Source organism: Streptomyces sp. NPDC056987 (genome assembly GCF_042673865.1).
In the GTDB taxonomy this organism is placed as follows: domain Bacteria; phylum Actinomycetota; class Actinomycetes; order Streptomycetales; family Streptomycetaceae; genus Streptomyces.
This window is the reverse complement of the sequence record NZ_JBHURV010000037.1, coordinates 16961-72697: the sequence shown is the minus strand read 5'-3', so window position 1 is coordinate 72697 and position 55737 is coordinate 16961. Positions and strand designations below refer to the sequence as shown.

The 55737-nt window shown below is 72.8% G+C and carries 51 protein-coding genes, 1 pseudogene and 2 riboswitches (1 of these 54 running past the window's edge); of the genes and pseudogenes, 27 read left to right on the top strand and 25 right to left on the bottom strand.

Features of this window, described 5'->3' with window-relative positions; genetic code table 11:
- Positions 1-659, top strand: the 3' portion of a protein-coding gene (locus ACFTZC_RS32820) for a nucleotide disphospho-sugar-binding domain-containing protein (RefSeq protein ID WP_382895922.1). 613 nt of this gene lie to the left of the window's left edge; 659 of the gene's 1272 nt are visible here — the last part of the coding sequence; the start codon falls outside the window, past its left edge; it ends in the stop codon at positions 657-659.
- Positions 660-789: 130 nt separating this feature from the next.
- Here ACFTZC_RS32820 and ACFTZC_RS32815 read toward each other — a convergent pair whose 3' ends face one another.
- From ACFTZC_RS32815 to ACFTZC_RS32805, 3 genes are all read right to left on the bottom strand, one after another.
- Positions 790-888: a hypothetical protein gene (locus tag ACFTZC_RS32815; protein WP_382895946.1), complete on the bottom strand. Its 99-nt coding sequence runs from the start codon at positions 886-888 to the stop codon at positions 790-792.
- Positions 889-953: 65 nt separating this feature from the next.
- Complete coding sequence (locus ACFTZC_RS32810; RefSeq protein ID WP_382895920.1) at positions 954-1145, bottom strand: DUF397 domain-containing protein; 192 nt, start codon at positions 1143-1145, stop codon at positions 954-956.
- Positions 1142-2011: a DUF5753 domain-containing protein gene (locus ACFTZC_RS32805; protein ID WP_382895918.1), complete on the bottom strand. Its 870-nt coding sequence runs from the start codon at positions 2009-2011 to the stop codon at positions 1142-1144. The genes ACFTZC_RS32810 and ACFTZC_RS32805 overlap by 4 nt, the downstream gene beginning before the upstream one ends.
- Before the next feature lie 200 nt (positions 2012-2211).
- On the opposite strand from ACFTZC_RS32805, the gene ACFTZC_RS32800 reads away from it, so the two are divergent.
- Entirely contained in the window at positions 2212-2634 is a 423-nt protein-coding gene (locus tag ACFTZC_RS32800; RefSeq protein WP_382895916.1) for an ATP-binding protein, read from the top strand.
- A gap of 218 nt (positions 2635-2852) precedes the next feature.
- Positions 2853-4199 carry a geranylgeranyl reductase family protein gene (locus ACFTZC_RS32795; RefSeq protein ID WP_382895914.1) on the top strand — a complete coding sequence of 449 codons (1347 nt, stop codon included), beginning with the start codon at positions 2853-2855 and terminating at the stop codon, positions 4197-4199.
- On the opposite strand, the gene ACFTZC_RS32790 is transcribed toward ACFTZC_RS32795, so the two are convergent.
- Together ACFTZC_RS32790 and cobN are read right to left on the bottom strand one after the other, a co-directional pair.
- Complete coding sequence (locus ACFTZC_RS32790) at positions 4189-5337, bottom strand: winged helix DNA-binding domain-containing protein (RefSeq protein ID WP_382895912.1); 1149 nt, start codon at positions 5335-5337, stop codon at positions 4189-4191. The two genes, ACFTZC_RS32795 and ACFTZC_RS32790, sit on opposite strands and share 11 nt — an antisense overlap.
- Before the next feature lie 46 nt (positions 5338-5383).
- Positions 5384-9061: a cobaltochelatase subunit CobN gene (gene cobN, locus ACFTZC_RS32785; RefSeq protein ID WP_382895910.1), complete on the bottom strand. Its 3678-nt coding sequence runs from the start codon at positions 9059-9061 to the stop codon at positions 5384-5386.
- A 55-nt stretch (positions 9062-9116) separates the two neighbouring features.
- Positions 9117-9195, bottom strand: a riboswitch (cobalamin riboswitch).
- Between the two features lie 134 nt (positions 9196-9329).
- On the opposite strand from cobN, the gene cobG reads away from it, so the two are divergent.
- The 3 genes from cobG to ACFTZC_RS32770 are packed head-to-tail and all read left to right on the top strand — an operon-like array spanning position 9330 to position 13147.
- The gene (gene cobG / locus ACFTZC_RS32780; protein ID WP_382895909.1) at positions 9330-10775 is read left to right on the top strand and encodes a precorrin-3B synthase; all 1446 of its coding nucleotides are present in this window, start codon (positions 9330-9332) and stop codon (positions 10773-10775) included.
- 39 nt (positions 10776-10814) lie between these two features.
- Positions 10815-11441 (top strand): precorrin-8X methylmutase, encoded by a 627-nt coding sequence (locus tag ACFTZC_RS32775; protein WP_382895944.1) that lies wholly within the window; start codon positions 10815-10817, stop codon positions 11439-11441.
- On the top strand, positions 11438-13147 hold the full coding sequence (locus tag ACFTZC_RS32770) for a precorrin-2 C(20)-methyltransferase (RefSeq protein ID WP_382895907.1): 1710 nt from the start codon (positions 11438-11440) through the stop codon (positions 13145-13147). The genes ACFTZC_RS32775 and ACFTZC_RS32770 overlap by 4 nt, the downstream gene beginning before the upstream one ends.
- On the opposite strand, the gene ACFTZC_RS32765 is transcribed toward ACFTZC_RS32770, so the two are convergent.
- Positions 13075-13878, bottom strand: coding sequence for a cobalt-precorrin-6A reductase (locus ACFTZC_RS32765; RefSeq protein ID WP_382895943.1), 804 nt, complete (start codon positions 13876-13878; stop codon positions 13075-13077). The two genes, ACFTZC_RS32770 and ACFTZC_RS32765, sit on opposite strands and share 73 nt — an antisense overlap.
- A 17-nt stretch (positions 13879-13895) precedes the next feature.
- Here ACFTZC_RS32765 and ACFTZC_RS32760 point away from each other — a divergent pair, with 17 nt between their 5' ends.
- Positions 13896-15077, top strand: coding sequence for a cobalt-precorrin-5B (C(1))-methyltransferase (locus ACFTZC_RS32760; protein WP_382895905.1), 1182 nt, complete (start codon positions 13896-13898; stop codon positions 15075-15077).
- A gap of 54 nt (positions 15078-15131) precedes the next feature.
- Here the strand turns inward: ACFTZC_RS32760 and ACFTZC_RS32755 are convergent, their stop codons facing one another.
- On the bottom strand, positions 15132-19619 hold the full coding sequence (locus tag ACFTZC_RS32755; protein WP_382895903.1) for a trypsin-like peptidase domain-containing protein: 4488 nt from the start codon (positions 19617-19619) through the stop codon (positions 15132-15134).
- A 168-nt stretch (positions 19620-19787) separates the two neighbouring features.
- On the opposite strand from ACFTZC_RS32755, the gene ACFTZC_RS32750 reads away from it, so the two are divergent.
- Positions 19788-20438 carry a peptidoglycan DD-metalloendopeptidase family protein gene (locus tag ACFTZC_RS32750; protein ID WP_382895901.1) on the top strand — a complete coding sequence of 217 codons (651 nt, stop codon included), beginning with the start codon at positions 19788-19790 and terminating at the stop codon, positions 20436-20438.
- A gap of 49 nt (positions 20439-20487) precedes the next feature.
- Positions 20488-21105 (top strand): annotated as a pseudogene (locus ACFTZC_RS32745) (N-acetylmuramoyl-L-alanine amidase); the annotation flags it as partial.
- Positions 21106-21237: 132 nt separating this feature from the next.
- Here the strand turns inward: ACFTZC_RS32745 and cobM are convergent.
- The 4 genes from cobM to ACFTZC_RS32725 form a co-directional block, all read right to left on the bottom strand.
- Positions 21238-22023, bottom strand: a complete 786-nt coding sequence (gene cobM, locus ACFTZC_RS32740; RefSeq protein ID WP_382895899.1) for a precorrin-4 C(11)-methyltransferase — start codon at positions 22021-22023, stop codon at positions 21238-21240.
- Positions 22020-23285, bottom strand: a complete 1266-nt coding sequence (gene cbiE, locus ACFTZC_RS32735; RefSeq protein WP_382895898.1) for a precorrin-6y C5,15-methyltransferase (decarboxylating) subunit CbiE — start codon at positions 23283-23285, stop codon at positions 22020-22022. Before cbiE ends, cobM begins: the two co-directional genes overlap by 4 nt.
- Positions 23286-23404: 119 nt before the next feature.
- A complete protein-coding gene (locus ACFTZC_RS32730) occupies positions 23405-24241 on the bottom strand; it encodes a CbtA family protein (protein ID WP_382895896.1) in 837 nt (278 codons plus the stop codon).
- Between the two features lie 69 nt (positions 24242-24310).
- Positions 24311-24550, bottom strand: a complete 240-nt coding sequence (locus tag ACFTZC_RS32725; protein WP_382895894.1) for a CbtB-domain containing protein — start codon at positions 24548-24550, stop codon at positions 24311-24313.
- A 36-nt stretch (positions 24551-24586) separates the two neighbouring features.
- Positions 24587-24734: riboswitch (cobalamin riboswitch) on the bottom strand.
- A gap of 31 nt (positions 24735-24765) precedes the next feature.
- On the opposite strand from ACFTZC_RS32725, the gene ACFTZC_RS32720 reads away from it, so the two are divergent.
- Positions 24766-25419: a histidine phosphatase family protein gene (locus ACFTZC_RS32720; RefSeq protein WP_382895892.1), complete on the top strand. Its 654-nt coding sequence runs from the start codon at positions 24766-24768 to the stop codon at positions 25417-25419.
- 62 nt (positions 25420-25481) lie between these two features.
- On the opposite strand, the gene ACFTZC_RS32715 is transcribed toward ACFTZC_RS32720, so the two are convergent.
- Positions 25482-25745, bottom strand: coding sequence for a GlsB/YeaQ/YmgE family stress response membrane protein (locus ACFTZC_RS32715; RefSeq protein WP_382895890.1), 264 nt, complete (start codon positions 25743-25745; stop codon positions 25482-25484).
- Positions 25746-25814: 69 nt separating this feature from the next.
- Positions 25815-26435, bottom strand: coding sequence for a TIGR03086 family metal-binding protein (locus ACFTZC_RS32710; protein WP_382895889.1), 621 nt, complete (start codon positions 26433-26435; stop codon positions 25815-25817).
- 71 nt (positions 26436-26506) lie between these two features.
- Here ACFTZC_RS32710 and ACFTZC_RS32705 point away from each other — a divergent pair, with 71 nt between their 5' ends.
- The 3 genes from ACFTZC_RS32705 to ACFTZC_RS32695 all read left to right on the top strand — a co-directional run bounded on the left by ACFTZC_RS32705 (position 26507) and on the right by ACFTZC_RS32695 (position 28895).
- Positions 26507-27370, top strand: coding sequence for a DUF6597 domain-containing transcriptional factor (locus tag ACFTZC_RS32705; protein WP_382895887.1), 864 nt, complete (start codon positions 26507-26509; stop codon positions 27368-27370).
- A gap of 38 nt (positions 27371-27408) precedes the next feature.
- On the top strand, positions 27409-28053 hold the full coding sequence (locus ACFTZC_RS32700) for a GNAT family N-acetyltransferase (protein ID WP_382895885.1): 645 nt from the start codon (positions 27409-27411) through the stop codon (positions 28051-28053).
- 107 nt (positions 28054-28160) lie between these two features.
- On the top strand, positions 28161-28895 hold the full coding sequence (locus tag ACFTZC_RS32695) for a Mut7-C RNAse domain-containing protein (protein ID WP_382895883.1): 735 nt from the start codon (positions 28161-28163) through the stop codon (positions 28893-28895).
- A gap of 24 nt (positions 28896-28919) precedes the next feature.
- On the opposite strand, the gene ACFTZC_RS32690 is transcribed toward ACFTZC_RS32695, so the two are convergent.
- Positions 28920-29420, bottom strand: coding sequence for a hypothetical protein (locus ACFTZC_RS32690; RefSeq protein ID WP_382895881.1), 501 nt, complete (start codon positions 29418-29420; stop codon positions 28920-28922).
- 108 nt (positions 29421-29528) lie between these two features.
- Between ACFTZC_RS32690 and ACFTZC_RS32685 the strand changes: the two genes are divergently transcribed.
- Entirely contained in the window at positions 29529-29885 is a 357-nt protein-coding gene (locus ACFTZC_RS32685) for a YnfA family protein (protein ID WP_382895879.1), read from the top strand.
- Positions 29886-30009: 124 nt separating this feature from the next.
- Positions 30010-30783, top strand: a complete 774-nt coding sequence (locus ACFTZC_RS32680; RefSeq protein ID WP_365817384.1) for an SDR family oxidoreductase — start codon at positions 30010-30012, stop codon at positions 30781-30783.
- Positions 30784-30853: 70 nt separating this feature from the next.
- Here ACFTZC_RS32680 and ACFTZC_RS32675 read toward each other — a convergent pair whose 3' ends face one another.
- Positions 30854-32047 (bottom strand): RtcB family protein, encoded by a 1194-nt coding sequence (locus tag ACFTZC_RS32675; protein ID WP_382895877.1) that lies wholly within the window; start codon positions 32045-32047, stop codon positions 30854-30856.
- Between the two features lie 215 nt (positions 32048-32262).
- On the opposite strand from ACFTZC_RS32675, the gene ACFTZC_RS32670 reads away from it, so the two are divergent.
- The 4 genes from ACFTZC_RS32670 to ACFTZC_RS32655 all read left to right on the top strand — a co-directional run bounded on the left by ACFTZC_RS32670 (position 32263) and on the right by ACFTZC_RS32655 (position 36831).
- Positions 32263-33126 (top strand): DUF3558 domain-containing protein, encoded by an 864-nt coding sequence (locus ACFTZC_RS32670; protein ID WP_382895941.1) that lies wholly within the window; start codon positions 32263-32265, stop codon positions 33124-33126.
- A gap of 203 nt (positions 33127-33329) precedes the next feature.
- The gene (locus ACFTZC_RS32665; RefSeq protein ID WP_382895875.1) at positions 33330-34139 is read left to right on the top strand and encodes a DUF3558 domain-containing protein; all 810 of its coding nucleotides are present in this window, start codon (positions 33330-33332) and stop codon (positions 34137-34139) included.
- Positions 34140-34316: 177 nt separating this feature from the next.
- Positions 34317-35924 carry a DUF2637 domain-containing protein gene (locus tag ACFTZC_RS32660; RefSeq protein ID WP_382895873.1) on the top strand — a complete coding sequence of 536 codons (1608 nt, stop codon included), beginning with the start codon at positions 34317-34319 and terminating at the stop codon, positions 35922-35924.
- 43 nt (positions 35925-35967) lie between these two features.
- Positions 35968-36831, top strand: a complete 864-nt coding sequence (locus tag ACFTZC_RS32655; RefSeq protein ID WP_382895872.1) for an aldo/keto reductase — start codon at positions 35968-35970, stop codon at positions 36829-36831.
- A gap of 81 nt (positions 36832-36912) precedes the next feature.
- Here the strand turns inward: ACFTZC_RS32655 and lysS are convergent, their stop codons facing one another.
- Positions 36913-38670 carry a lysine--tRNA ligase gene (gene lysS / locus ACFTZC_RS32650; RefSeq protein ID WP_382895870.1) on the bottom strand — a complete coding sequence of 586 codons (1758 nt, stop codon included), beginning with the start codon at positions 38668-38670 and terminating at the stop codon, positions 36913-36915.
- A gap of 197 nt (positions 38671-38867) precedes the next feature.
- Here lysS and argS point away from each other — a divergent pair, with 197 nt between their 5' ends.
- Entirely contained in the window at positions 38868-40667 is a 1800-nt protein-coding gene (argS, locus tag ACFTZC_RS32645) for an arginine--tRNA ligase (RefSeq protein ID WP_382895868.1), read from the top strand.
- A gap of 192 nt (positions 40668-40859) precedes the next feature.
- Here argS and ACFTZC_RS32640 read toward each other — a convergent pair whose 3' ends face one another.
- From ACFTZC_RS32640 to ACFTZC_RS32625, 4 genes are all read right to left on the bottom strand, one after another.
- Positions 40860-41357 (bottom strand): GNAT family N-acetyltransferase, encoded by a 498-nt coding sequence (locus tag ACFTZC_RS32640; RefSeq protein WP_382895867.1) that lies wholly within the window; start codon positions 41355-41357, stop codon positions 40860-40862.
- 42 nt (positions 41358-41399) lie between these two features.
- Positions 41400-42182 carry a peptidoglycan recognition protein gene (locus ACFTZC_RS32635; RefSeq protein ID WP_382895865.1) on the bottom strand — a complete coding sequence of 261 codons (783 nt, stop codon included), beginning with the start codon at positions 42180-42182 and terminating at the stop codon, positions 41400-41402.
- 82 nt (positions 42183-42264) lie between these two features.
- Positions 42265-42744: a MarR family winged helix-turn-helix transcriptional regulator gene (locus ACFTZC_RS32630; RefSeq protein ID WP_382895863.1), complete on the bottom strand. Its 480-nt coding sequence runs from the start codon at positions 42742-42744 to the stop codon at positions 42265-42267.
- A gap of 34 nt (positions 42745-42778) precedes the next feature.
- Positions 42779-43693: an NADP-dependent oxidoreductase gene (locus tag ACFTZC_RS32625; RefSeq protein ID WP_382895861.1), complete on the bottom strand. Its 915-nt coding sequence runs from the start codon at positions 43691-43693 to the stop codon at positions 42779-42781.
- A 103-nt stretch (positions 43694-43796) separates the two neighbouring features.
- Here ACFTZC_RS32625 and ACFTZC_RS32620 point away from each other — a divergent pair, with 103 nt between their 5' ends.
- Positions 43797-44222 carry a DUF5753 domain-containing protein gene (locus tag ACFTZC_RS32620; RefSeq protein ID WP_382895939.1) on the top strand — a complete coding sequence of 142 codons (426 nt, stop codon included), beginning with the start codon at positions 43797-43799 and terminating at the stop codon, positions 44220-44222.
- On the top strand, positions 44219-44458 hold the full coding sequence (locus ACFTZC_RS32615; RefSeq protein ID WP_382895860.1) for a DUF397 domain-containing protein: 240 nt from the start codon (positions 44219-44221) through the stop codon (positions 44456-44458). The genes ACFTZC_RS32620 and ACFTZC_RS32615 overlap by 4 nt, the downstream gene beginning before the upstream one ends.
- Positions 44459-44556: 98 nt before the next feature.
- Here the strand turns inward: ACFTZC_RS32615 and ACFTZC_RS32610 are convergent, their stop codons facing one another.
- Positions 44557-46035: an alpha/beta hydrolase gene (locus tag ACFTZC_RS32610; RefSeq protein ID WP_382895858.1), complete on the bottom strand. Its 1479-nt coding sequence runs from the start codon at positions 46033-46035 to the stop codon at positions 44557-44559.
- Positions 46036-46609: 574 nt separating this feature from the next.
- Here ACFTZC_RS32610 and ACFTZC_RS32605 point away from each other — a divergent pair.
- The 5 genes from ACFTZC_RS32605 (at position 46610) to ACFTZC_RS32585 (ending at position 51687) form a co-directional block, all read left to right on the top strand.
- Positions 46610-47830 carry a sensor histidine kinase gene (locus tag ACFTZC_RS32605; protein WP_382895937.1) on the top strand — a complete coding sequence of 407 codons (1221 nt, stop codon included), beginning with the start codon at positions 46610-46612 and terminating at the stop codon, positions 47828-47830.
- Positions 47831-48508, top strand: coding sequence for a response regulator (locus ACFTZC_RS32600; protein WP_382895856.1), 678 nt, complete (start codon positions 47831-47833; stop codon positions 48506-48508). It abuts the gene before it with no gap.
- A 241-nt stretch (positions 48509-48749) separates the two neighbouring features.
- Entirely contained in the window at positions 48750-49622 is an 873-nt protein-coding gene (locus tag ACFTZC_RS32595; protein WP_382895854.1) for a rhamnogalacturonan acetylesterase, read from the top strand.
- Positions 49623-49664: 42 nt separating this feature from the next.
- Entirely contained in the window at positions 49665-50426 is a 762-nt protein-coding gene (locus ACFTZC_RS32590; RefSeq protein WP_382895852.1) for an alpha/beta fold hydrolase, read from the top strand.
- 79 nt (positions 50427-50505) lie between these two features.
- The gene (locus ACFTZC_RS32585) at positions 50506-51687 is read left to right on the top strand and encodes a serine hydrolase domain-containing protein (RefSeq protein WP_382895850.1); all 1182 of its coding nucleotides are present in this window, start codon (positions 50506-50508) and stop codon (positions 51685-51687) included.
- 55 nt (positions 51688-51742) lie between these two features.
- Here ACFTZC_RS32585 and ACFTZC_RS32580 read toward each other — a convergent pair whose 3' ends face one another.
- From ACFTZC_RS32580 to hemB, 4 genes are all read right to left on the bottom strand, one after another.
- Positions 51743-52036, bottom strand: coding sequence for an SCO4225 family membrane protein (locus tag ACFTZC_RS32580; RefSeq protein ID WP_382895848.1), 294 nt, complete (start codon positions 52034-52036; stop codon positions 51743-51745).
- Positions 52037-52180: 144 nt separating this feature from the next.
- Entirely contained in the window at positions 52181-53353 is a 1173-nt protein-coding gene (locus tag ACFTZC_RS32575) for a hypothetical protein (protein ID WP_382895846.1), read from the bottom strand.
- 88 nt (positions 53354-53441) lie between these two features.
- Positions 53442-54392, bottom strand: a complete 951-nt coding sequence (locus ACFTZC_RS32570) for an STM4015 family protein (RefSeq protein ID WP_382895935.1) — start codon at positions 54390-54392, stop codon at positions 53442-53444.
- Positions 54393-54497: 105 nt separating this feature from the next.
- Positions 54498-55487: a porphobilinogen synthase gene (hemB, locus tag ACFTZC_RS32565; protein WP_382895844.1), complete on the bottom strand. Its 990-nt coding sequence runs from the start codon at positions 55485-55487 to the stop codon at positions 54498-54500.
- Between the last annotated feature and the right edge of the window lie 250 nt (positions 55488-55737).

Sequence of the window (55737 nt, the reverse complement as noted above, 5' to 3'; positions counted from 1 at the left end):
ACGGCATCATCACCGTCCCCGACGCCGTAGCCGCGCTGACCGTGCCCGGCTTCGAGTTCGAGCGCAGCGACGCCCCCGACTCGCTGCACCTGGTCGGCATCCTGCCCACCCGCAGCGCCCCCGACTGGGAGCCCCCGGCCTGGTGGGCGGAGCTGGACGGTTCCCGCCCTGTCGTGGTCGTGACCCAGGGGACCCTCGCCAACGGCGACCTGTCCCAACTCGTCGAGCCGACCCTGACCGGCCTGGCCGACCTGGACGTCACCGTCGTGGCCGCCCTCGGCCGCGAGACGGACGCCCTGTCCATCCCGGTCCCCGCCAACGCGCGGGTCGCCGAGTTCATCCCGTTCGACGCGCTGCTGCCCAAGGCGGACCTGTACATCACGAACGGCGGCCTCGGCGGCACCCAGCAGGCACTCGCGGCCGGCGTGCCGGTCATCGTCGGCGGCCTCACCGAGGACAAGCCGGCCAACGCGGCGCGGGTCGCCCACCACGGCCTCGGCATCAACCTGGAAACCGCCACGCCCACCCCGGGAGCGGTGGCCACCGCCGCCCAACTGGCCCTGAAGGACGCCGACATGCGGGACAACGTAAAGAAGCTCGCCCCGGTCTACGCCGCACACGACGCCCTCGGCACCATCGAGCACCTGACCCTCGACTGACCACGCTGCGGTTACGGGGGTGATGGGAGGCGGGCGGCCGGTACGGGGCGGCACCCGGCCTCGCGGCAGCCAAGACGCGGGGACGCTCAGCCGCTCGTGCCCCGGCCGCAGCGGTCGGCCTTGGTCTCCGTCAGGAAGGTGCGCCACTGGGTGGGGGGAAGTGCAGCGACGGGCGGTTCGTGTCCTTGCTGTCCCGCACGGCACGGCCACCGTTGGCGGTGGGGGCCACCTCGACGCAGTTGTTGTTCTGGCCCGAGTAGGACGACTTTCGGTAGGGGCCCACAACCTCAAAGGTCACGACGCTGCCTTGGCATGGGCCAGGAAAGCCTGCCACCCGGCGGAAGCGAAGTGCAGGGAAGGCCGGGCGTGGTCCTTGCTGTCGCGTACGGCGCGGCCGCCGTTGGCGATGGGGGCCACCTCGACGCAGTTGCTCTCCGGTCCGGAGTACGAGGACTTCCGGTACGGACCTATGACGTCAACGGTCACGATGTGTCTTCCTTGTAGCTCCGCAGTACGCCCCGGATGAGCCGAGCGCTCGCCTCGGGTGCCAGTGCTGCCGATCGTAGTTGGTCGAATGCGTTGGAGTAAGCGGTCAGGTCGTCGGCCGCTTCAAGAACGGATGTCCCCCGCAGGTTCTCCAGCGTCACAGCTTCCACCGTCGGTTCGGAGTCGAAGCTGAAGGTAGCGAAAGCTGAGGTGAGGCTCGCCACCGGCCCTGCGGTGAACGGCAGCGCCTGGATAGTGACGTTCTTGCGTTTCCCCACCTCAAGGAGGTGCGCCAACTGCTCCCGATGAGTGTCGATGTCGACCAAGGGGTGCCTGATGATCGGCTCCCAGATGATGGCCGCGTACGTGGCTCCGCCGTCATCGATTTTCGCCTGTCGACCCATGCGCACCTTGATCAGTTTCTCAGTCCGTTCCGGGGCGATGTAATCGAAGGAGGCAGCGGTGACGGCTTCGGCGTATGCGGCGGTCTGGAGCAAGCCCGGGAACATGACGGGTTGCCAGTCCCGGATATACGTGGCGTCGTCCTCCAGCGAGATGTGGTCGAGGTAGTCCGCACGCAGATGCGCGGCATGCTCCAACCACCACCCGCGCCGCTTCGACGTCTTGGCCAACTCCTCGTACCGCGCCACCTTTTCGCGGTTCGTCTCCCCGTAAGCGGCCATGAGCAGGCGGACATCGATGACGCGGCACGTCACATGCCCGCTCTCCATGCGGCTGATCTTGGCCGCAGACGCGGCGATCACCTCGGCCGCCGCCGGCTGGTCCATCTTCGCCGCGTGCCTGTATCGCCGGAGTGCCGCACCGAGTCGCCTGCTGCGCACCGTCGGCTTCCCACCATCGGGCATGGCGTTCCCCTCTCTTCAGGTGCCTAAGTCTGCAACTCCCCAATACGGCACGGCTAGTCACTCGTTCGAGCTAATGACTGCATGCTTGCATCCAAGATGGGTTGCAACCAGGGGCCGCGCAGCCCTAGCCTCACCACACGCGCCGTCAGCGACTCGCTACGCAGCGCGAAATCGACCATGCGCCAGCCTGGGGGTACCCCATGCCCACACACCTCTTCGCGGAGCCCTTGCGCGACACCTTCCGCATTCCGAAACGCAAGAAGCACGTGCCGGCCGCACGGGCCCGTGTCAGAGAGACCCTGGAGAAGTGGGGGCTCGAACAGCTCGCCCCGGAGGTCGAGTTGGCGGCCTCGGAACTCGTCACCAATGCCGTCCGCCACTGCCGGGTGAGCTTCGCCGAGGTCGAGGTGACCGTTCATGTCGACTGGGGCGACCTGGTGTTGGAGGTCGCCGACCCGGACCGCGCCAGGCTGCCCCAGATCCGGGAAGGCCGCCCCGAGGACGAGGAGGGCGGGCGCGGGCTGCTGCTCGTGGCCGCGCTGGCCGAGGAGTGGGGGTGCCGGGAGCTGGCGTACGGGAAGTGTGTGTGGGCGCGGTTCACCCTGAACGGGCGGCCGGGGTGACGGGGCTGCCGCGCCGCGCGCTCCGGTGGCGCCGTAACCGACCACCCTCGCCCGCCACCAACGCGCCCGGCGTGCGCGGGAGGCGCAGAGGCGCGTCCGCCGTGGTCCGGGTCCGCCGCGCCGAAAGGCCGTGTTCCGCACCGGCTCGTCCTGACCCATGATGAGGTGCCGGGCGGCGGCCTCGGCGCGGCGGCGAGTGTCCCAAGAGGAGGTTCCTGGTGAGTGAGTCGAGGGAGACGGACGCCGAGGTGATCGTGGTGGGCGCGGGGCCGGCCGGCTCGTCCGCCGCCTTTCACCTGGCCAAGGCGGGCGTCGATGTGTTGCTTCTGGAGAAGTCCCACTTCCCCCGGGAGAAGGTGTGCGGAGACGGTCTGACCCCCCGGGCGGTGCACCAGCTGATCCGGATGGGGATCGACATCAACGCCCCGGGGTGGATGCGGTCACGCGGTATGCGCTGGGTGGCCGGGAGCTTCCAGGTCCATATCGAATGGCCCGGCCTGGGGAGTTACCCCGATTTCGGTCTCTCGCGCAGCCGGCACGATTTCGACGACATCCTGGCCCAGCACGCGGCAGCCGCCGGGGCACGGCTGCTCAACGGCGTGAAGGTGACCCACCCTGTGCTCGATCGCTCCGGCCGTGTCGTCGGTGTCAGCGGCGTCGGCGTGGCCGCCGGGTCGAAGGACGCCAAGGGGTCGAAGGAAGCGGAGGAGGCGACCGTGTACCGCGCGCCGATCGTCATCGCCGCCGACGGCGCCTCGGCCCGCCTCGCCCTCGCCCTGGGGCTGCAACGGGACAAGAACCGGCAGATCGCGACGGCCGCGCGCCGTTACTACCGCAGCCCGGAGCGTTCCCAGGAGGAGTATCTGGAGCTGTGGGCCGACCTCCGCTTCCCGGGGACGGACCGCTATCTGCCCGGATACGGCTGGATCTTCCCGATGGGCGACGGCCGGGTCAATGTCGGGCTCGGCGCGCTGCCGCACCGGCGGTACGGGAAGGTCGAGCTGCGGCCCGCCCTGGACCAGTGGCTGGCCCGCACCCCTCACGCGTGGGGACTGCGCGAGGAGAACGCCGAGGGCCCCGTGCGGAGCGCGGCGCTGCCCATGGGCTTCAACCGGCATCCTCTGTACACCCGGGGGCTCCTTCTGGTCGGCGACTCGGGCGGCATGATCAGCCCCTGGAACGGCGAGGGCATCGCCCAGGCGCTGGAGGCCGGCGAGGTCGCGGCCGGGAGCGCCGCACTCGCCCTGGCCCTTCCCCGGGGGCCGAAGCGGGAACGTATCCTGCTCAACTACCCCGTGGAGATGAACCGCCGCTGGGGGCGCTACTACCGCCTCGGCAACACCGCCGCCGACCTCGTCTTCAGCCGGTCGGGCTTCCAGCCGCTCCTCAACCGCTACGTCCTGGGCTCGCCGTTCCTGCTCAAGGCCCTGGCCCGGCTGCTCACCGACCTCACCGACAAGCCTTCGCGCGACACGATCGACCACCTGATCAATACGGCGGTCCGCCTCGTCCCTTCGCCACCGGTCCGGCGCAGGGCGCGGCCGGGCGGTGCGGTCAGTCCTTGACGATCACGGTCTCGACGCCCGGGAGCCCCTTGTCCCACCAGTGCCCGTAGCGCCGGTAGACGGCCGGATCGCGGCCGGCGAGCAGCGCGGACAGCTGCTCGGCCTCCTCGGTCAGACCGCGCCACACGGCCCTGTCGAGCCGGTGGAAGGCGGTCAGTTCCAGCCCGCCCGCGACCGCGCGCCACACTCCGGCCACCCGCCCGTCGACGAGCAGGCAGGGCAGCATGTCGCCGTTGCGCCGGACGACCAGGGGCCGGTACTCCGGGGGCAGCACCCGCCCTGGGATCGCGTGGGCCAGCAGCGTGCTGTCCCACATCGGCAGCAGCCTCGGCGGCGCCGGAGTGTCCTCGGCGGGCACGGTCGCTCCGGCCACGTCGAACAGGGCGGCGCGGCCCGGACCCGCCACCCGCACCACCTGGTCCCCGAGCGCGTGCAGCGCCTCCGTGATCACCGCGCGCCCGAGCAGGGTGAACCGGGCGAAGTCCGGGGCCGACGCGGGCCCGAACGCCCGCAGATAGCCGAGCAGCAGCCGCTGCACCCCGGCCGCCGCGTCCGGTACGTCCGGTGACGCGGCCCCGGGGGCCGTGGTCGAGGCGCGGTAGGCGTTCGGCAGGGTGAACGACCAGGGGCCGCCGGTCGGCGCGTGATGTATCGGCGCGTACGTACGCAGCGCCCACCACACCCGGTGCGCGTGCTCGCCGAACCGCCCCGTGACCTCTTTCTCCACTTCGGCCCCGGTGCGGGGCCGCGCCAGGTACGCGGCAAGCCGCGGGAGCAGCGCGTCGGCGTCGGTGCGGGTCAGGCCGGTCGAGGTGAAGCGCCGGTCGTGGAGCCGCGCCGACCGCAGCGTGCCGAGCATGGCGGCGTGATACGGCGCGTAGTCCTCGGCATGGACGGCGTGCAGGGTGATCCGCATGAGGGTCGCCTTCACGATCCGGCGGTCCGCGAACGCCGCGTCCAGATCCTCCGGCACGAAATCCCGCACGCGGTTCCACAGCGCCAGATACGGTGACGCGGCGGTCTGCGCCTGCACCGCACACACCCGGCGGACGGCCTCCGCCACGTCGAGGCGCCTGCGTTCGAGCAGGAGTTGACGGTCCAGGGTGGCCAGGGCGAGCTGCCGGGCGGTGAGGCTCATGGCCGGATTATGCCGCCCCTCGAACTGCGCCTCCGCGACCTCCCCCTCAGCCGTCCTCGCCTTCCGCTTCCCCCTCAAGCTCCCCCTCCGTCTCCAGGAACACCGCGCGCAGCGCCGCCAGCGTCTCCGGGTCCGGCTTCTCCCACATGCCGCGTGACTCCGCCTCCAGCAGCCGCTCCGCGATGCCGTGCAGGGCCCAGGGGTTGGCCTCCTGGAGGAACTGGCGGTTCTCCGGGTCCAGGACATACGTCTCGGTCAGCTTGTCGTACATCCAGTCGGCGACCACGCCCGTCGTGGCGTCGTACCCGAAGAGGTAGTCGACCGTCGCGGCCAGCTCGAACGCGCCCTTGTAGCCGTGGCGGCGCATCGCCTCGATCCAGCGCGGGTTGACCACGCGGGCGCGGAAGACGCGGGACGTCTCCTCGACCAGGGTGCGGGTGCGGACGGTCTCCGGGCGGGTCGAGTCGCCGATGTACGCCTCGGGGGCCGTGCCCTTCAGCGCGCGTACGGTGGCGACCATGCCGCCGTGGTACTGGAAGTAGTCGTCCGAGTCCGCGATGTCGTGCTCGCGCGTGTCGGTGTTCTTGGCGGCCACCGCGATCCGCTTGTACGCGGTCTCCATCTCGCCGCGCGCCGGGCGCCCGTCGAGTTCGCGGCCGTACGCGTAGCCGCCCCACACCGTGTAGACCTCGGCGAGGTCCGCGTCCGTACGCCAGTCGCGGCTGTCGATGAGCTGGAGGATGCCCGCGCCGTACGTACCGGGCCGGGAGCCGAAGATACGGGTCGTGGCGCGCCGCTCGTCGCCGTGTTCCGCCAGGTCCGCCTGGGCGTGGGCGCGGACGAAGTTGGACTCGGCCGGTTCGTCCAGCGCGGCGACGAGCCGTACCGCGTCGTCCAGCAGCCCGATCGCGTGCGGGAACGCGTCGCGGAAGAAGCCGCTGATGCGCAGGGTGACGTCGATGCGGGGCCGGTTCAGTTCCGCCAGGGGGACCGGTTCCAGGCCGGTGACCCGGCGGGAGGCGTCGTCCCACACCGGCCGGACGCCCAGCAGCGCGAGCGCCTCCGCGATGTCGTCGCCCGAGGTGCGCATCGCGCTCGTCCCCCAGAGGGAGAGCCCGACCGAGGTCGGCCAGTCGCCGTTGTCGGTGCGGTAGCGGGTGAGGAGGGAGTCCGCGAGGGCCTGCCCGGTCTCCCAGGCGAGCCGGCTCGGCACGGCCTTCGGGTCGACGGAGTAGAAGTTGCGGCCGGTCGGCAGGACGTTGACCAGGCCGCGCAGCGGGGAGCCCGACGGGCCCGCCGGGACGAAGCCGCCGCTCAGGGCGTGGACGACATGCTCGATCTCGTCGTCCGTGCCGGCCAGCCGCGGGACGACCTCGCGGGCCGCGAAGTCCAGGATGTCCGCCACCGGGCCGGGCAGCCCGGCGGCCACGGAAGGCACCGCCGCCGGGTCCCAGCCCGCGTCCTCCATCGCCTGGACGAGCGCGCGGGCCCGCTCCTCCGCGTCGTCGGCGGCGGTGCGGGTGGCGGCCGACTCGTCGAGGCCGAGGGCCTCGCGCAGGCCGGGCAGCGACGACGTACCGCCCCAGATCTGCCGGGCGCGGAGGATCGCGAGGACGAGGTTGACGCGCGCCTCGCCGGTCGGGGCGGAGCCGAGGACATGCAGTCCGTCGCGGATCTGCGCGTCCTTGACCTCGCAGAGCCAGCCGTCGACATGGAGCAGGAAGTCGTCGAACCCGTCGTCGTCCGGGCGCGCTTCGAGCCCGAGGTCGTGGTCGAGCTTGGCGGCCTGGATCAGCGTCCAGATCTGCGCGCGGATCGCGGGCAGCTTCGCCGGGTCCATCGAGGAGATCGCCGCGTACTCGTCGAGCAGCTGCTCCAGGCGCGCGATGTCGCCGTACGACTCGGCGCGCGCCATCGGCGGTACGAGGTGGTCCACGAGCGTGGCGTGCACGCGCCGCTTCGCCTGTGTCCCCTCGCCCGGGTCGTTGACGAGGAACGGGTAGATCAGCGGCAGGTCGCCGAGCGCGGCGTCCGGCGCGCAGGAGGCGGACATCCCGGCGTTCTTGCCGGGCAGCCACTCCAGGTTGCCGTGCTTGCCCAGGTGGATCATGGCGTCGGCGCCGAACCCGCCGTCGTGGCGGGGCGCCTGGATCCAGCGGTACGCGGCCAGGTAGTGGTGCGAGGGCGGCAGATCGGGGTCGTGGTAGATCGCGATCGGGTTCTCGCCGAAGCCGCGCGGCGGCTGGATGAGGATCAGCAGATTGCCGCGCCGCAGCGCGGCGAGCACGATGTCGCCGTCCGGGTCGCCGCCCGCGCCGACCCGGCTGCGGTCGAGGAACATCTCGCCGGGCGGCGGCCCCCAGTGCCGCTCGACGGAGGCGCGCAGATCGGCGGGGAGCTGCCCGTACCAGCGCCGGTAGTCGGCCGCGGGTATGCGGACGGGGTTACGGGCGAGCTGCTCCTCGGTGAGCCATTCCTGGTCGTGGCCGCCCGCGTCGATGAGCGCGCGGATCAGCTCGTCGCCGTCGCCGGACTCCAGCCCGGGCACGGGCCCGTCCGGCTCCGTACCGAAGTCGTACCCGTCGGCCTCCAGCCGCCGCAGCAGTGCGACGGCGCTGGCCGGGGTGTCGAGGCCGACGGCGTTGCCGATGCGGGAGTGCTTGGTGGGGTACGCGGAGAGGACCAGCGCGACGCGCTTCTCGGCGTTCGTACGGTGGGACAGCGAGGCGTGGCGCACAGCGATCCCGGCGACGCGCGCGGCCCGCTCGGGGTCGGGTACGTACGCGGGCAGCCCGTCCTCGTCGATCTCCTTGAAGGAGAACGGGACGGTGATCAGGCGCCCGTCGAACTCCGGCACGGCGACCTGCGAGGCGGCGTCCAGCGGCGTCAGCCCCTCGTCGCTCTCCTCCCAGGCGGCGCGGCTGCCGGTGAGGCAGAGGGCTTGCAGGATCGGTAGGTCGAGCGCGGCGAGCGCGCCCGCGTCCCACGCCTCGTCGTCGCCGCCGGCCGACGCCTGGGCGGGCTTGGTGCCCCCGGCGGCGAGCACGGTGGTGACGATCGCGTGGGCCTCGCCCAGGGCGGCCAGCAGTTCGGGTTCGGGCGCGCGCAGCGACGAGACGAAGAGGGGGAGGGGCCGGGCTCCGGCGTCCTCGATCGCCGAGCACAGGGTCTCCACGAAGGCGGTGTTGCCGCTCATGTGGTGGGCGCGGTAGTAGAGGACCGCGACCGTCGGGGCCACCTCCGCCACCGAATGGCCGGGCCGGCCGAAGCGCGGCGGCCTGACCTTGCGCTCCAGCCGGCCCCAGGTGGGCGCGGCGGCGGGCGGTTCGAAGCCGTGGCCGGTCAGCAGGACGGTGTCGGAGAGGAACCGCCCGAGCTGCTCCAGGTTGGCCGGCCCGCCGTGGGCGAGGTAGGCGTGCGCCTCGGCGGCGATCCCGATGGGGACGGTGGACGCCTCCATGAGCTGTGCGTCGGGCGCCTGTTCACCGGTGAGGACCACGACCGGGACCTCGCGGGCGAGGAGCGCGTCGATGCCGTCCTGCCAGGCGCGCAGCCCGCCGAGGAGGCGTACGACGACGAGGTCGGCGCCGTCCAGCAGTGCGGGCAGTTCGTCGAGCGCGAGCCGGGCGGGGTTGGCGAACCGGTACGGGACCGGGCCCCCCGCCGCGTTGGCGGCACGGGCGCTGAGCAGATCGGTGTCGGACGTCGACAGGAGCAGCAGCATGCGGCGTCTGGCCTTCCTCGGGGTCCGCGCCCCGGGCGGGTGTGGAGGACGGCGGGAGTTCCTGGCTCACCCGGCGGCCGGAGCTGCCGGGTTCACAGTGGCGGGACCGCGCCGGGTTCGCACCGGGCTTCCTCCCCATGACGCCGTCACTGGCGTGCGGCGGGCCTGACGGGCCCGCCGTCTGCATAGTAAGTGCTGAGGTCACGGGCGGGGAGGGCGCCTGGACGAGTGGGTCCGTGGCGAGGACCACGTGGGTATGCTCGCGGCCATGCCGCCCACCTCGCCAACACCCGTGAACCGGGACGAAGCCACCGCGCGCGCTCCGTCCCCGGGCGCGGTGCGCGATGCCGTACGGGTACGGGGTGACGCCGTACGGGTACGGGGTGATGCCTGCCCCGGCGCGCTGCGGCTGCACGCCGCCGACGACGGCGCGCTGGCCCGACTCCGGCTGCCCGCAGGCCTGTTGACGCATCGTCAGGCACAGGTCCTGGCGGACGCGGCGGAGCGCCTGGGCGACGGTCACCTGGACCTCACCTCCCGGGGCAACGTCCAGCTCCGGGGGCTGGACGCGGGGTGCGGCGGCGAGCTGGCGGCACTGCTGGACGGGGCGGGGCTGCTGCCGTCGGAGGCGCACGAGCGGGTACGGAACATCGTCGCCTCGCCGCTGGCCGGCCTCGACGGACTCGGCACGGGGGACGTGCAGTTGTGGGCCCGGCGGCTGGACGAGCTGCTGTGCGCGAGCGACGCGGCGACGGGGCTCTCCGGGCGCTTCCTCTTCGCGCTGGACGACGGCCGGGGCGATGTGGCCGCGCTGGGCGCGGATGTGACGTTGCTCGCACGGCGGGACGGCGCGGTGACGGTACGGACCGGGGCGAACCAGACCGGAACCAATCAGGCCAGGACGAACCATCCGGACGTACGGGGCGCGGTCGTACGGGTCCCGTACGTACGGGTTCCGGCCGCCGACGCCCCGCGCGCGGCCCTGCTGGCGGCGGAGGCCTTCCTCACCGTGGCGCGTGCGAGCGGCACGGGCGCCTGGCGCGTTCAGGACCTGCCGGCCGAGTCCGCGCGGGGGCTGTCGGCGGCGGTGACGGAGCGCCTGACGGCGGCCGGGATCGAGGCCCTGCCGACGGATTCGGGGGACGCGCGGGATACGGCCGCCCCCGGCCCGGCTCCCGAACCCGCCCCGGCCGCGGCTCCTGCCCCGGCCCCGGCTCCTGCTCCGGCCCCCGGGCTGATCTCCTCCCCCGGCGGAACGGTGGCGCTCTCCGCGTACCCGCGGCTCGGCAGGCTGAGCGTGACCCAGTGGCGGCTCCTGCTGACCGAGGGCACCGGCCTGCGGCTGACGCCCTGGCGCGGGGTGATCGTCCCCGGCCTGGCTCCCGAGGCCGCCGCCGGTCTCCTCGGGCGCCTCCGTACCGCCGGACTGGTCACCGAGCCCGGCTCCCCCTGGCTCGGCGTCGGCGCCTGCACCGGGCGGCCGGGGTGCGCCAAGGCGCTCGCGGACGTACGGGCCGACGCCGCCGCGGCCGTGGCCGTGGCCGGAGCAGCAGCGGGCCGGGGCGTGGACCGGGACGGCCTGCCCGTGTACTGGTCGGGATGCGAGCGGCGCTGCGGTCACCCGCAGGGCGACCGGGTGGACCGGGTCGCGACCGGGGAGGGCCGCTACACCGTCTCCGTACACCGAGGCGACAACGCGGGGCAGACAACGTGAAGAAGACAAAGCAGCCGTGACGAGATGAGCGAAACCACAGTGTTCGACTATGAGAAGGACGGCGCGGAGATATACCGCCAGTCGTTCGCCACGATCCGCGCCGAGGCGGACCTCGCCGGGCTGCCCGCCGACGTCTCCCAGGTCGCGGTGCGGATGATCCACGCCTGCGGCATGGTCGACCTCGTGCGCGACCTGGCCTTCACCCCCGGTGTGGTGGCCCGCGCCCGCGCGGCGCTGCGCGCGGGCGCGCCGATCCTGTGCGACGTGCAGATGGTCGCGAGCGGGGTCACGCGCAAGCGGCTGCCCGCCGGCAACGACGTGCTCTGCACGCTCTCCGACCCCGCCGTGCCCGGCCTCGCCGCCGAGTTGGGGACGACGCGCAGCGCCGCCGCGCTGGAGCTGTGGCGGGACCGGCTGGAGGGCGCGGTCGTCGCCGTCGGCAACGCGCCGACCGCGCTCTTCCGGCTGCTGGAGATGGTCGAGGCGGGCGCGCCGCGCCCGGCGGCCGTCATCGGCGTCCCGGTCGGCTTCATCGGCGCGGCCGAGTCCAAGGACGCGCTGGCCGGCCACCCCGCCGGCCTGGAACACCTGGTCGTACGGGGACGGCGCGGCGGCAGCGCCCTCGCGGCGGCGGCCATCAACGCGATCGCGAGCGAAGTGGAATGACCGAGAACCCCACGGCCCCGACGGCCCCGACGGCCCTGGCCGACAAGACCGATACGACCGACACGGCGGACGAGACCGGTGGCCTCCGCACCGGGCGGCTGTACGGCGTCGGCCTCGGCCCGGGCGACCCGTCCCTGATGACCGTACGGGCCGTCCAGGTCATCGCCGAGGCGGATGTGGTCGCGTATCACAGCGCCCGCCACGGCCGCTCCATCGCGCGCTCCATAGCCGCCGCGCACCTGCGCGCGGACCACATCGAGGAGCCGCTGGTCTACCCGGTCACCACCGGCACCACCGACCATCCCGGCGGCTACCAGGGCGCGATGGACGAGTTCTACGCGGAGTCCGCCGCCCGGCTCGCCGCCCATCTCGACGCGGGGCGCACGGTCGCGGTGCTCGCGGAGGGCGATCCGCTCTTCTACGGCTCGTACATGCACATGCACAAACGGCTGGCCGACCGTTATCCGACCGAGGTCGTCCCCGGGGTGACCTCGGTGAGCGCCGCCGCCGCGCGGCTCGGCACCCCGCTCGTCGAGGGCGAGGAGGTGCTGACGGTCCTGCCGGGCACCCTGCCCGAGGAGGAGCTGACGGCCCGGCTGGCGTCGGCGGACTCGGCGGTGGTGATGAAGCTGGGCAGGACGTTCCCGGCCGTACGGCGGGCGGTCGAGCGGGCGGGGCGGCTGGCGGACGCGCGGTACGTGGAGCGCGCGACGATGAGCGGGGAGCGCACGGGCGCGCTGGCGGAGACGGACCCGGACTCGGTGCCGTACTTCTCGGTGGCGGTGCTGCCGAGCCGCGTGGCCGCGACGCCCTTCGCGGTGCCTTCGCCGACGGCGCCCGTCGCGGGCTCGGGCTCCGGTTTCGGCTCCGGCTCCGGCTCCGGAGAGGTCGTCGTGGTGGGCACGGGCCCGGCGGGTCCGCTGTGGCTCACTCCCGAGACGCGCGGCGCGCTGGCCGCCGCCGAGGATCTGGTCGGCTACACCACCTATCTGGACCGGGTTCCGGTCCGGCCGGGCCAGCGGCGGCACGGCTCCGACAACAAGGTGGAGTCCGAGCGCGCCGAGTTCGCCCTCGACCTGGCGCGGCGGGGCCGCCGCGTGGCCGTCGTCTCCGGCGGTGACCCGGGTGTCTTCGCGATGGCCACGGCCGTACTGGAGGCCGCGTCGGCCGACCCGTACCGGGAGATACCCGTACGGGTCCTCCCGGGCGTGACCGCCGCCAACGCCGCCGCCGCGCGCGCCGGTGCGCCCCTCGGTCACGACTACGCCGTGCTCTCGCTCTCCGACCGCCTCAAGCCGTGGGAGGTCATCGCGGAACGGCTGCGCGCGGCGGCGCGCGCGGACCTGGTGCTCGCGCTCTACAACCCGGGCTCCCGCAGCCGCGACTGGCAGGTCGGCAAGGCCCGCGAACTGCTGCTGGAGCACCGCGCCCCGGACACCCCGGTCGTGCTCGGGCGCGATGTGGGCGGGCCGGAGGAGAGCGTGCGGATCGTACGACTGGCGGAACTCGACCCGGCGCAGGTGGACATGCGGACCATCCTGATCGTCGGTTCGTCGCAGACGGTGACCGTACGGCGAGGAGGAAGCGGGCAAGGGGGAAGCGGCGGCGAGGAGATCGTCTGGACCCCGCGCCGCTACCCGGAGCCTTCCCCGTCTCCGGAGCCGTCCCCGCCACCCGCCTCTTCGCCCGCCCCTTCCGAGAGGTGAGCCACCCACGCCGCCGCGTCCTCGGCGGTCTCCACAACGGTCACCCCCGACGGCACGGGCGGCCGGCGCACCACCACGACCGGAATCCCCGCCTCCCGGGCGGCGGTGAGCTTGGGCGCGGTCGCCGCGCCGCCGCTGTCCTTGGTCACGACCACATCGATCCGGTGGTGCCGGAGCAGCTCGCGCTCCCCGTCGAGCGTGAAGGGTCCCCGGTCGAGCAGGGTCTCCGTACGGGCCGGGTACGGCGGTTCGGGCGCGTCCACGGACCGTACGAGGAACCAGTGGCGGTCGAGTTCCGGGCCCGCGAAGGCGGCGAGCCCCATCCGCCCCGTGGTGAGGAAGACCCTGCGGGCCCCGCCGAGCCCGCGCAGCGCCTCGGCGGCGCCGGCCAGCGTGCCGACCGTACGCCAGTCGTCGCCGGGCACGGGCGCCCAGGAGGGGCGGCGCAGCGCCAGCAGGGGGACGGCGGCGGTGGCGGCGGCGAGGGCCGCGTTCCGGCTGATGGCCGCGGCGAAGGGATGGGTGGCGTCGACGAGCGCGTCCACCCGGTCCTCGCGCAGCCGGCGCGCCAGCCCGTCCGCCCCGCCGAACCCGCCGACGCGCACCTCCCCCGGCGGCAGCACGGGCCGGGCGACGCGCCCGGCGAGGGACGTCGTCACGCGCAGCCGCGGGTGGAGCAGTTCCGCGAGGCGGCGCGACTCGGTGGTCCCGCCGAGGATCAGCACGTGCAAGGACAACGGAACTCTCCATGACGGACGGCGTTACGGGTACGGGTACGGGGACGGGCAAAGGAGCAGGCGGCCGCGACGCCCAACTCAAGCACACCGGTCTGCGGCCCGGCTGGACCACCGGTGCCTGCGCGACGGCGGCGACGACGGCCGCGTACACCGCCCTGCTGACGGGCGGGTTCCCCGACCCGGTGACGGTCACTCTGCCGAAGGGGCAGACCCCGGCGTTCGCGCTGGCGGTGGAGGAGCTGTCCGACGGGGCGGCCATGGCGGGCGTGGTCAAGGACGCGGGCGACGACCCGGACGTCACGCACGGCGCGCTGGTCCGCGCGACGGTGCGGCTGCTGCCGGCGGGCGCGGGCGTCGTCTTCCGGGCGGGCCCCGGCGTGGGGACGGTGACGCGCCCCGGGCTGCCCCTGGAGGTCGGCGAACCGGCGATCAACCCGGTCCCGCGTCAGCTGATGCGGGCCCATGTGGCGGAGGTGGCACGGCGGCACGGCGGCACGGGCGACGTGGAGATCACGGTCGCGGTGGACGACGGCGAGGAGATCGCCCGGTCGACCTGGAACCCGCGCCTGGGCATCCTGGGCGGCCTGTCCGTCCTCGGCACCACGGGGGTGGTCGTCCCGTACTCCTGCTCTGCGTGGATCGACTCGATCCGGCGGGGTGTGGACGTGGCGCGCGCGGCGGGGCGCCGGCACGTGGCGGGGTGCACGGGCTCGACCTCGGAGAGGACGGTTCTGTCGGTGCACGGGCTGCCGGAGGACGCGCTGCTGGACATGGGCGACTTCGCGGGGGCGGTCCTCAAGTACATCCGCCGCCATCCGGTCGACCGCCTCACGCTCTGCGGGGGCTTCGCGAAGCTCTCGAAACTGGCGGCGGGCCATCTCGACCTGCACTCGGGGCGCTCCCAGGTGAACAAGGCGTTCCTGGCGGAACTGGCCTCGGCGGCGGGCGCGGACCCAGCACTGGCGGCCCGGGTCGCGGAGTCCAACACGGGCCTGGAGGCGCTGCGCCTGTGCGAGGCGGCGGGCGTGGCGCTGGGCGACGCGGTGGCGGTACGGGCCAGGGCGGAGGCGCTGGCGGTGCTGCGGGGCGCGCCGGTGGCGGTGGACGTGATCTGCGTCGACCGGGCGGGGGCGGTGGTGGGGCGCAGCGAGCCGAGCACCGGGGGCACGACGGGCGCGGCGCGGCCCTCGTAGGCCCGCGGCTCGTCCCGTAGGCCCGTAGCACCTCAGGCTCCCGCACGGGGGGGCTCACGTCCCGCACACCGGGCCCGCCGGGACGTCCGCCGCCACCGCCGCGCGGTCCTCGTCCGTGAGCGCGCGCTGTCCCGTCACCGTACAGAGCGTGCGGATCCAGGCCTCGGGGTCGAGGCGTACGGCGATCACCTGGCGGCCGTCGGTGGCCATGACCGTCGAGCCGTCGGCGGACACGGCCGGGAAGGCGCCCGCGCGCCGGTACGCCGCCCCGAAGTCGTAGGACCGCTCGTACGAGCGCTGTCCGGCGCGGTAGATCCGTACCCTCCCCGTGTCCGCCACGAGGAAGCCGCCGTCCTCGTCGATGAACTCGGCGGCGTACCGCCCCTCCCACTCACCGATCCCGCGCATCGGGCCGAGTTCCCTGCGCAGGGGATCGAGCCGCCACAGCTCCCAGACCCCGCCCGTACGGAAGACCGCCATGAACCGCCCGCCCTTGTCGAACCGGACGCCGGTCGCGCCGCCGCCGATGCCGATCCGCAGCCCCTTCACCTCGCGGCCCGCGCGGATGTCCACGACACGGACGGACGTGCCGTCGAGGACCGCGACATGCCCGGCCTCGGGGTACGACCAGGTGACGGGCTGAGCGAACGAACCGGTGCCGTCCCCGGCGATGCCCAGGTCGCGCAGGTCGACGGTGTGCGTACGCCGGCCGGTCCTGGCGTCGCGGCGTTCGACGACGGTCCCGGTGGTGACGAGGAGGTGGCGGTCGCCGTCGAACCGGAAGTCGGAAGAGGCGGTCGCCTCGACGGGGACGCTGCTGACCAGGCGGAGCGACGGCACCTCGCGGATCTGGATCTCCCTGCCGCGTACCGGCTCCGCGACGAGGGAGCCGTCGCCGTTGGTACGGAGCGTCTCCCGGCCCCATTCCGGAGACGGCCGTTCGGCCGCGGCGATTTCTTCGAACCTCTGGCCCACCCTGTCCGTCCGCAGCAGCCTCAGGGCCCCCGCCGCACTGATCGCGGTGGAGCCGTCGGGCGTGAGTGCGGCGTAGAAGAACGGTCCTTGCGGCAGGGTCTCCTGCTCGTCGGACTCCTCGGAAGGGACGGCGTTGAGGGTGACACCGGCCCCGTCGTGACTCAGCAGCCCGAGCCGGCCCTCGTCGTCCACCAGCCGTCCGTGGATCACCCGCGGGCTTCCGAGGCCCGCCGACACGGAACCCGCCGTGCCGGTCTCGCTCTCCGTACCGGCGGCGTAGAGGAACGTGTCGTCCCGGGTGTCGGCGATCTCCACCACCGAACCGGAGAGGTTCTGGGCGACGGCGATGCGCCGGCCCGTGCGGTCGAGCGCCAGGTGCTCCTTGCACTGCCTGCCGGTGTACCGTCCGCGCTCCTTCCCGTCCGCCACCTGGATCACGTGGTAGACGCCCTTCTCCTTCGCCGGGAGGACCCGGCAGTAGGCCAGCGCCGTACCGTCGCCGGACACCTGGGCCTGCGCCACCCCGGTCACCACGGTGCGGGGCGGGCGCGAGCCCTCGTACGCCAGCACGGACGTGCTGTTCGCGCGGTCCGCGTCCGGGCCCGTGGTCAGATCCGCGGGTGGCCTTCCGGTGGCCAGTACGGTGTCCCGGTCCTGGCCGAACCAGACCGCGTCGAAGCGCGCCATGCCCGCAGGCGGCGAGATCGTCCGGACGCGGGCGCTCCGGTCGGTGAGGTCCCAGACGACGATGTCCCCGTCGATCCCGGCCGCGATCCGGCTCCCGTCCGGCGAGACGGCGGCGCTCCGGACGGAGGTCCCTTCACGGGTCACCGGCGGTCCCCCGGGCGCCGTCCACGCCCGGCCGATCAGCGCGTCCGGGCCCGGCTCCGGGTCCGGGCTTCCCTCCGCGCGCACGTCGTGCCAGACCAGCGTCCCGTCCGTGCCGACGTACCCCGCGCCCGTCCCGTCCCGCGCGACCACCGGGTAGTGCGCCTTCGTGCCCGCCGGGAGGTGGACCCGCCGTACCTGTTCCGCTGCCCCTTGCCCTTCTTCCTCTTCGCCGTCGTCCCGTACGAAGAGCGTGGCCCGCCCCAGCACGCTGACGGCCAGCACCACCCGGCCGTCGTCGCTCGCGGCGATCCGCTCGATCCGGCCGAGCGCCCCCGAGAGCAGCGAGCGCGTCCGGCCGTACGCGAGGTAGCTCTGGAGCAGCGCGTCGCGCGCGGACTCCGTGGGTGAGCGGCGGTACGCGGCGACCGCGACCAGCGCCGAGAGCGCGGGGTCCGTGGTGCGCAGGTCCGTGGACGCGGCCGCCAGGGAGCGGGAGCCCGCCTCGGCCGTACGTTGCTCGGTCACCCCTGTCTGGTAGACGAAGAGCGTGCCCAGGACGGCCGCCAGCGCCAGCACCGTACCGATCACCGAGAACAGCCCGCGCCGGCGTCTGACCCGGCGCCGTTCGTGGTCCCGGCCGCGCCGCAGGAAGCCGGCGTCCGCCTCGCTCAGCTCCGCGTCCCGCTCGCGCTCCCAGCGCCGCGCCGCGTCCAGCGCCGACGCCGCCGGGAGCAGGTCGGGCGCGTGGCCGGCGGCCTCCCAGCGTTCCCGGTCGTGGCGGAGCGCTTCCCGCCAGGCCAGGAAGTCCCGGTCGCGCTCCACCCACGCGCCGAGCCGGCCCCAGGCGCTGATCAGCGCCTCGTGGGCGAGTTCGACGGTCTCCCGCCGCTCCCCGTCGAGGCCGATGACCACCAGCCGCTCCCCGGCCAGCGCGCGGGCCAGGCTCCACTCCGCCTCCCCCAGTTCGGCGCGGGGGACGACGCGGCGGGTGGCCCCGAGGCCGCCGAGCGGGAGCCGGACCAGGCGGGTGAAGAGCCGCCGCGCGATGTCCTCCTCGCCCGTGGCGCCGCCGGCCAGTTCGTTCGGTTCGTCCCGGCCGGTATCCGCCGCCCCGGACGCCCCGCGCACCTCGCGCCGCCACACGGCCTCCGCCCGCTCGGCCAACGCGCCGCTGACGCCGCCGAGTTCCTCGTACGCCCGGTGCGTGAGCAGACCGCCGTGCTGCCGTTCCCAGAGCTGGTCGAGCGTGAACTCCAGCAGCGGCAGCACCCCTTGCCCGTCGCCGCAGTCGTCGAGGATGCGCTGCGCCAGGCCGTCCGCGTACCGGACGGCGGGAACGGCCTCGACCGGCCGGACGACGGCCTCGCGCACCTGCTCGCCGGACATCGGCAGCAGGAGCAGCGACTTGCCGCGTACGGCGCGCCCGAGGCCGGGCCGGGCGGTGACCGCTTCCAGGAAGTCGGCGCGGAGCGTGGAGACGACGCGCAGCGCGGCCGGCGGCCGGGCGGGGAAGAGAACGGCGACCGCCCGCGCGACCGAAACCGGCCCGGAATCGGTCTCGGTCTCGGTCTCGGAATCGGGCCCGGAGTCACGATCGGGCTCGGGCTCGTCCGCGAGCAGTTCCTCCAGCTGGTCGATGACGACGACCAGGCCCCGTACCCCTTCCCCTTCCTTCTCCCTCTCCCTCTCGCCCTGCCGGCGCTCCGTCAGTTCGGCGAGGATCCCCGCGAGCCCGTGCTCGGCGATCTCGGCCGCCACCGCGCGGCTCTCGCTCCGCAGCGCGCCGCCGGTCAGCTCCGGCCGGGTGAGCCGCGCCAACTCCCGTGCCAGGCCGCCCAGAAGGCCGGAAGGGCCGCTCGGGCGTACCACCACGACGGCGTACCCGGCCCGCCGCAGCCGGGGCACCGCACCCGCCCGTACCACCGACGACTTGCCGCAGCCCGACGGGCCGAAGACCGTGACCACCGGGTGCTCGGTCACCAGCGCCGCGACCTCGTCGCTCTCCTCGTCCCTGCCGAAGAAGACGTCGCCGTCGGTCTCCTGGAACGCCGACAGGCCCCGGAACGGCGACGGCGGCAGCACGGCCGCCCGCAGCGACGGTACGGCGCCGAGCAGCGCCCGGGTCGGGATGAGGAAGGCGGAGGGCCGGGTACCGTCGGCGGCGACCACCATGCCGACGACGGAGGCCAGCCGTTCGTCCCACACCGGCGCGCCGCTGAAGCCGCCGCTGATCTCGTGGTTGCCGTCCACCGCCCGCTCGAACTGCAGCCACCCCGTTCCCTGCCGCGCCCGCAGCACCCCGGCGTGCCAGACGCCGTCCGGGTAGCCCGCCGGGAAGCCGAGGGCCCGTACGGGATGCCCCCACACGTCGTCGGCCTCGGTCATGCGCAGGGGTACGGAGCCGGGCAGCGGGGCCCGTAAGCGCAGGACGGCGATGTCCTCGGCGCCGGACGCGCCGCCGTCCGCCGGCCAGTGCGCCGGCTCCACCGTCGCGAGTGCCGGGGGCGCGGCCCCGGAACCGGTGCCCGGGCCGCCGTTCAGCGGCAGGTCCACCTCGACCACCGCCCCCTCCGCGGGGCGCTCGCCGGGGCGCAGCCCGAGCGCGGAGGCCACGACATGGGCACAGGTCAGGGCCAGTTCACCGGTGACGAGAAAGCCCGCGCCGACGACCGTGCCGTCATCGGGAGCCCGGACTCTCAGGACGGCGGCGGCAAGCGGTGGTTCGGCGGCGTACACGGAACTCCCCCTCGGAGCGACCCCGGACGGCGGGCAACGCCTTACAACACCCAGGACCACATGGACGTTTATTGGCTATTTATTGAACGTTTCTTTGCCTTCCCCAGAATGACGCACAGATGGCTGCCCGTCAGGTCATCACAGTGAACACGTCAAGGGGGATTTGACATGGCCACGATTGAATTCGATCACGTGAAGTACGGCAAGACGGACGCATGCGTCAAAAGCTTCCAGAAGGCGCTCATCGCCAAGGGAGGCAAGATCCCGTCCGGCCCCACCGGTCTGTACGGCCCGGAGACCAAGGCCGCCTGCACCAAGTTCCAGAAGGCCCAGGGGTGGACCGGCAGCAACGCGGACGGGCTGCCGGGGCCGCAGACCTTCGCCCTCCTCGGGCTCAAGGACGGCGGCCACAAGACGGGGAGTTCGAGCAGCAAGGTGGCCTCACCCGTGCCCGGCTACGGCACCAACGCCGGTAACCCGTACGGCAAGCCCGGAAGCTACCAGGCCGGTTTCCACACCGGCAGCGACTACCCGGCACCCAAGGGGACCAAGGTCGTCGCCGTACGCGCCGGCACCATCGCCGTGTCGGACAACAACGGCCAGTCGTACGGCACCTGGATCCACCTGAACGCCGACAACGGCAGGACCTACGTCTACTGCCACCTGTCCAAGCGCAGCGTCTCGGTCGGCGACAAGGTCAAGGCGGGCGAGAAGCTCGGCGAGGTCGGCTCCACCGGCAACTCGACCGGCCCGCACCTGCACCTCGAAGACCGGCCCAAGGGCGGCGGCTACGGGAACGTCCGCAAGCCGTCCTGGTGAACACGGCTCCGCACAGCCACGTACACCACGACGGAAAGGAAGTCTCCTCATGGCACCACCACTGTCCGCCTCGGCCTTCCTCGCGGCGCTGCGCGCCGAGGGCGTGAAGGTCAAAGAGGTCGGCGACTGGCGTACGCACAACCGCAACCACAAGGGCCTCTGGGGCCCGGTCAACGGAGTGATGGTCCACCACACCGTCACCTCGGGCACCACGGGCTCCGTGGCGATCTGCCGCGACGGATACGCCGCGCTGCCGGGACCGCTGTGCCACGGCGTCATCGACAAGACGGGCGTCGTCCACCTCGTCGGCCACGGCCGGACCAACCACGCCGGGGGCGGTGACCCGAAGGTCCTCGCGCGCGTGATCGCGGAGGACTACGGCGACCGGCCGCCCAGGCCCACCCGGGGCAACGCCGACGGCGAGGACGGCAACGCCCGGTTCTACGGCTTCGAGTGCGTCAACCTCGGTGACGGGAAGGACCCGTGGCCGGAGGCCCAGCTCGACGCGATCGAGCGGGTGGGCGCGGCGATCTGCCGTGCGCACGGGTGGAGCGCGCTCAGCGTCATCGGGCATCTCGAATGGTCCAACGACAAGATCGACCCCAAGGGGTTCGGAATGCCCGGCATGCGCGACCGGATCGCCGGGCGGCTGAAGACCACCCCTGCCAAGAAGTGAGCGTCACCGGAATGTAGTCACGCGGGGGACGGCGGGACACGGAGAAGGTATCCGTGCCCCGCCGTACCGGTGCGTGCGTGCCCGGGCGCGGACTCCGCCGTACCCGTACGAGCGCTACGAGCGCTACGAGCAGCCCGTGACGCCGTCGCTGTCGATGGCGCAGTCGCCGTCACGATCGCGCTCCGCCGAGTACAGGTGGCTGTCCCTGAACTGCTCCGCGCCCAGCGTCCTGCCCACCATGATCACCGCTGTCCGCACCACCCCCGCCGCCTTCACCTGCGCGGCGATCCCGTCCAGCGGCCCGCGCAGCACCAGTTCGTCGGGGCGGCTGGCCATCGCCACCACCGCCGCCGGGCAGTCCGCGCCGTAGTGCGGCAGCAGTTCCGCCACCACCCGGTCCACGTACCGCGCCGCCAGGTGCAGCACCAGCAGCGCGCCGCTGCGGCCGAGCGTCGCCAGGTCCTCGCCCGCCGGCATCGGGGTGGCCCGCTGGGCGACCCGGGTCAGGATGACCGTCTGGCCGACCGTCGGCACGGTCAGCTCCCGCTTGAGCGCGGCGGCGGCGGCCGCGAACGCCGGTACGCCCGGGACCACTTCGTACGGCACACCCGCCGCGTCCAGCCGCCGCATCTGCTCGGCCACGGCGCTGAAGACGGACGGGTCTCCGGAGTGCAGCCGCGCCACGTCGTGACCCTCGCCGTGCGCCCCGACCAGTTCGGCGGTGATGGCGTCGAGGTCCATCCTGGCGGTGTCGATCAGGCGCGCGTCCGGCGGGCACTCCGCCAGCAGTTCGCGCGGGACCAGGCTGCCCGCGTACAGGCACACCCGGCACTCGGCGAGCCTGCGGGCGCCGCGCACCGTGATCAGGTCGGCGGCGCCGGGGCCCGCGCCGATGAAGTACACCGTCATCGTTCTTCTCCTGCTCCTGCTCCTGAGGCCGGGGCCGGCGCCGGCCCCGCTGCCGATCCTGGGGCTTTCGTGACCGACCACTGCGTGACCGGCATCGCCTGCCGCCACCCCGTGAAGCCGCCGACCGGCACCGCGTGCGCGACCGCCAGCCGCACCAGTTCCCCGCCGAACCTGCGGTACCGGTCGGCCAGCAGCGCCTCCGACTCCAGCGTCACCGTGTTCGCGACCAGCCGGCCGCCCACGGGCAGCGCCTCCCAGCAGGCGTCGAGCAGGCCCGGCGCGGTCAGCCCGCCGCCGATGAACACCGCGTCGGGTACCGGCAGTCCGGCGAGCGCGGCGGGCGCCGCGCCGACGGCGACGCGCAGCCCGGGGACACCGAGCGCCCGCGCGTTCCGGCCGATGCGCTCGGCGCGCGCCGGATCGCGTTCCACGGACACCGCCCGGCAGGACGGGTGCGTACGCATCCACTCCACCGCGATGGAACCGGACCCGCCCCCGATGTCCCACAGCAGCTCCCCCGGCGCGGGCGCCAGCGCGCCCAGCGTGGCGGCGCGCACATGGCGTTTGGTGAGCTGTCCGTCGTGCTCGTACGCCGTGTCCGGCAGCCCGGGTACGGCGCCGAGGCGCGGCGCGCCGGGCGCGCGGCGGCACTCGACCGCCACCACGTTGAGCGGGTCCCCGGCCGGACCGGCCCATGCGTCGGCGGTGGCCGTACGGTGCCGCTCGCGCTCCGAGCCGAGCTGTTCGAGCACATGCAGCGGGCTCGGCCCGTAGCCGCGCGCGCGGAGCAGCGCCGCCACCTCCCCGGGCGTCCCGGCCCCGGCGCTGAGCACCAGCACCCGGCGGCCGTCGTGCAGCGCGGCGGTGAGGCGTTCGGCGGGGCGGCCGACGAGCGTGACGACCTCCGTCTCCTCCACCGGCCAGCCGAGCCGGGCGCAGGCGTACGAGACGGACGACGGATGCGGCAGCACGCGCAGCGCCGCCGCGCCGACGACCTCGCCGAGCGCCCGCCCGATCCCGTAGAACATCGGGTCCCCGCTGGCCAGTACCGCGATCCGGCGTCCGGCGTGCGCGGCGAGCAGGCCGGGCACGGCGGGGCGCAGCGGCGACGGCCACGCCACCCGCTCGCCCGCGCACTCCGCGGCCGGCAGCAGGCCGAGCTGGCGGGGCCCGCCGATGACCACGTCCGCCCCGCGCAGGGCCTCCCGCGCCGCGCCGGAGAGCCCGGCCCAGCCGTCCGCGCCGATCCCGACCACGGTCACCGGCCGACCCGGGGCCGACGGCACCGCATCAGGGGCCGACGATGCGGACGGCGCGGGACCAGGGGGCGGGACGCTCACTGCCGTACACCTCTGAGCTGGGAGAAGACCGACCCCGCACTCTACTGTCCGGCCGCCCGCGGCTCCCCGACGGGTGCCCCGGGCGGCACGACGGCGGCATCGGCCACCGCCCGCGGCCGGAGCATCCGCTCCGCCAGTTCCCCGAAGATCAGCCCGAAGGCCGTCCAGAGCAGCGCCTGCACCCCGAGCGACGCGAGCCGGAACTCCCACAGCAGCGCCGCGGGGAAGGACGCGGGGACGGCGTCCGCGTTGGCGGGCAGCACCAGACAGGCGACGGCGACGACGGCCACGTAACCGGCGCCCGCGGCGAGCGACGCGTTCCAGTTGCCGAGCCGGGGTGCCAGCCTTCTCCCCGCGATGACGGCGATGACCGCCAGCAGGACGCTGAGCAGGATCATCAGGAAGAACAGGGTCGTGCGCCTGCCGATCGTGTCCGGATTGCCCACGGCGGGCGGCGTCGCCGGATACTTCAGGAACGGCACCAGGTAGACGGTCGTGAAGGCGGCCCCCGCGACCAGCGCCGAGGTCGCCCGCGGCCCGAACCGGCCGATCCTGCCCAGGCTCACCGCGAAGACCAGCGAGGCGATCCCGCCGAGGGCCACCCCGTACACCAGCACACCGGTGGCGAGCCCGAACGTCGACTGGACCGGCCTGCTGACCAGTTCCTCCTCCTCTTCCTCTCCCGCTTCCCCCGCGGGTACGGGGTCCGCCGCGGCGCCGTGCTGATGCGCCGGGGCGGACCGGGTCTCCTCCTGCGCGATGGAGTCCCGTACGGAGGGCTCACCCGCGAAGTAGGCCAGCACGAACGCGAGAAGTCCGGCCAGTACGCCCGCGACCATGCCGCGGACCAGGAGGTTTCTGACGGTGAAGGCATGCATGCGCGTCATCTCCGCTGTCGCTGCTGTTTCCGCTGTCCGCTGTCCGCTGTCCGCCGTTTACGCCGACGGTCAGTGGCAGGGGAACCCGAGCAGATGACGGCCGTCGTGCACCCATTCGTGCACACCGGCACCGGAGATCACCGAGGTCGCGCCCTGTTCGGCGCCGACGAAGTAGAGCAGCACCAGCATCAGGGTGCCGACGAAGACCGCCCACGGCAGCACGGCGCGCAGCGGAAGCGGGGCCGGGGCGGCACCGGTGGCAGAGGTGGGCGGAAGAGCGGTGTTCGCAGGCGCGATGGACTGAGCCATGGCACATCCTCCTGAGGGAACTCGCGTCCCGTTGATGGAGCTCGAACGACGGCCGTCGGGTCTGACTCACCGGTTCCCCGCCGCGTGGCACGCGGCCGGAATCGGCATACAGTGGCGCGACCGTGCCGGAATCTCACCGGACTTCCGTCCCGCCGTCGTGGATATCGACGTGAAGGTACCGCGAACCGGCAGACGGGCCAAGGGGGCCTTTCGTTATGACGATCCGCGCGACGATCCGCGTGCAGCTCATCTCACCCGCCATCGGCCCGGCCCTGCGCGCGGCCCGCTTCGGCGACCTTCCCGAGGACGGGCCCGGCGCCGCGACGCGGGCGGTGGACGCCGCCGGGGTGCGGCAGGCCGAGGCCGTACGGGAGGAGTTCCCGCGCGGCGCCGCCGTGTACGTCTCGTCCTCACCCCGCTGCCGTACGACCGCCGGTCTGCTCGGCCTGGACGCGCGGCCGGTGCCGGAACTCGCGCCGTGGGACATGGGGCGCTGGCGGGGCAGGACCCTCGACGAGGTCGCGGCCGCCGAACCGGCGCAGGTGAGCGCGTGGCTCGCCGACCCGTCGGCCGCGCCGCACGGCGGGGAGACCCTGCTCGCGCTCTACGCCCGCGTCGGCCGGTGGTGCGAAACGCTGAGCCCCGAGACCCCCCGCGTGATCGCCGTGGCCGAACCGGAGATCGTCCGCGCCGCCGCCCTGCACGCGCTCTCGGCGCCGGCCTCCGCGTTCTGGCGGTTCGACGTACGGCCGCTGACCGTCACAGAGCTCACCGGGCGGGACGGCCGCTGGAACCTGCTCGGCGGCCGTCCGCTCACCGGCACCGGCGAAGACGCCGGCGAGGGCTCCGAAGAAGGCGGAGACGACTGACGGAAGCCTGACGGGGGCCTGACGGGGGCTGACCGGATACGTAGCGAAATCCCCGGCAGTGGTCAGCCGCGGCCCTTCGCGCGGTCCAGCGCGGCCACGCCCACCGCCGCCAGGCCGACCTGGATGATCAGCTCGATCCAGTCGAAGCCCCGGGTGTCCGCGACGCCGAACGCCGCCGCGACGAACGTACCGACCAGCGCCGCGACGATACCGACGCCGATGGTCAGCAGCACCCCGATGCGCTGCCGCCCCGGCACCACGAGCCGTCCCAGCACGCCGATGACGATGCCGACGACAATGGCTGCGACAAAGCCGGATATCTCCATGTCCCCTCCTCTTCGCCCACTTGCTGTCGAAAGCGGTACTGACCGAACATCTGCCCGCCATGCCCCCGTTCAGTCCTGCGGGCGGTGCGGGGGCACCCAGCCCGGGTCGCGGCCGGTCAGGGCCAGCAGTACGTCGAAGGGCGCCGCGTCCGGCGCCACCGGCACCGGCTCCCCGAACACCCCCATCTTCCTGGCCGTCGGCGCCAGCGACCCGAACTCCGCCGTCAGCAGGCCGACGAGGGCCGCGTCCGGCTCGTACGGCTGCCCCGTCGCCCGCGCCAGGTCCCACGCGTGGACGGTCAGATCCCCGAGCACCATCGAGCCGACCGTCCTGGCCGGCAGCCCCATCGCCCCCGACGTGCCCTCGTCTGCGCCCGGCGCGTCCCAGGCGTCGACGAGCCGCGCCGTCTCCGCGGCGAACCGCTCGCGCCACTCCCCCGTGAGGTGCTCGGGGGCGGCGCCGAAGTCGGCGTCCCGCTTCGCGGCGAGCGCCTGGAAGTTCACGACGACCTGGAAGAGATGGTCGAGCAGGGCGTGGACGTCGTACTCGGCGCACGGCGTCGGCGCGCCGAGCTGCTCGTCACCGATGTCACGGACGACGGGGAGGGCATGGTCCGCCGCCGACTTCAGCAGTGCGCTGATCTTGATGCCGTCCGGTGCGCTGATCTTGATGTCGTTCTTCTCGCTCATGGGACGGACGGTAGGGACGGCGCCGCCCCCGCGTCTTGAACAAACGCGACGCGCGACGATACGTTCCGTGAATGGCAGGTCCGCGGCGTGACACCCGGGGCATCGTCGACGCCCCCGGCCTCTTCGCGCGCGTACGGTTCCGCCGCCGCGAGCCCGCGCCGGCCCTGCGGCCGTATCTGGAGCACTACTGGCTGATCGACTGGGACCTGGAGCGGCCGTACGTCTCCCATGTGGTGCCTCACCCGTCGGTGAACGTGGTGTTCCAGCGCTTCGACACTCCGAGCCCCGTGGCGTTCGGGGAGGTCGCGGGCGTCGGCCTGGAGCTGTTCGCGCAGAAGCTGGAGGGCCGCGGCCGGGTGTGCGGGATCCAGTTCCGGCCGGGCGGCTTCCGTCCCTTCGCGCCGGAGCGGCCGGTGGCGGAGTGGACGGGGCGCCGGGTGCCGGTCGGCGAGGTCCTGCCGACGACGGAGGCGGACCTCACGGCGATTCTCGGCCCGGGCACCCCCGCCGCCCCGGACGCCCCCGGCACCCCCGACACCCCCGAGGACGAGGACGAGGACGCCGAGGACGCCCGGGTCGCCGCGCTGGACGCGTATCTGCTGGGCCTCGACCCGCGCCCCGATCCGGAGGCCCTGCGCGCCATGGCCCTGGCCGACCGGATCAGGACGGACCGTACGATCCGGCGCGTCGGCCGCCTCACCGAGGAGGAAGGTGTCTCGGCGCGCTCGCTGCAACGGCTCTTCGCCGCGTACGTGGGCGTCGGCCCGAAGTGGGTCATCCTGCGCTACCGCATCCACGAGGCGCTGGAACGCGCGGAGTCCGGCGCCGTCGACTGGCCCGCGCTCGCCGCCGACCTCGGCTACAGCGACCAGGCCCATCTTGTCCGGGACTTCACGGCGACGGTCGGGGTCCCGCCGACGGCGTACGCCCGCTGAGAGCGCCGCTGTCGGACCCGCGACCTACAGTTGCGGTCATGAGGACCGAGGGGACCGAACAGAGCCGGGACGGCCTGGGCAGCGAAACCGGCGAAGACAGCGGAGTCGGCGGAGCCGCCGCGCACGGCGAGGGCGGCCTGCGCGGCGAGGCCGGGCGGGTGCGCCCGGCACCCGGGTCACCGCGGGTCCGGATCGACGCGTGGTCGGCGGGCGACCTCGGCCTGCTCCGGGCGGCGAACGCGGCGGAGCTGATGACCCACCTCGGCGGCCCCGAGACCGAGGAGCAGATCCTCAAGCGGCACGAGCGGTACGTGGCCCTGAGCGCGGACCGCACGGACAAGGGCCGGATGTTCCGCGTCGTCCTCCTCCCCGAGGAGATCCCGGTCGGCACGATCGGCTTCTGGGAGCAGACCTGGGACGGGGAGCAGGTGTACGAGACGGGGTGGACGGTGCTCGCCGCCCACCAGGGCCGGGGCATCGCGGCGGCCGCCGTGGCCGCGGTCGTCGAGCGGGCACGGGCCGAGCGGACGCACCGCTCCCTGCACGCGTTCCCGTCCGTCGACAACCCGGCGTCGAACGCGCTGTGCCGCAGGGCGGGCTTCTCCCTGCTGGGCGAGCGCGACTTCGAGTACCCGCCGGGGCATCCCCGCCGCGTCAACAACTGGCGGCTGCGCCTCACCTGATCTCACCCACCTCCTCACCCACCTCCTCCCCCACAGCCGCTCCGCGCCCCTGCCACCCGGCCGGGAAACCCCTGGCCCGCCCGGGCGCGCGGTGGCATCCTGGCGGCGTGAACGGACCGGAGATCCAGATCGCCTTCGCCCCCGAACTGCGCCTCTTCGTCGCGGCCGAGCGCCGTACGGGACGCACGGCCCTGCGCACCGACGGCTCGTCCACCCTCGGCCACGCCGTGGAATCCCTCGGCGTCCCGCTCACCGAGGCCGGCCCCCTCCTGGTCGACGGCCGCGAGGTGCCCTTCTCGCACATCCCTGCCGCGGGCGAGTCCGTGGAGGTGCGCTCCGTGCCCCGGCCGCAGACCGTCCCCGGCGCGCCGCTGCGCTTCCTCCTCGACGTCCACCTCGGCACCCTCGCCCGCCGGCTGCGGCTGCTGGGCGTCGACGCGGCGTACGAGAGCGAGGACCTAGGCGACCCGGCCCTGGCCACGCTCTCCGCCGCCGAACGCCGGGTGATGCTCTCGCGCGACCGCGGGCTGCTGCGCCGCCGGGAGATCTGGGCCGGGGCGTACATCTACAGCGACCGCCCGGACGACCAGCTCAGGGACGTGCTCCAGCGCTTCGCGCCCGTCCTCGCCCCCTGGACCCGCTGCACCGCCTGCAACGGCCAACTGGGCCCGGCGGACAAGGAGTCCGTCCAGGAGCAGCTCCAGCACGGCACCCAGCGCGGCTACGACGTCTTCGCCCGCTGCGCGGCCTGCGGCCGGGTCTACTGGCGCGGCGCGCACCACGCCCGGCTGGCGGCGATCGTCGACGACGCGGTGCGGGAGTTCGGCGACGCGGCGGCGTGACGGCGTGACGGGCGCCGGGTCGGCTCAGAAGACGTACGGGTCCCCGGTGTCCGGGGCCAGGACGCGGTGCCGGTGGTTCCCGGGGTTGAGGTCGCTCGCGCCGCCGTTCCAGGCTGTGTCGATCCGGACGACGATCTCGTACGGGGTGCCGGTCGTCCGCAGTTCCAGGGTCACCTCGTGCCCCCGCCCGATCGGCCGGAGCGGCCCCGTACGGCACAGGACCGTACGGTCGCCGGACCACAGGCAGGTGGGCGGCAGCGGCTGGCCCGCGACCATCGGGGCCGAGAATTCGAGCCGTACGGTCGCGTCGGCCAGCCCGGCGGGACCGTGGTTCTCGGAGCCGAGGCGGACCGTGAGCCGCCCGCTCGACAGGGTCACATGCCCGTGGTGGGCAAGATCGGCCTCGACGGCATCCGTACCCGCACCCCGCTCCGGCACGCTCGCTCCGGCCCCCGGAGCCGTGCCCATGACCACCGCCGTGGCGGCCGAGACCAGTACCAGCACCACTTTCCGCGTATCACCCATGAGCGGAAGATAATGATCATCACATTGTGATCCGGGTCACTCGCCCGCCCGACGCGCGTCCCGTCACCCGCATGCCGCAGGCCGTGGGGCGCGTGGCAGGCTGACCGGATGCTCGTACTCCGTTCCGCCGCCCTTTTCCTCCTCGCCGCCGTCTTCGAGATCGGCGGCGCCTGGCTGGTCTGGCAGGGCGTGCGCGGCGACGGCGCGATCGGCAGCGGCGGCCGCGGCTGGGTCTGGATCGGCGCCGGAGTCATCGCCCTGGGCGCCTACGGCTTCGTCGCCACGCTCCAGCCCGACGGCGAGTTCGGCCGGATCCTCGCGGCGTACGGCGGGATCTTCGTCGCGGGCTCGATCGTCTGGGGCATGGTCGCCGACGGCTACCGACCCGACCGCTGGGATGTCACAGGAGCCCTGATCTGCCTGGCGGGCATGGCCGTGATCATGTACGCGCCCCGGGGCCACTGACCCCTCCCGCGACCCCTCCCCCCACACCTCTCCCCCACACCCCTCTCCCACACCCCGCCCACCCGCGGGTCCTATCCTGACCGGAGTCGATCACACGCTCGATCACACGCGCGAGGAGTACGCCATGACCGCCGCGGGGACCCCCATCGCCGTCATCACTGGAGCGAGCAGCGGCATCGGTGCCGCCACCGCACGTCAGCTCGCCGCCGCCGGCCACCACGTCGTCGTCACGGCGCGCCGCAAGGACCGGATCGAGGCGCTCGCCGCCGAGCTCACCGCCGCGGGCCACCGCGCCACCGCGTACGTCCTCGACGTCACCGACCGCGCGGCGGTCGACGCCTTCGCCGCCGAGCTGGACCGTTTCCCCTCGGTGAACGTCCTGGTCAACAACGCGGGCGGCGCCCTGGGCGCCGACCCCGTGGCCACCGGCGACCCGGCGGACTGGCGCCGGATGTACGAGACGAACGTCATCGGCACCCTCAACGTCACCCAGGCCCTGCTCCCCGCGCTCACCGCGAGCGGCGACGGCACGGTCGTCGTCCTTTCCTCCACGGCGGGCCACGGCACGTACGAGGGCGGCGCGGGCTACGTGGCCGCCAAGCACGGCGCCCACGTCCTCGCCGAGACCCTCCGCCTGGAGATCGTCGGCACCCCGGTCCGGGTCATCGAGATCGCCCCCGGCATGGTCAAGACCGAGGAGTTCGCCACCACCCGCTTCGGCGGCGACAAGGAGAAGGCGGCCAAGGTCTACGAGGGCGTGGCGGCCCCCCTCACCGCGGACGACGTGGCCGACACGATCACCTGGGCGATCACCCGCCCGAGCCATGTCAACGTCGACCTGCTGCTCCTGCGCCCCCGCGCCCAGGCCTCCAACACCAAGGTCCACCGCGAGCTGTGAGCACCGTGACCTCGGCCCACGGCACACGGAGGCCGCGCCCCGGCGGTGCACACACCGGGGCGCGGTCGCCTCAGCCCTTCACGCAGATGACCTGCTTCAGCTTGGCCACGACCTCCACCAGGTCCCGCTGCTGATCGATGACCTGCTCGATCGGCTTGTACGCCGCCGGGATCTCGTCCACGACACCGGAGTCCTTGCGGCACTCGACCCCGCGCGTCTGGTCCTCCAGATCCTGGGTCGAGAACCGCCGCTTCGCCGCGTTACGGCTCATCCGCCGGCCGGCGCCGTGCGAGGCCGAGTTGAACGACGCCGCGTTCCCCAGCCCCTTCACGATGTACGAGCCCGTGCCCATGGACCCCGGGATGATCCCGAACTCCCCGCTCCCCGCCCGGATCGCGCCCTTCCGCGTGACCAGCAGTTCCATGCCCTCGTACCGCTCCTCCGCCACGTAGTTGTGGTGGCAGGAGATCACCGGCTCGAACGTCACCCGGGCCTTCTTGAACTCCTTGCGGACCACGTCCTGGAAGATCCCCATCATGATCGCGCGGTTGTACTTCGCGTACTCCTGCGCCCAGAAGAGGTCGTTCCGGTACGCCGCCATCTGCGGGGTGTCCGCGATGAAGACGGCCAGGTCCCGGTCGATGATCCCCTGGTTGTGCGGAAGTTTCTGCGCCGTGCCGATGTGGTGGTCGGCCAGTTCCTTGCCGATGTTCCGGGATCCGGAGTGCAGCATCAGCCAGACCGCGCCCGACTGGTCGAGGCAGAACTCGATAAAATGATTACCTGATCCGAGCGTTCCCATCTGCTTGACCGCGCGTTCCTCACGGAACTTGACCGCGTCGGCGACACCCCCGAACCGCGTCCAGAAGTCTTCCCACCCCGCCGTCGGGAATCCGTGCAGCCGCCCCGGATCCACCGGGTCGTCGTGCATCCCGCGGCCCACCGGAATGGCCTGCTCGATCTTGGAGCGCAGCCGGGACAGGTCGCCCGGCAGGTCGTTCGCCGTCAGGGACGTCTTCACCGCCGACATGCCGCAGCCGATGTCCACGCCCACCGCCGCCGGGCAGACCGCGCCGTGCATGGCGATCACCGAGCCGACCGTGGCGCCCTTGCCGTAGTGCACGTCCGGCATCACGGCGAGGCCCTTGATCCACGGCAGGGTGGCGACATTGCGCAGCTGCTGCATCGCGCCGTCCTCGACCGTCGCCGGGTCGGCCCACATCCGTATGGGCACCTTCGCGCCCGGTATCTCTACGTACGACATATTTCCTCAATTCCCCCGAAAGTCCGAATAACGCAAAAACCGGAGCAAAGGCAGCCACAGAGGACGGCCGACCAGCGTCGACGGCATCGCGTGCGATAGACATTGTGTCCATCGACCGCCGTCCGGCGGCAAACAGTTTTGGCGGAAGGGAGCCCGGGACCGTGCAGCTCAAGGCGCCACGCGCGTACGCCCCCGGCCTGGCCGTGCTCCTCCTGATGGCCGTCGCCGGCTGTTCGGGCGGCAGCGGCGACGACGGCTCGGCCGGCGACTCCAAGCCCGGCGAGACGGCGAGCGCGACCGCGGCGCAGCCCGGCAAGTACCGGACCCTGCGCGAGGCGTGCGGTTCCGTGCCGCGCTCCACGCTCGGGGACCTGCTGCCGGGCGCCGCCTCGCTCCCCGAGGAGCAGCAGGAGAAGACGTACCAGGGCACGGCCGCCGTGACGTACGACACCGACCGCCGCGTGGGCTGCAGCTGGAAGGCGGCCTCGCCCGCCGCCTCGCACCAGCTCGTGATCGACTTCGAGCGTGTGGTGTCGTACGACCCGAGCGTGAGCGACGACACCCGCGCGCAGGAGGTCTACGCGAAGAAGGAGGCGGGCGCGAACCTCGCCCCCTCCACGCCTTCCTCCGGCACATCCGGTTCATCCGGCTCATCTGCCTCGTCCGGCTCGTCCGGTACGACGCCGGGCGCCCCGGGCACGTCAGGCTCCCCGGGCGCCTCGGGCGCTCCCGAGGCGCAGACCGTCACCCCCTCCACCTCGGCCTCGGGGACGCCCTCGGGGGCCCCCTCCGCCTCCTCGTCGGCGTCGGCATCCGCGTCGGCGTCGGCGACCGGCGGTCTCGAACCCCGCGTCCTCGACGACCTCGGCGACGCCGCCTTCCTCGACGACGTCCTCGCGCGCTCCGGCGCGGCCGCCCAGCACCGCACGGTGAGCGTGGTGTTCCGCACATCGAACGTGATCGTGACCGTCCGGTACACGGAGCAGCCGGCCCTCGCCGCCGGGGTCCCCGACAGCAAAGAACTCCAGGACAAGGCCCGGGGACTGGCCCGTAAGCTCGTCGACCAGCTCAACGAGTAGGAGCGGTTACGGCCCGGCCGCGAGGCACCCGCCGCCCGGCACCGGAGTCGGGCTCCGGGCCCCGCGGGACGGGCTCGCCGGTTACCGTGGCCGCGGACCGTCCCGGACAGACCGGGTCCGAGACGGACCGAGACCGACCGAGAACCGTACGCGACCGACTGAGACCGCACGCGACCGACTGACTCAAGAACTCTGAAGGAACCATGCACCGATCAGCCTCGCGACTCACCCGCATACTCGCCTGCGCAGCCGTTCCGGTGATGCTCGCCGTCGCCGGCTGCTCGTCCGACTCCGGCGACAAGGAAAGCTCGGACAGCTCCGCGACCAGTCCCAGCAGCGCCCCGTCCCCCACCGTCGTCCCCGCGAAGTTCAGCGCGCTGCCCGACGCGTGCAAGACGGTCGGCGGCAAGACGGTCGGCTCGCTGGTCCCGAAGGCCAAGTCCAAGGGCGGTACGGCCGGCAAGTCCAGCGACATCGCCACGCGCGGCAGCTGCTCCTGGAACGGTCTGGACGACAAGGGCGTCGACGGGTCCCAGTACCGCTGGCTCGACGTCTCCCTCATGCGGTACGACTCCGACGCGACGCTCGGCAGCGGCGCCAAGCGGGCCGGCGAGTTCTACACGAAGGAGCTCGCGAGCGCCCAGGGCACCGAGGCCGCCAAGGACGTGAAGACCGCGCCCGGGACCGGCATCGGTAACGAGGCGAGCACGATCACGTACACGCTCAAGAAGACCGGCGTGGACTTCTCGTACGCCACCGTCGTGGCCCGTACCGAGAACGTCGTCATCACGCTCACCTACAACGGCGCGGGATACGCGGGCGCCAAGTCCCCGAGCGCCGCCGAACTGTCGAAGGACGCGGTGACCGCGGCGAAGGAGGCCGTGGCGGCCATCGCCGGCGGCGAGGGCTCCGCGGGCTCCGGCTCCTCCGACAGCCCCGCGAAGACCAAGACGCCCGAGCCGGAGTCCTCCGGGGCGCCCGTGGAGTCCGACGCCAAGGCAAAGTCCGAGTAATCTCGGTCACGTCCGCAAACCGGCGCCCTTTCTCCCGTTCTGCCCGGAAAGCGGCCCTCCCCGGAGGGCCGCTCCCCGCTCCCCAGGCCGCACCTCCCGCACACATGTGCCAGGCTGTGCCCGCCAGATGACGTCAGGACGTCATGTACCTGATGCCGAAACGGGGAGGGGTCGCGGGTGGCCGCGATGGAGCTGACACGTACGCACCGGATACTCATCGGGGTCGTCGTCACGGGAGCGGTGATCATCGCCGCCATCGGTTTCGCGGGCTCCTACGCCGCCGTACGCGAACTCGCCGAGCTCAAGGGCTTCGGGGCGTTCTCGCTGGTCTTCCCGATCGGCATCGACGCGGGCATCTGCGTACTGCTCGCGCTCGACCTGCTCCTGACCTGGATGCGGATCCCCTTCCCGCTGCTGCGCCAGTCGGCCTGGCTGCTGACCGCCGCCACCATCGCCTTCAACGGCGCGGCGGCCTGGCCCGACCCGCTCGGCGTCGGGATGCACGCGGTCATCCCGCTCCTCTTCATCGTCTCGGTCGAGGCGGCGCGCCACGCGGTCGGCCGGATCGCGGACATCACCGCCGACAAGCACATGGAGGGCGTACGGCTGACGCGCTGGCTGCTCTCGCCCATTCCGACGTTCATGCTGTGGCGCCGGATGAAGCTGTGGGAGCTGCGGTCGTACGAGCAGGTCATCAAGCTCGAACAGGACCGGCTCATCTACCAGTCCCGCCTCCAGGCCCGGTTCGGCCGCAACTGGAAGCGCAAGGCGCCCGTCGAAGCCCTGATGCCGCTGCGGCTCGCGAAGTACGGCGTACCGCTCGCCGACACGGCCCACTCGGGGCTGGCGGCGGCCGGGATCGAACCGGTGCTGCTGCCGCCCGCGCCCGCCCCCGAGCCGGTTCCGGTACGGGCCGAACTCCCGCAGGCCAAGGGTGAGCTGACTGCGGACCAACAGCAGCACCAGGTCCAAGGACAGGGCCAGGAGCTCGAACAGCCGCAGCAGCAGCGGGAGATACCGGCGGTCGAGCCCGCGCGGCTGCGGAAGCAGCCCCAGCAGGGCCCGCAGCAGGAACAGCAGTTGCCACAGCAGCCGGACCAGCAGCAGCCGGCACAACAGGCACAACAGGTCCAGCCGGCTCAGTGGGACCAGCAGCAGACCCAGCAACAGCCCCAGCAGCAACCGGCCCAGCAGCAACCGCAGCAGGAGCAGCCCCCGTTCCCGCAGCAGGCCCAGGCCCCCGACCCCTCAGCCACGGCTCCCGCCACCCAGGTGAGCCCCTGGTTCGCGGCGCCGCAGGTCCCGGAGGGCGCGTACGAGGGCGCGTACAACCCCACCTACATCGAGGGCCTTGAGCCCACCCCGGTGATGGTCCCCTCCGGCCCCGAGGGCACCCCCGACGGCGGCCCCGCCCCCGCGCCCGGCCGCAACCGCCGTCCCCTGGGCGGTATCCCGGGGCAGGCGTCGCCGGCGCAGCACCCCGACCCGCAGTCCGCGCCGCAGGACCAGGGCCAGGGCCGGCCCGAGGATGCGGCCGAGGACCAGCCCGTCTCCGGTCTGCCCGACGACATGTCCCGCGAGGAGGCGTTCTTCAGCGCCTTCCGCAAGTACACCAACGAGTACGGCGGCTTCCCCAACGCCCGCCAGTTCGCCATCTACCTGATGGACCTGTACGGCATCACGGGGCGCGGCGGCAACCCGCTGAGCGAGAACTCGCTCAAGACGTACCTCAAGGACTTCGGTCTCCGTTACCAGTCGGAACTGGACAACGAGTTCAGCGCCTGAGAGCAGCGTCCGCGCGAGCCGACCACGTCAGGAGAGCCGCCCCATGCCCACGTCCACGCCCTCGTCGACCTTCCGTATCGGCGGCGATCTGCTCGTACGGCGGCTCGGATTCGGTGCCATGCACCTGCCGACCGAGCCCGCCGCCGACCGTGCGCGAGCGGTCACCGTCGCCCGGCGCGCGGTCGAGCTGGGCGTCACGCTGATCGACACCGCGTATCTCTACGGCGGCGGCGCCAACGAGGAACTCCTCGTCGAGGCCCTGCACCCCTATCCGGACGGGCTGACCGTCACCACGAAGGTGGGCGTCGAGCGCTCGGCGGACTCGGGAGAGTGGGGGCTCGACGGCCGGCCCGCCGTCCTGCGCGCCCAGGTCGAGCGGGCCCTGCGCCGGCTGCGCGTCGAGCGGATCGAGCTGCTCCAGCTCCACCGGATCGATCCCGCGACGCCGCTCGCCGACCAGATCGGGACCTTGCGGGAGCTGCGGGCCGAAGGCAAGATCGGCCGGATCGGGCTCTCCGAGATCACCGTCGCGGAACTCGGCCGGGCGCGCGAGATCGTCGACATCGCGAGCGTGCAGAACCGCTACAACCTGCTGGACCGCGAGCACGAGCCCGTCCTGGCGGCCTGCGCCGCGGCGGGCATCGCCTTCCTGCCGTGGCGGCCCGTCGCGGCGGGGGCCTCGGGGGAACGGGCCGAGATCGCCGCGGTGGCGGCCGAACTCGGCGCCACGCCCACCCAGGTCGCGCTCGCCTGGCTCCTCGGCCATGCGCCGGTCGTCCTCCCGATCCCGGGCACCGCCAGGACCGGCCACCTGGAGGAGAACCTGGCGGCCGCGGACCTCAGCCTCTCCCCGGCCCAGCGCGACCGCCTGGACCGCCTGGGCGACCTGGCCGATCCGCAGCCGTAACGGGCAAGGGCGGGCCGGGCCGGGCGAAGGGCCCGCCCCGACGAGTCACCTCGTACGGAGCGGAGCCCTCCCCCCTGCGCCTCAGCCGCCGAGCAGCTTCCGCACCCGGTCCGCCCCCACCGCCAGCAGCAGCGTGGGCAGCCGCGGCCCCGTCTCCCGGCTCACCAGCAGCCGGTACAGCAGCGCGAAGAACGCCCGCTGGGCGACCTTCAGCTCGGGCGTCGGCTTGGCGTCCGGCTCCAGCCCCGCCATCACCTTCGGCACCCCGTAGACGAGCGTCGTCAGCCCGTCCAGCGACCAGTGGCTGTCCAGCCCTTCGAGCAGCCGCCGCAGCGACTCGCACCCCTCCTCGTCGAGCGAGCCCAGCAGTTCCTCGTCCGGCTCGGCGCGCACGATCGTGCGCGCCTCGGCCGGCACCTGGCTGGTGATCCAGTTCTCCGCGCGGTCGAGCCGGGGGCGCGCCTCCGCCAGCGAGGACAGCGGGTGCTCCGGGTCCAGCTCGCTCAGGATCCGCAGGGTCTGCTCCTCGGCGCCGGCCGTGATGTCCACGACCGAGGCGAGGGTCCGGTACGGCAGCGGGCGCGGCGTGCGCGGCAGCTCACCGGCGGCCGTGGTCGTCGCCCGCGCGTACGCGGCGGCGTCGGCCGGCAGGACGGAGCCGTCGGCGACCTTGCGCTCCAGGGCGTCCCACTCGTCGTACAGCCGCTGGATCTCCTGGTCGAAGGCGATCTTGAACGACTGGTTCGGCCGGCGGCGCGCGTACAGCCAGCGCAGCAGCGGCGCCTCCATGATCTTCAGCGCGTCGGCCGGGGTGGGCACGCCGCCCTTGCTGGACGACATCTTCGCCATCCCGGAGATCCCGACGAAGGCGTACATCGGGCCGATCGGCTGCACTCCGCCGAAGACCTCGCGCACGATCTGCCCGCCGACGACGAACGAGGACCCGGGCGAGGAGTGGTCCACACCGGACGGCTCGAAGACCACGCCCTCGTACGCCCAGCGCATCGGCCAGTCGACCTTCCAGACCAGCTTGCCCCGGTTGAACTCGCTGAGCGCGACCGTCTCGGAGAAGCCGCACTCCGCGCAGGTGTACGTGAGCTCCGTCGTCGCGTCGTCGTACGCCGTGACGGTCGTCAGGTCCTTGCCGCAGCCGCCGCAGTACGGCTTGTACGGGAAGTACCCGGCCGAGCCGCCGCTGCCGTCGTCCTCGGCGGCGGCGCCGGAGCCCTCGGCGGCTTCGAGCTCCGCCTCCTCGGCCTTCTTCTGTGCCTGCTTCTGTCCCTGCTTCTGCGGTGTCTTCGCCTTGTCCTTGGTGCGGTACCGGTCGAGGATCGCGTCGATGTCCGCCCGGTGCCTCATCGCGTGCAGGATCTGCTCGCGGTACACGCCCGAGGTGTACTGCTCGGTCTGGCTGATCCCCTCGTACGTGACGCCCATCTCGGCCAGCGACTCGGTCATGGCGGCCTTGAAGTGCTCGGCCCAGTTCGGATACGCCGACCCGGCCGGCGCGGGCACCGAGGTCAGGGGCTTGCCGATGTGCTCGGACCAGGAGGTGTCCGTACCCGGAACGCCCGCGGGCACCTTGCGGTAGCGGTCGTAGTCGTCCCAGGAGATCAGGTGCCTGACCTCGTACCCCCGCCGGCGGATCTCGTCCGCGACCAGGTGCGGGGTCATGACCTCGCGGAGATTGCCCAGGTGGATGGGGCCCGAGGGCGAGAGCCCGGACGCGACGACGACGAGTGGTTTCGTGCCGGGCGCACGTCGCTCCGCCTCGGCGATGACCTCGTCCGCGAAACGGGAGACCCAGTCGGTCTCGGTGCTCTGAGCCACGATCGGCACGTCCTTCTTCTTTCCTCATACGCTCGAACGATCTCGTACGCCATTCTCCCAGGTACCACCGACAGAGCGAAAATGGCTTGTTGCCCCATGGGATACTGGGAGGACTTTCCTGGGAGGCCCTTCCGAGGACTTCCCCTTGGAAGCGCACCCGGAGAGCACACCCCTCCCCGATCCCCGACAGGAACGGCACCCACGTCATGGCCCCGGTCACCTCCCTCGCCTCGACCGTCGATCAGCGCATCGCGGACGCCCTCTCGGCTGCCCTGCCGGAGGCCGGTTCCGCCGATCCGTTGCTGCGACGCAGCGACCGGGCCGACTACCAGGCCAACGGCATCCTGGCGCTCGCGAAGAAGCTCAAGGGCAACCCCAGAGAGCTGGCGACCCAGGTGGTGTCGGCGCTCGCCGCGCCCGGCCTGATCGAGGAGATCGAGGTCTCGGGCCCCGGCTTCCTCAACATCACCGTCGCGGACCGGGCGATCATCGAGACCCTGGCGGCCCGCGCGGCGGACGACCGGCTCGGCGTCCCGTACGTGGAGCGGCCCGGCACGACGGTGATCGACTACGCGCAGCCCAATGTGGCGAAGGAGATGCACGTCGGGCACCTGCGCTCGGCGGTGATCGGCGCGGCGATGGTCGAGATCCTGGAGTTCACGGGCGAGCGGGTGGTACGGCGCCACCACATCGGCGACTGGGGCACCCAGTTCGGCATGCTCATCCAGTACCTGATCGAGCACCCGCACGAGCTGGACCACGACGCGGCCACCCGGTCGTCCGGGGCGGACGGCGCCGGCGCGGACATCGACGGCGAGACGGCGATGTCCAACCTGAACCGCCTCTACAAGGCGTCGCGGGCGCTCTTCGACTCCGACGAGGAGTTCAAGGCGCGCTCCCGGGACCGGGTGGTGGACCTCCAGGCCGGGGACAAGGAGACGCTGGCGCTCTGGCAGCGCTTCGTCGACGAGTCGAAGATCTACTTCTACTCGGTCTTCGACCAGCTCGACATGGAGATCCGGGACGCCGACATCGTCGGCGAGTCGGGCTACAACGACATGCTGGAGGAGACCTGCCGGATCCTGGAGGAGTCCGGGGTTGCGGTCCGCTCCGAGGGCGCGCTCTGCGTCTTCTTCGACGACGTGAAGGGCCCGGACGGCAACCAGGTCCCCCTGATCGTCAAGAAGGCGAACGGCGGCTACGGCTACGCGGCGACGGACCTCTCCGCGGTCCGCGACCGGGTGGGCAACCTGTCCGCGACGACCCTGCTGTACGTGGTGGACGCCCGGCAGTCGCTGCACTTCAAGATGGTCTTCGAGACGGCCCGCCGGGCCGGCTGGCTGAACGACGACGTCAAGGCCGTGCATCTCGCCTTCGGCACGGTCCTGGGCAAGGACGGCAAGCCGTTCAAGACCCGGGAAGGCAAGACGGTGCGGCTGGTGGACCTGCTCGACGAGGCGGTCGAGCGGGCGACGGCGGTCGTCCGGGAGAAGTCCGAGAAGATCGGCCTCTCGGAGGACGAGATCGTCACGAACGGCAAGCAGGTCGGCATCGGCGCGGTGAAGTACGCCGATCTGTCGACGTCGGCCGCCCGGGACTACAAGTTCGACCTGGACCAGATGGTCTCGCTCAACGGCGACACGTCCGTCTACATCCAGTACGCGCACGCCCGGATCCGCTCCATCCTCCGCAAGGCGGGCGACGCGGTCCCCGCCGCGCACCCGGAGCTGCCCCTGGCCCCGGCGGAGCGGGCGCTCGGCCTGCACGTGGACCAGTTCGGCGAGGTCCTGGCGGAGGTGGCGTCGTCGTACGAGCCGCACAAGCTGGCCGCGTACCTGTACCAGCTCTCCTCGCTGTTCACGACGTTCTACGACCAGTGCCACGTCCTGAGCGACGAGAACCCGGCCGAGCTGGTGGAGAACCGCCTCTTCCTCTGCGACATCACCGCCCGCACCCTCAAGCAGGGCCTGGCCCTGCTGGGCATCCAGGCGCCCGAGCGCCTGTAACGGGGGAAACCCCACCGAGCCAGGCGGACGCACACGTACACACGTACACGTGCGCCCCGTCCCGGCCCCGCAGGACCGGTCGGCCCGCAGGACCGGTCGGCCCGCGGGGTCGGCCGGTCCTACGGGGCCGGCCCGCTCGGCACGACGGCCTGCTCGGCACGCACGTTCCCGGCGGCCCCCAGCCCACCCCCGTCACACGGACGTCGCCCGGACGGTGTCCGCCGACACCTCGGCGACCACCTCGTCCCCCTCGTCGGTCTCCGTCGGCCTGAACCCCAGCGAGGCGTAGAGTTCGCGGGCCACCGTGTTGTCCGGGTGGTACGACAGCCGGAGCACCCGGCAGTCCTCCCGGGCCGCCAGCCAGGCCATCAGGGTCCGTGCCACGGCCCGCCCGACGCCCTTGCCCTGTTCCGGGCCGTCGATCAGCATGCCCCCGATCCAGTACGAGCCGTCGTCCTCGTCGCGGCCCCACATGACATGGCCCACGACCGTGTGGTCCGCGCATGCCGCGAGGGAGTTCCACACGCCCTCGCGCGCCGACAGCAGCAGATAGCGGGCCGCCAGGGCGGGAACGTAGTCACGCTGATCGTCCAGGGGCGCCGTGTCCGCGACCGCGCGCCAGTTCTCGTCGTCCACATCCCGCAGTACGACGCGGCGCCCGGCCCGGTCCGCACATCCGAAATCCATCATTGAGGCAGGCTAGGAAGAAGAAGACCGGCGGGCGACCGATTTTTACCGCGACCCGCGTGCTCCTGCGGGGCTCACCGGGGCCCTTCCGTGCCGCAGGCGGGCCGTCTCCTCGCGCAGCCGGGGCAGCGCCTCGTACAGGGCGTCGCCGGGGCAGGTGGTGTCGAACTCGTCGCGGTGGCCCGAGATCACGTTCACCTCCACCGGCGTGCCCTCCGGATGCCGGCTGCCGTCGCTGCTGGAGACCAGCCGTGTCCGCCCCTCCGGGTCGACCCCGGGCCCCAGTTTCCAGGCCGCCACCGTCGCCATGGCCCGGAGCATGGGCGCGGGGATGGTCTCACCCTTCTCGAAGTGGCCGAGGGCTGCGATACCGACACTGCGGTCGTTGAAGCCGATCGTGTGCGCCCCCTTGACCGCCCGGTCGACACCGCCCGCGCGTCCCTCGTAGATCGTTCCGCAGCGGTCCACGACGAAGTTGTAGCCGAGGTCGTCCCACCCCATGCGGTTGATGTGGTACCGCTCCATCGACTGCAGCATGGCGGGCACGTCCGTCGCGCAGTCGTACTTGTTCGAGTGCAGTGTGTGGTGGACGAACACCGCCTGTACGGGCCCGGTGTACAGCGGTTTCTCCCGTACGGCCGTCTCGTCCGCCCGCCACACCCGCCGCTCCACCACGGGCGGCCTCGGCACCTTCGCGGGCCGGGCCCGAACTTCACCGCGGGGCGGGGCCGGCCGGTCGCGTTCGGGGGCGTCGCACGTCACGAGGAGAAGACCCGGCAGGCAGAGCGCCGCCGCCACCTTGAACCGGTCGAACCCACGCTGCCCCATGGCCCCACTCTGCGCCCGCCTGCGCCGCGTGGGGCTGCTGGGTACGCCCGGCAGGGTGAGGGAACCCCGGCCCGGGCCGGAATCACCCGCCGGAGGCCTGCCGGCCGTGGTCCCTGACCGACTTCTCGATGGTCCGCGCACACGCGGTGAACATCTCGATCTGGTCAGGGGTCAGATCGCGTACGGAAATCTGCTCCAGGGTGCGCCACATGTCGGCGATGGGCTCCCGCAGGGCGCGGCCGGCGTCGGTGAGGTGGACCACCATGACCCGCCGGTCGTGGGGAGCGGGCTCCCGGGTGAGCAGTCCGGCCTCCTGCATGCGGCGCAGTGACTTGGAGACGGTGGAGTGGTCGAGGCCGGCCCGCTCCAGAAGTTCCGCCTGCGTCTGCCCGTCGCGGTCGAAGAGCTGCATCAGCAGCAGTTCCTGTCCCGGGTGCAGGTTCAGGGCGCGCAGCATCGCGGCGGCGTGGCCGCGGTGGACGCGGGCGAGCTGGAAGATGGCGTAGCTCAATCGCCCGTCACGCGCCGCGTCCGGCAGCTCCGATGAGGTGGTGTCGGGCATTGCTGCTCCCTGGTCACAAGAGTGGGTCGATCCGTCAGTTGACGGTGAGGACGATTTTGCCGCGATTGTGGCCGGCGTCGCTGGCCTGCTGCGCCTTGGCGGCTTCCGCCAGCGGGTAGGTGGCGCTGATCGTCGTCACCAGTGTGCCGTCGGCGGCCTGCCGGGCCAGTTCGGCCAGCCGAGCGGCTGAGCGGCGCTGCGGGCCCTCGGCGAAGACGATGCCGAGTTCGGCGGCCCGGAAGTCCGCGGTGGTGACGATCCGGTCGGTGCCACCGCGCAGGGTGATGGAATCCTCCAGTGCGCCCTTGCCCGCGGCGTCGAAGACGGCGTCCACCCCACCGGGGGCGAGTGCACGGACCCGCTCGACCAGACCGTCTCCGTAGACCAGCGCGGTCGCGCCGAGCGAGGTGACGTACTCCTGGTTGGCGGGTCCGGCGGTGCCGATGACACGGGCGCCGCGTGCGACGGCGAGCTGGACGGCGATGGTGCCGAGCGCGCCGGACGCCCCGTGGATCAGCAGCGTCTCGCCCGAGGTGACGTCGAGCAGGTCCAGCACGCGTTCGGCGCCGTCGCTCGCCACGGGCAGGGCGGCGGCGTTCGCCCACTCCAGGCCGGCCGGCTTGGGCGCGAGGACGGCTGCGGGTGCCAGGGCGTACTGAGCGTAGGAGCCGGTGTCGGACCAGCCCAGGACCTCGTCCCCCACCTTCAGGTGGTCCACGCCCTCACCCACGGCGTCGACCACACCGGCGATCTCCCCGCCGGGCACGGCGGGCAGCGTGGTGGGGAAGATCGCCTCCATCCCACCGGAGCGGATCTTGCCGTCCACGGGGTTGACGCCGACAGCCTGTACCCGCACACGGACCTGGCCGGGGCCGGGCCGGGGGACGTCGATCTCGGCCTCGTGCAGAACCTCGGTGCCGCCGAACGTGTCGAAAACAATGGCCTTCATGACGGTGGTCTCCTCAGGTGGATGCCCCGCCGACCACTTTCTGTGGCCAGCCACATAAAAGTAGCATCGATTATGTGGCTAGCCAAGTAATCCGCCCCGGGGGATCAGGGACCCCCCTCCCGCCGCACGTCGAACTCGCACCACACGACCTTGCCGGGCCGCCGTTCACTCACCCCCCGCGGTCAGCTTCGTCATCTGGGAGCCGGTTCTCTCCTTCCCTCTCGGAGGTCGAGAAGTTCATCGCACCCAGTTGGAACACCTGCGCGCCTGCGCCGAACTACCAGGAGTGTCCCTCCAGGTCCTTCCGCTGGACCGGGGCGAACACGCAGGGTTGGATGGACCCTTCTTCGTGCTGGAAACCCCCGACCACCAGCATCTCGCTTACGCCGAATCCAACCGTGGCAGCCACTGGGTCTCCGACCCCGACGAGGTGTCCATCATGGCCCGCAAGTATGCGATGCCGCGTTCGCGGGCCCTTTCACCCGAGGAGTCCAAGGGCCTGTTGGACCGTCTCCTGGGAGAGCAATGAACACCACACTTCAGTGGTTCAAGTCGAGCTACAGCACCGATGAAGGCGGCGCCTGCCTCGAAGTCGCCTACGACTGGCGGAAGTCCAGGTACAGCACCGAGCAGGGCGGCGCCTGCGTAGAGATCGCCCCCTGCCCTCACGCCGTCCACATCCGCGACTCCAAGAACCCCACCGGCCCCATCCTCACCCTCGCCCCCGCCGCCTGGGCCACCTTCACCCCGTACGCGGCCAACTGACCGCGACCTGTACCCGACGGCGTCGGGTACAGGTCAGTGCCGAGGAGTAACCGGCGTTGCCCGGTGAGGTGTTGTTCACCGGGCCCGTCCCCCTCCCGCTACTCGCTCGGCTCCGCCGCGCAGGCGAGGTCCTGCGACGGGCGCTGCCCGCTGGTCAGGAACTCCGTCACCGCGTCGTTCGCGCACGTGTTGGGGCCGAACGGATAGACCCCGTGCCCTCCTTGGTCGGCCGTCACCATCGTGGCCCGCTTGCCGAACGCCTGCCGCAGCTCCTGGGCTCCGGCCAGCGGCGTCGCCGGGTCGCGTTCGTTCTGCGCCATGAGCACGTTCGACGGGCCCCGGTCACCGATGCGTACGGGCGGCTCGACCCGCTCGGTCGGCCAGAACGCGCACGGATTCATGCCGGCCGTGGACCCGCCCAGCATGGGGTAGCGCACCCGGTCGACCGCGACGTTCTTCTGGTACTCCCGGACCGTCCCCGGCCAGCGGGAATCACCGCAGACCACGTAGAAGCGGCCGGACATGAGGCCGTTCGGGTCCGCTGCCGGCGGGCCGAGCGGCGGCAGCGGCCGGTCCGTGTCGACGGCCTGCCATATCTTGGCCAGCAGGGGCATGGTCGCGTCGCTGTAGAGGTAACCGAACGTGGCCCCACGGAACGCCGTTCCGTCGATGCCCTGGACCGGCTTCTCCTCCAACCGCTCCGCGAGATCGAAGAACTTCGCGGTCACCTGCTCCGGTGTGCTGCCCAGGCCGTACTCGGGACGTGCGGCCGCGAACGCCGCGAAGTCCGGGAACCGGTCCTCCAGTCCACGGGCGAACCTCCGCATGGCCGTGACGTCGTAACCGCCGGAGCCCAGGTTGCTGTCGAGCACGATCCGGTCGCTGTTCCCGGGGAACATCGTCGTGTACACGGCGCCGAGGTAGGTGCCGTAGGAGTGACCGAGGTACGAGAGCTTCGGCTCGCCCAGCGCCGCCCGGATCCGGTCCATGTCGCGCGCGGTGTTGGCGGTGGTGGTGTGCGGCAGCATCCATGCCGTCCCCGACGTGGCGCACTGTTCGGCCACGGTCCGGGCGGGCCTCACCTCCCGTGCCACATCGGCGTCGGTGTGCGCGTACGGGGCGAAGTTGCCCCGCGCCTGCTGCTCCGGCGTCAGATCGCAGGTCACCGGCGCGCTGCGGCCGACGCCACGCGGGTCGAAGCCGATCACGTCGTAGGAGTCACGCACCTCCTGCGGCAGCCGCGAGGCGGCGAGAACGGCCGGGTAGTCGAGCCCCGTGCCGCCGGGGCCGCCCGGATTGGTCAGCAGTACGCCTCGGCGCTGGGCCGGTTTCTCGCTCGCCAGCCGGGAGATCGCGATCTCTATCTGCCGGCCGTCGGGGTCCCGGTAGTCCAGCGGGACTTCGAGCGTCGAGCACTCAAGGCGGGGCGCGGCGACATCCTCCGGGCACGGGCCCCACCGTACGGTGTCCGGGGTCGCCGCCCCCGACACTCCCGGCGTCGCCGCCACCGACACTCCGGGGATCGCGGTCACCGCCACCGTGAGGGCGGCGAAGGCGAGAGAGAGGGGTCTTTTCATCTGGTGTCCTCCTGAGGGGCGCACGAGGGCGCCGGTACGGGCAGGCGCTGGACAGCCCGGCGGCCGGCCGTTCCTGCGGGCCGGCACGTCGTTCCGGGCGGAGTTGCAGAGGTTGAGGGCAGGCCGGACCGAGCGCGTGCGCGGCGGAGTCCTCCCCGCGCGGCGCGCCGACGCACCTGCCATGGACGCGGATCCGTCGCCCGGGATGCTGTGGACGCAGGTCCGTCGTCCGGAATGCCGTGGACGCGGACCCGTCACCCGGGATGCCGTCAGGCGGTTTCCCGGCCGCGGATTCCCCCGTGACCACCGGCCCGCCCGGGATCCGGTTCCCGGCGGGTGCGGGCCCGGAGCCGGCCACCGGACGCCAGGGCGACGAGCGGGACGGCTCTCCGTCTTGTGTTCGGTTGTCTCGGCATGTGAACGAGTCTGTCCGCGCGGCGCCGACGGCACATCAGCCCAGCGGCTCGAACCGGCCCCGACCACGGTCGGGACGATGATGCGACTTTGGTCAGGACACATCAGCCCTTGGTCCGGCGCACCGGCCACCCCGTTTCGCGATACTGGCACGGTGAACATGAACGGTGCGCCACAGCTCGGGTGGTGGGAGCAGGCCTGGCGGCTGGCTGCCGCCACGGCGGTGGGCGTGCCGGTCTGGCTCTCCACCGTGGTGCTGCTGTACCGGCAGACGGCCGAAGCGAGCTCCTGGCTCCTCACCGGTGATCCGCTGGTGGCGCTCGGCTGCCTGACGGCGCTTCTGTGGCGGCGGCGGTTCCCGCTCGCCGTCGCCCTGACGGTCGCGATCGCCTCGACCGCGTCGTCACTGGCCACCGGCGCCGTGCTCGTGGCGCTGTGCTCGATCTCCACCCGTCGCCGCCCGGTGGAGATCGGCGTCGTCGGGCTGGCCTACGTGATCGCGTCACAGTTCGCCGTCGGGCTCTACCCGGTCGAGACCCCGCCCGGCTCGCGGTGGGCCCTGCTCACGTTCCCAGCACTGACCGCAGGCATCGCGGCGGCCGTGGGCACGGCCATCGGCGCGCGCCGGGTCGAAGTCCGGTCGCTGCGGGACCGGGCGGAGATCGCGGAGCGGGAACAGACCGCACGCGCGGCACAGGCACGGGCCCGGGAACGGAACCGGATCGCCCGCGAGATGCACGACGTGCTCGCGCACCGGATCTCCCTGGTCGCCATGCAGGCCGGAGCGCTGGACCACCGCGGCGACCTCACGGCCGAGGAGAACCGCGTACTGATCCGCGGCATCGCCGACGGCTCCCAGCAGGCACTGGAAGAGCTACGGGACGTCCTCGGTGTGCTCCGAGCGGACCCGGACCGCCCGGAACCACCGCAGCCCTCCCTCGACCGGATCCCCACACTGGCGGCCGAAGCCCGTGCGTCCGGGCTGGACGTCGCGCTCACCACCGCCGTGACGGGAGCACCGTCCGATGCCGTCGGACGAACCTGCTACCGGATCGTCCAGGAGGGACTGACCAACGCCGCCAAACACGCCCCGGGCGCACACGTACACATCACTCTCGAAGGAACCGCGGGCGACGGGCTGGACGTCAGCGTCCGCAATTCCGCAGCCGCCACAACGTCGTCCAGCACCGCCTCGTCCAGTACCGCCTCGTACACCCCGAAGAGCGCGCGGCCACCGGAATCGGGGTTCGGCCTGCTCGGCCTCGCCGAACGCATCGGCCTCACCGGCGGACAACTCGACCATCACCCCACGTCCGACAACGGATACGTCCTCAGCGTTCACCTACCCTGGCCGGACCCGGTCCACGAGAAGGGAGCCTGAGTGGACAGCGAGCAGGAGCCGGTGCGGGTCGTCATCGTCGACGACGACCAGCTGGTACGCATGGTGCTGCGGCTCGTCATCGACGGCGAACCGGACCTGACCGTCGTCGCGGAGGCGGCGGACGGGGACGCGGCGATCACCGTGGTGGACGAGGAGCGGCCGGACGTCGTGCTGATGGACGTACGGATGCCCGGCCGTGACGGTCTCAGCGCGACCCGGGAGATCCTCACCCGGCCGGCGCCGCCCCGGGTGCTCGTGCTGACCACCTTCGACTCCGACGATCTGGTGCTCGGCGCGCTGGAAGCCGGCGCCCTCGGGTTCGTCTTCAAGGACACCCAGCCGTCGGGGATCCTCGACGCGGTGCGGACCGTCGCGAGCGGCAGCCCCGCGCTGTCTCCGGTGGCCACGGCACGGGTGATCGCCGCGGCCACCGGTCCGGGGTCGTCCCACGCTCGCAGCTCATCCCGCGAAGCCGCACGGCAGAAGCTGTCCGTACTGACCGAACGTGAACGCGAAACCGCCCGGGCCATCGCGGACGGACTGGGCAACCCGGAGATCGCCCGGAGGCTGCGGATCAGCGTCGCCACCGTCAAGGCACACACCGGCAACCTGTTCAGCAAGCTGGCGGCCGAGAACCGGGTGCAGATCGCACTCCTGGTCCACAACGCGGAGGAATGACCCGGCGCCGGGGCACTCCTCAAGCACACCGCCACCCTTCCGCACCCGGTGGCCTTACGCGCCCGCCACCCTTCCGCACCCGGCGGCCTTACGCGCCCGCCACCCTTTCTGCACCCGGCGGCCGTCCACACCCCCACCCCTTCCGCACCGGCCACCCCCTTCCGCACCCGCCAACCTTTCCGCCCCCGGCGGCGACTTCCGGCTGACGACGGCACGACCCCACCCCCGTCAGGAGTCCCGGATGTCCCCCACCACGCCCCGCTCCCACCCCTTCCCTGCCTCCTCCGCCTTCTCCACCTTCTCCGCCGACCGCAGGCGCTTCCTCCTCGGCACCGCTGCCGCGCTCGGTGCCGGAGCCGCCACCGCGCTCGGGCTGCCCGGCACCGCATCAGCCGCGCCAGCGGCAAGCGCGGCAAGCGCGGCCACCGGTACCCTCTACATCGCCAGTGACTCCACCGCGCAGACGTACAACTCCGGCTACTACCCGCAGGCCGGGTGGGGGCAGACGCTGCCCGCGTTCTTCTCCTCCAACATCACCGTCGCCAACCGGGCCATCGGCGGGCGCAGTTCGCGTTCCTTCGTCGAGCAGGGGCGGCTCGCCGCGATCCACCAGGTCATCAAGCCGGGCGACTACCTCTTCGTACAGTTCGGCCACAACGACGCCACCGTCGGCAACGCCGAGCGCTACACCCCGCCCGCCGACTACAAGGAGTACCTGCGCAACGACTACATCCGGGCCACCCGCGCCCGAGGGGCGACCCCCGTCGTGGTGACTCCGGTGTCGCGGCGGTCGTACAACGCGTCCACCGGGCAGTTCAACGTCTCGTTCCCCGCGTACGTCGACGCCGCCAAGGCCGTCGCCGCCGAGGAGGGCGCGCCGCTGGTCGACCTGTCCGCGCTCAGCCGCGCCTACCTGAACGGCATCGGGATCGAGGCGTCCAAGAACGTCTTCCTGTGGCTGAACCCCGGGCAGTACCCCAACTTCCCGAACGGCGTCTCGGACGACACCCACTTCCAGCAGAACGGCGCCACCCAGATGTCCCGTCTGGTCGCCCAGGCCGTGGCGCGGCTCGGACTGCCTCTCTCCGGGGAAGTCAAGCCCGCCACTCTCTGATTCCCGTACCCCACGCGCCCCACGCCGTGCTTCGATGGCGCGATGGATCACACCCCCGTACAACTGCCTGTCCTGCACTGGGGTCGACAGGACGCGCCCCGGCGCGTCCTGCTGCTCCACGGTCTCACCTCGGCGGCGGCCTGCTGGTGGCGCGTGGCGGATGAACTCGCCGGCGCGGGCTGGTCGGTCACCGCCCCGGACCTCCGGGGGCACGGGCTCGCGCCACGGACCCGGCGTTACGACATCGACGGGTTCGTGGCCGACGTGCTGCCCATCCGGCCGCCCGGCGGAGCGTCGCCGTGGGACCTTGTCGTCGGGCACTCCCTGGGCGGTCTCGTCGCTGCCGCCGCCGCGAGCGCCGACCACGGCTGGGCGGACCGGCTGCTGCTGCTCGACCCCGTCATCACCGTACGGGAGGAGATGATCGAGGGCTTCATCCGCTCGGTCTCCGCCGAGGTACGGAACGCCGACCCGGAGCAGATGCTCAGGGAGAACCCGCACTGGCACCCCGAGGACGCCTATCTGAAGGCGCAGGCGGCGCGCCGGACCACGCCGTACGTGGTCGAGAGGTTCCTGCGGGACAACGGTCCGTGGTCGTACGAGAAGGCGCTGGCCGCGTATCCGGGGCCCGTCACCGTGCTCGCCGCCGACCCGAGCCGTGGCCCGGTCTTCACCGCCGAGGTGGGCCGCCGTATCGAGAGCCTCAACTCCGGCTTCCGCTGGTCGGTGGTGGAAGGGGCGGGGCACTCCGTGTACCGGGACAACCCGGACGCGGTGATCGCGGCGGCACTGCGCTCCCCCTGATCCTCCGGCCGCCGGTCCGATGAGTTCGGGCCGTGTCGGAAGTCCACCTTCACACCGCATCCCGGAGAAGGTGGGCCGTATGAACAGCTTGAGCGATGTCCTCGATTCCCATGTCAACAGCGGATCCGTGCCCGGCGTGGTGAGCCTGGTGGCGCACGGCGCCGGGCGGGAGCCGGAGGTGGCGGCGGTCGGTTCCGTCGATACGGCCGGGGGCGCTCCGATGGCCCGGGACACGATCTTCCGTATCGCGTCGGCCACCAAGCCCATCACCGCCGCCGCGCTCATGATGCTGGTCGACGACGGGCGGATCGGGCTGCACGACCCGGTGGCTCGGTGGCTGCCGGAGCTGGCCGCGCCGCGTGTCGTCCGTACGCCCGGGAGCCCGGTCGACGACGTGGTCCCGGCCACCGCGCCGATCACCGTCTTCGACCTGCTCACCTTCCGCGCCGGGTACGGCTTCCCCGCCGACTTCTCGCTCCCCGCGGTCCGGCTGCTCTTCGAGGAGCTGGCCCAGGGGACGCCGGAGCCGCTGCATCTGACGGCGCCCGGCACGTGGATGGAGAAGCTGTCCCGGATCCCGCTGCTGCACCAGCCGGGCGAGGCGTGGCTCTACAACACGTGCTCCGACATCCAGGGCGTGCTGATCGCCCGGGTCGCGGGCCGACCGCTGCCGGAGTTCCTGGCGGAGCGGCTGTTCGAACCGCTGGGCATGACGGACACCGGATTCGCCGTGCCGACCGCGAAACTCGACCGCTTCACCAGCTACTACAAGAGGGACGGGGAGAGCGGCCCCGGCGACGGCCTCGACCTGGTCGACGCCCCGGACGGGCAGTGGAGCAGCCCCCCGTCGTTCCCGTCCGGCGCGGGCGGGCTGGTGTCGACCGCCGACGACCTGTACGCCTTCGCGCGGATGCTGCTCGCCGAGGGGCGCGCGGGCGGCCGGGCGCTGCTGTCGCCCGAGTCGGTGGCGCGGATGACCACGGACCACCTCACCCCGGCGCAGCGCGAGGCGAGCGGGCTGTTCACGGAGGGGCAGGGGTGGGGGTTCGGCGGCTCGGTGGACGTCGTGGAGTCGGCGCCCTGGAACGTACTGGGCCGGTACGGCTGGGTCGGCGGTACGGGAACGGCCGCGCACCTCGTCCCGTCCACCGGCGCGGTGACGGTCCTGCTCAGCCAGGTGGCGATGACCGGCCCGACCCCGCCCACCCTGATGCGCGACTTCTGGCGGTACGCGGCGGAGGCGGGCGGCGCCGTGCGGTGACCGGCGCTCCACCGTGACCGGCGCTCCGCCGTGACCGGCCCCGCGCCGTCGGGCATCAGCCCAGCCGCCTGCCCCGCAGCACCCGCCACAGCACCCACGCCTGGGCGAGGCCCCCGACCGTCAGGAGCGGCAGATACGCCGCGTCCGGGAGCGGCAGCACGGTCAACGGGAGGGAGATCGGCAGCGTCGCCCCGATCAGCCAGACACCCGCGAACCCGGGGTCGTCGAAGAGGATGAGCGCCCCGATCCAGAGGGCGAGTCCCACGACGAGCGCGGCGTAGGCGCCGCCGATCCACAGGGCGACGCGTCCGCGCTCGTAGTGGGCCGGTCCCTGGAAGGCCATGGTCATGGCTCGTCTCTCCTCGTGTACGGCGGAGTCCGTTCCGGATCTCCTGTACTTCAAGGATCACGCCGCCGGGGGCGGACCGGCATCCGTACGCCTACTCAGTGCCCGCTGGGTACGCTCACCGGCCCCCACGCCGCGCCCGCGCGGTCAGGGCCGGACCGCCGCCGACCCCCGTATCTCCGGGTACGCCACCTCCTCGGGCAGCCGGTAGCCGAATTCCTTGAGCCGCGCCGCGACATCCGCCGGGGTGCGGCCCGTCAGGCTCGCACTGCACAGGACGTTCTCCAGGAGAACGTCGTCCAGGAGGGAGCGGTCGGAGTCGAGCGACTTCAGCAGCAGGACGTCCGCCTCGTCGGCGGCCTCCGGTAGCCGCGCGTGCTCGGGCAGCCGGTGGCCCAGCTCGGCCAGCCGTCCCGCGACGTCCGCGGGGGTCCGGCCGGTGGCGAGGGCCGCGCGCAGGACATGCCGTGGCTGTACGCCGACGACACCGTTCGTGGCCAGCCAGGGGGCCCGGCCGTCGAGGTGTGCGCTGAGGAGGACGGAGTCGTCCGCCTCCGGGGTGTCCGGCAGGCCCGTCGGGACGTGGTGGCCCAGCTCCGTCAGGCGGGCGGCGATCTCCGCCGGGGTACGGTCCAGCTCCCGGGCGACGGCGAGGATGTGGCCGACGGCGGCGCGCCCGTCCCCGATGATCCGCTCGTCCTCCGCCGCCGGGGTGTACGGCAGCCGGAAGCCCAGCGCGGCCAGCCGCTTCGCGGCGGTGTGCGGGCCGCACCCCAGTAGGGCCGCGGCGGAGATCACCTGCCGCGCGCTCACCTCCGCGCCGCGCTCCAGCCACGTCCCGCTGCCTCGGGCGTTCGTGCGGATCAGCATGATGTCCCGGGGGTCGGGGGTCTCGGGCAGCGGTGGGGCACCGGTGCCTCCCTCGATCCGGTAGCCGAAGGAGCTCAGCGTCCGCTCGACATCGGCGGGGCTCCGGCCCACCCGTCCGGCCGCGTCGAGTATGTGCCGCAGGGACACCGGCGCGCCGGCATCGATCCAGCGGAGGTGGTAGTCCGTCCTGCCTCCCGCATTGGACAGCAGGGCGTCGTCGGGTGTGACCCTCTCGGGCAACGGGCCTTCGGGCAGCGCGATGTCGGCGAACCCCAGCGCGGTCAGCCGCTCCACCACGGCGTCGGCGCTCCACCCCATGCCTGCCGCCGCGTACAGGACATGTCCGTACGGCACCGTCCTGTCGGTCGTCCACCAGGGCGCCGTGCCGGCCAGCCGGAGACTGGTGACCCGGTTGTCGTCCGGATCCTCGAACTCGGGGGTGTGCCTCATCGTGACGCCTTTCGAAGCGGTGTGACGGCGGGAACGGAAGCGGGAACGCCCGCGGGCGCGGCGGCGGGAACTCCCGCGGATACGGCGCTCATTCGGCCACCGCGACATAGCGGCCGTGGTCCTCCTCGGCGAATTCGAGGAGGTCCTCGTCCTCGTCGCTCCGCCCGCGCAGATGCACCCGGACCCCCGCCGGCTCCAGCGTCGTCCACAGCCGCAGCATCATGTCCCGGCTGAGGAAGTGGTGCGAGAGGTCGAGCAGTTCGAGATGGGTCAGCGGCTGCCCGCGCAGCAGCGCCTCCGCGCCCGCGTCGGAGAGCGTGCCCATCGACAGGCTCAGCGAGGTCAGCCGCTCCACGACCGGCGCCGAGGCGAACGCGGCGGCGATCTCGTCCTGGCGGGGGCTGTTCTGGACCCCGAGGTGGCGCAGGTTCGGCTTGCCCACTCCCGCGAGCAGCGGGGCGAGGTCCTCGACCGTGGTGCCGCCCCCGTACTCGTCGTCGCCGAGCCACAGCTCCAGGCGCTCCAGCGCGGGCAGTTCGGCCGCGGCGATGTGCGCCGCCGCCTCCCGGGGCAGGCCGCCCGACTCGACGCGCAGCACCCGCAGTTCCCGGTGGCCCGTCGCGGGGAAGTCCAGTCCGTCCCCACCGCGTACGGCCAGCTCCCGCAGCCCGGGGAACGCCTTCAGGAACGGCGAGAGATCGCTCTGGCCTATCGTGGAGATCATCGCCTCGTCGTCCTCGACGTCACCGAGGAAGACCGCCTCCAGTGAGGTGAACCGGGAGCTCAGCTCGGTCAGGTAGCGCTCCGCGCCGCCCCCGTCGAAGTCGTACCAGGGGAAGCCGAGGATGACCGCCCGCACCTTCTCCAGCTCGACGTTCCCGACGAAGCGCTCCCAGCAGACGGAGTAGCTCTCGTCGGACTCGTAGGGCCCGCACTGGAAGCGCCAGGCGACGGACGCCGGGTCCGGCAGCTCCGCCGGGTGGGCGAAGGGCGGGACGGTGAACGCGGGGAGCCCGTAGAACTCGCGGACATGCTGCACGTGCGACAAGTTGAGGCTCCCGGGGCTCGGTTCGGGCTGTTTCAGACACCTGACGTTCTATCAGCAGCCACTGACAACCGGCCCCGGCCCCGTCGAACCGGCAGTTCAGAGCCGGTGCGCGGCCTCCGTCGCCCAGTACGTCAGGATCATGGAAGCGCCCGCGCGCTTGATCCCGGTGAGGGTCTCCAGGATCGCCGCGTCCCGGTCGATCCAGCCCTTCTCCGCCGCCGCCTCGACCATCGCGTACTCGCCGGAGATCTGGTACGCGGCGACCGGCACGTCCGTGCTCTCCGCGATCCGCGCCAGGATGTCCAGGTAGGGCAGGGCCGGCTTGACCATCACCATGTCGGCGCCCTCTTCGAGGTCGAGCGCCAGCTCGCGCAGGGCCTCACGGGCGTTGGCCGGGTCCTGCTGGTACGTCTTGCGGTCGCCCCGGAGGGACGAGCCGACGGCTTCCCGGAACGGGCCGTAGAACGCCGACGAGTACTTCGCCGTGTACGCGAGGATCGCCACGTCCTCCTTGCCGATCGTGTCGAGCGCGTCGCGGACCACCCCGATCTGGCCGTCCATCATGCCGCTGGGGCCCACCACATGGACGCCCGCGTCGGCCTGGACCTGCGCCATCTCCGCGTACCGCTCCAGGGTGGCGTCGTTGTCGACCCGGCCCTCGCCGTCCAGCACCCCGCAGTGGCCGTGGTCCGTGAACTCGTCCAGGCAGAGGTCGGACATGACGAGCAGGTCGTCGCCGACCTCGGCCTTCACGGCGCGGATCGCGGCCTGGAGGATCCCGTCGGGGTCCGTGCCGGCCGACCCCGTCGCGTCCTTCTTGGCCTCCTCCGGGACACCGAAGAGCATGATCCCGGAGACCCCGGCCGAGGCCGCGTCCACCGCCGCCTTCCGCAGCGTGTCCAGGGTGTGCTGGACGACGCCGGGCATCGCGGAGATCGCCACGGGCTCGCCGATCCCCTCGCGTACGAACGCGGGGAGGATCAAGTCCGCCGGGTGGACCCGGGTCTCCGCGACCATCCGGCGCATGACCGGGTTGACGCGCAGCCGGCGGGGCCGCGTGCCGGGGAAGGATCCGTACTCAGTCATCGTCAGTCGCCTCTTGCCCCTCTTGGGTGTCCTTACGGGCGCGTCCTGCGCGGGCGGGGCCACCTTCGACGATAGCCCCGGGCGCCCCATGGCCTTACCGACACCGGGACCGGGAAACTCCGGAAACGCCCGTCACACGCGGCGGGGGGGGGGCGCCCGCCCCCCCCGCGCCGGCCCCCGCGGGCGCAGAGAACACACCCCCGGGGCGGGGCCCCCGGCGGGGGGGGGCCCGGGCGGGGGCGCCCGCCGC

Bases quoted from the DNA above. Each gene is read 5' to 3' on its own strand.
- ACFTZC_RS32805 (WP_382895918.1), bottom strand. From the start codon at position 2,011: ATGCCCGATGGTGGGAAGCCGACGGTGCGCAGCAGGCGACTCGGTGCG.
- ACFTZC_RS32800 (WP_382895916.1), top strand. From the start codon at position 2,212: ATGCCCACACACCTCTTCGCGGAGCCCTTGCGCGACACCTTCCGCATT.
- ACFTZC_RS32790 (WP_382895912.1), bottom strand. From the start codon at position 5,337: ATGAGCCTCACCGCCCGGCAGCTCGCCCTGGCCACCCTGGACCGTCAA.
- cobN (WP_382895910.1), bottom strand. From the start codon at position 9,061: ATGCTGCTGCTCCTGTCGACGTCCGACACCGATCTGCTCAGCGCCCGT.
- cobG (WP_382895909.1), top strand. From the start codon at position 9,330: ATGCCGCCCACCTCGCCAACACCCGTGAACCGGGACGAAGCCACCGCG.
- ACFTZC_RS32770 (WP_382895907.1), top strand. From the start codon at position 11,438: ATGACCGAGAACCCCACGGCCCCGACGGCCCCGACGGCCCTGGCCGAC.
- ACFTZC_RS32760 (WP_382895905.1), top strand. From the start codon at position 13,896: ATGACGGACGGCGTTACGGGTACGGGTACGGGGACGGGCAAAGGAGCA.
- ACFTZC_RS32750 (WP_382895901.1), top strand. From the start codon at position 19,788: ATGGCCACGATTGAATTCGATCACGTGAAGTACGGCAAGACGGACGCA.
- cobM (WP_382895899.1), bottom strand. From the start codon at position 22,023: ATGACGGTGTACTTCATCGGCGCGGGCCCCGGCGCCGCCGACCTGATC.
- ACFTZC_RS32730 (WP_382895896.1), bottom strand. From the start codon at position 24,241: ATGCATGCCTTCACCGTCAGAAACCTCCTGGTCCGCGGCATGGTCGCG.
- ACFTZC_RS32725 (WP_382895894.1), bottom strand. From the start codon at position 24,550: ATGGCTCAGTCCATCGCGCCTGCGAACACCGCTCTTCCGCCCACCTCT.
- ACFTZC_RS32720 (WP_382895892.1), top strand. From the start codon at position 24,766: ATGACGATCCGCGCGACGATCCGCGTGCAGCTCATCTCACCCGCCATC.
- ACFTZC_RS32715 (WP_382895890.1), bottom strand. From the start codon at position 25,745: ATGGAGATATCCGGCTTTGTCGCAGCCATTGTCGTCGGCATCGTCATC.
- ACFTZC_RS32710 (WP_382895889.1), bottom strand. From the start codon at position 26,435: ATGAGCGAGAAGAACGACATCAAGATCAGCGCACCGGACGGCATCAAG.
- ACFTZC_RS32705 (WP_382895887.1), top strand. From the start codon at position 26,507: ATGGCAGGTCCGCGGCGTGACACCCGGGGCATCGTCGACGCCCCCGGC.
- ACFTZC_RS32700 (WP_382895885.1), top strand. From the start codon at position 27,409: ATGAGGACCGAGGGGACCGAACAGAGCCGGGACGGCCTGGGCAGCGAA.
- ACFTZC_RS32690 (WP_382895881.1), bottom strand. From the start codon at position 29,420: ATGGGTGATACGCGGAAAGTGGTGCTGGTACTGGTCTCGGCCGCCACG.
- ACFTZC_RS32685 (WP_382895879.1), top strand. From the start codon at position 29,529: ATGCTCGTACTCCGTTCCGCCGCCCTTTTCCTCCTCGCCGCCGTCTTC.
- ACFTZC_RS32680 (WP_365817384.1), top strand. From the start codon at position 30,010: ATGACCGCCGCGGGGACCCCCATCGCCGTCATCACTGGAGCGAGCAGC.
- ACFTZC_RS32675 (WP_382895877.1), bottom strand. From the start codon at position 32,047: ATGTCGTACGTAGAGATACCGGGCGCGAAGGTGCCCATACGGATGTGG.
- ACFTZC_RS32670 (WP_382895941.1), top strand. From the start codon at position 32,263: ATGGCCGTCGCCGGCTGTTCGGGCGGCAGCGGCGACGACGGCTCGGCC.
- ACFTZC_RS32665 (WP_382895875.1), top strand. From the start codon at position 33,330: ATGCACCGATCAGCCTCGCGACTCACCCGCATACTCGCCTGCGCAGCC.
- ACFTZC_RS32655 (WP_382895872.1), top strand. From the start codon at position 35,968: ATGCCCACGTCCACGCCCTCGTCGACCTTCCGTATCGGCGGCGATCTG.
- argS (WP_382895868.1), top strand. From the start codon at position 38,868: ATGGCCCCGGTCACCTCCCTCGCCTCGACCGTCGATCAGCGCATCGCG.
- ACFTZC_RS32640 (WP_382895867.1), bottom strand. From the start codon at position 41,357: ATGATGGATTTCGGATGTGCGGACCGGGCCGGGCGCCGCGTCGTACTG.
- ACFTZC_RS32635 (WP_382895865.1), bottom strand. From the start codon at position 42,182: ATGGGGCAGCGTGGGTTCGACCGGTTCAAGGTGGCGGCGGCGCTCTGC.
- ACFTZC_RS32630 (WP_382895863.1), bottom strand. From the start codon at position 42,744: ATGCCCGACACCACCTCATCGGAGCTGCCGGACGCGGCGCGTGACGGG.
- ACFTZC_RS32625 (WP_382895861.1), bottom strand. From the start codon at position 43,693: ATGAAGGCCATTGTTTTCGACACGTTCGGCGGCACCGAGGTTCTGCAC.
- ACFTZC_RS32615 (WP_382895860.1), top strand. From the start codon at position 44,219: ATGAACACCACACTTCAGTGGTTCAAGTCGAGCTACAGCACCGATGAA.
- ACFTZC_RS32610 (WP_382895858.1), bottom strand. From the start codon at position 46,035: ATGAAAAGACCCCTCTCTCTCGCCTTCGCCGCCCTCACGGTGGCGGTG.
- ACFTZC_RS32605 (WP_382895937.1), top strand. From the start codon at position 46,610: ATGAACGGTGCGCCACAGCTCGGGTGGTGGGAGCAGGCCTGGCGGCTG.
- ACFTZC_RS32595 (WP_382895854.1), top strand. From the start codon at position 48,750: ATGTCCCCCACCACGCCCCGCTCCCACCCCTTCCCTGCCTCCTCCGCC.
- ACFTZC_RS32590 (WP_382895852.1), top strand. From the start codon at position 49,665: ATGGATCACACCCCCGTACAACTGCCTGTCCTGCACTGGGGTCGACAG.
- ACFTZC_RS32585 (WP_382895850.1), top strand. From the start codon at position 50,506: ATGAACAGCTTGAGCGATGTCCTCGATTCCCATGTCAACAGCGGATCC.
- ACFTZC_RS32580 (WP_382895848.1), bottom strand. From the start codon at position 52,036: ATGACCATGGCCTTCCAGGGACCGGCCCACTACGAGCGCGGACGCGTC.
- ACFTZC_RS32575 (WP_382895846.1), bottom strand. From the start codon at position 53,353: ATGAGGCACACCCCCGAGTTCGAGGATCCGGACGACAACCGGGTCACC.
- hemB (WP_382895844.1), bottom strand. From the start codon at position 55,487: ATGACTGAGTACGGATCCTTCCCCGGCACGCGGCCCCGCCGGCTGCGC.